General features: G+C 57.9%; 58 protein-coding genes and 1 pseudogene (2 of these 59 only partly in view). 35 read left to right on the top strand and 24 right to left on the bottom strand.

Annotated features, from left to right (window positions below; translation table 11 throughout):
- A protein-coding gene (gene dprA / locus AACY07_RS12310; protein WP_339475000.1) for a DNA-processing protein DprA crosses the window boundary here: on the top strand, positions 1-187 show its final stretch. 911 nt of this gene lie to the left of the window's left edge; 187 of the gene's 1098 nt are visible here — the last part of the coding sequence; the start codon falls outside the window, past its left edge; it ends in the stop codon at positions 185-187.
- Between the two features lie 35 nt (positions 188-222).
- A complete protein-coding gene (locus AACY07_RS12315) occupies positions 223-780 on the top strand; it encodes an L-threonylcarbamoyladenylate synthase (RefSeq protein ID WP_133074960.1) in 558 nt (185 codons plus the stop codon).
- A gap of 123 nt (positions 781-903) precedes the next feature.
- Here AACY07_RS12315 and AACY07_RS12320 read toward each other — a convergent pair whose 3' ends face one another.
- Positions 904-1881, bottom strand: coding sequence for an NADPH:quinone reductase (locus tag AACY07_RS12320; RefSeq protein ID WP_133074961.1), 978 nt, complete (start codon positions 1879-1881; stop codon positions 904-906).
- Between the two features lie 162 nt (positions 1882-2043).
- Between AACY07_RS12320 and hemF the strand changes: the two genes are divergently transcribed.
- The 6 genes from hemF (at position 2044) to betT (ending at position 9049) form a co-directional block, all read left to right on the top strand.
- Positions 2044-2958: an oxygen-dependent coproporphyrinogen oxidase gene (gene hemF / locus AACY07_RS12325; RefSeq protein WP_326398895.1), complete on the top strand. Its 915-nt coding sequence runs from the start codon at positions 2044-2046 to the stop codon at positions 2956-2958.
- A gap of 22 nt (positions 2959-2980) precedes the next feature.
- The gene (gene aroE / locus AACY07_RS12330; RefSeq protein ID WP_133074963.1) at positions 2981-3802 is read left to right on the top strand and encodes a shikimate dehydrogenase; all 822 of its coding nucleotides are present in this window, start codon (positions 2981-2983) and stop codon (positions 3800-3802) included.
- 105 nt (positions 3803-3907) lie between these two features.
- Positions 3908-4234, top strand: coding sequence for a DOPA 4,5-dioxygenase family protein (locus tag AACY07_RS12335; RefSeq protein WP_326398891.1), 327 nt, complete (start codon positions 3908-3910; stop codon positions 4232-4234).
- Between the two features lie 286 nt (positions 4235-4520).
- The gene (locus AACY07_RS12340; protein WP_339475004.1) at positions 4521-5057 is read left to right on the top strand and encodes a hypothetical protein; all 537 of its coding nucleotides are present in this window, start codon (positions 4521-4523) and stop codon (positions 5055-5057) included.
- 73 nt (positions 5058-5130) lie between these two features.
- A complete protein-coding gene (locus AACY07_RS12345) occupies positions 5131-6582 on the top strand; it encodes a hypothetical protein (RefSeq protein WP_339475006.1) in 1452 nt (483 codons plus the stop codon).
- Between the two features lie 508 nt (positions 6583-7090).
- Entirely contained in the window at positions 7091-9049 is a 1959-nt protein-coding gene (gene betT, locus AACY07_RS12350) for a choline transporter BetT (protein ID WP_219262037.1), read from the top strand.
- A gap of 72 nt (positions 9050-9121) precedes the next feature.
- Here the strand turns inward: betT and AACY07_RS12355 are convergent, their stop codons facing one another.
- The 11 genes from AACY07_RS12355 to AACY07_RS12405 all read right to left on the bottom strand — a co-directional run bounded on the left by AACY07_RS12355 (position 9122) and on the right by AACY07_RS12405 (position 17148).
- Positions 9122-9250: a hypothetical protein gene (locus tag AACY07_RS12355; RefSeq protein ID WP_257622897.1), complete on the bottom strand. Its 129-nt coding sequence runs from the start codon at positions 9248-9250 to the stop codon at positions 9122-9124.
- Entirely contained in the window at positions 9247-9516 is a 270-nt protein-coding gene (locus AACY07_RS12360) for a type II toxin-antitoxin system RelE/ParE family toxin (protein WP_046808790.1), read from the bottom strand. Before AACY07_RS12360 ends, AACY07_RS12355 begins: the two co-directional genes overlap by 4 nt.
- Complete coding sequence (gene relB, locus AACY07_RS12365) at positions 9506-9697, bottom strand: type II toxin-antitoxin system RelB family antitoxin (RefSeq protein ID WP_326398884.1); 192 nt, start codon at positions 9695-9697, stop codon at positions 9506-9508. The genes AACY07_RS12360 and relB overlap by 11 nt, the downstream gene beginning before the upstream one ends.
- Positions 9698-9846: 149 nt before the next feature.
- Positions 9847-10062 carry a TOBE domain-containing protein gene (locus tag AACY07_RS12370; RefSeq protein ID WP_003444581.1) on the bottom strand — a complete coding sequence of 72 codons (216 nt, stop codon included), beginning with the start codon at positions 10060-10062 and terminating at the stop codon, positions 9847-9849.
- Between the two features lie 34 nt (positions 10063-10096).
- Positions 10097-10903 carry an aliphatic sulfonates ABC transporter ATP-binding protein gene (gene ssuB, locus AACY07_RS12375; RefSeq protein ID WP_019828605.1) on the bottom strand — a complete coding sequence of 269 codons (807 nt, stop codon included), beginning with the start codon at positions 10901-10903 and terminating at the stop codon, positions 10097-10099.
- Complete coding sequence (ssuC, locus tag AACY07_RS12380; RefSeq protein ID WP_133074967.1) at positions 10900-11706, bottom strand: aliphatic sulfonate ABC transporter permease SsuC; 807 nt, start codon at positions 11704-11706, stop codon at positions 10900-10902. The genes ssuB and ssuC overlap by 4 nt, the downstream gene beginning before the upstream one ends.
- Positions 11707-11713: 7 nt before the next feature.
- Positions 11714-12862 carry an FMNH2-dependent alkanesulfonate monooxygenase gene (gene ssuD, locus AACY07_RS12385; protein WP_019828602.1) on the bottom strand — a complete coding sequence of 383 codons (1149 nt, stop codon included), beginning with the start codon at positions 12860-12862 and terminating at the stop codon, positions 11714-11716.
- Positions 12863-12893: 31 nt separating this feature from the next.
- Complete coding sequence (locus AACY07_RS12390; protein ID WP_133074968.1) at positions 12894-13859, bottom strand: sulfonate ABC transporter substrate-binding protein; 966 nt, start codon at positions 13857-13859, stop codon at positions 12894-12896.
- 100 nt (positions 13860-13959) lie between these two features.
- Positions 13960-14553 carry an NADPH-dependent FMN reductase gene (gene ssuE, locus AACY07_RS12395; protein ID WP_133074969.1) on the bottom strand — a complete coding sequence of 198 codons (594 nt, stop codon included), beginning with the start codon at positions 14551-14553 and terminating at the stop codon, positions 13960-13962.
- A gap of 304 nt (positions 14554-14857) precedes the next feature.
- A complete protein-coding gene (locus tag AACY07_RS12400) occupies positions 14858-15496 on the bottom strand; it encodes a peroxiredoxin (RefSeq protein ID WP_095027738.1) in 639 nt (212 codons plus the stop codon).
- Between the two features lie 293 nt (positions 15497-15789).
- Positions 15790-17148, bottom strand: a complete 1359-nt coding sequence (locus AACY07_RS12405) for an OprD family porin (protein WP_339475007.1) — start codon at positions 17146-17148, stop codon at positions 15790-15792.
- A gap of 499 nt (positions 17149-17647) precedes the next feature.
- Between AACY07_RS12405 and tauA the strand changes: the two genes are divergently transcribed.
- Genes tauA through tauD form a run of 4 tightly spaced genes read left to right on the top strand, consistent with a single transcriptional unit; the run spans position 17648 to position 21169 of the window.
- A complete protein-coding gene (tauA, locus tag AACY07_RS12410; RefSeq protein WP_019828597.1) occupies positions 17648-18631 on the top strand; it encodes a taurine ABC transporter substrate-binding protein in 984 nt (327 codons plus the stop codon).
- 26 nt (positions 18632-18657) lie between these two features.
- The gene (gene tauB, locus AACY07_RS12415; RefSeq protein WP_133074971.1) at positions 18658-19452 is read left to right on the top strand and encodes a taurine ABC transporter ATP-binding subunit; all 795 of its coding nucleotides are present in this window, start codon (positions 18658-18660) and stop codon (positions 19450-19452) included.
- Positions 19449-20285, top strand: coding sequence for a taurine ABC transporter permease TauC (gene tauC / locus AACY07_RS12420; RefSeq protein ID WP_019828595.1), 837 nt, complete (start codon positions 19449-19451; stop codon positions 20283-20285). The genes tauB and tauC overlap by 4 nt, the downstream gene beginning before the upstream one ends.
- Positions 20286-20335: 50 nt before the next feature.
- Entirely contained in the window at positions 20336-21169 is an 834-nt protein-coding gene (gene tauD, locus AACY07_RS12425; protein WP_133074972.1) for a taurine dioxygenase, read from the top strand.
- 137 nt (positions 21170-21306) lie between these two features.
- On the opposite strand, the pseudogene AACY07_RS12430 reads toward tauD, so the two are convergent.
- The 5 genes and pseudogenes from AACY07_RS12430 to AACY07_RS12450 all read right to left on the bottom strand — a co-directional run.
- Positions 21307-21414, bottom strand: a pseudogene (locus tag AACY07_RS12430) (TetR/AcrR family transcriptional regulator); the annotation flags it as partial.
- Positions 21415-21560: 146 nt separating this feature from the next.
- Positions 21561-21686: a hypothetical protein gene (locus tag AACY07_RS12435; RefSeq protein ID WP_445261377.1), complete on the bottom strand. Its 126-nt coding sequence runs from the start codon at positions 21684-21686 to the stop codon at positions 21561-21563.
- A gap of 128 nt (positions 21687-21814) precedes the next feature.
- The gene (locus AACY07_RS12440) at positions 21815-22459 is read right to left on the bottom strand and encodes a TetR/AcrR family transcriptional regulator (protein WP_339475010.1); all 645 of its coding nucleotides are present in this window, start codon (positions 22457-22459) and stop codon (positions 21815-21817) included.
- A gap of 67 nt (positions 22460-22526) precedes the next feature.
- A complete protein-coding gene (locus AACY07_RS12445; RefSeq protein WP_339475011.1) occupies positions 22527-23270 on the bottom strand; it encodes a carbonic anhydrase in 744 nt (247 codons plus the stop codon).
- A gap of 188 nt (positions 23271-23458) precedes the next feature.
- Positions 23459-24835, bottom strand: coding sequence for a glutamine synthetase family protein (locus AACY07_RS12450; RefSeq protein ID WP_019828592.1), 1377 nt, complete (start codon positions 24833-24835; stop codon positions 23459-23461).
- A 278-nt stretch (positions 24836-25113) separates the two neighbouring features.
- On the opposite strand from AACY07_RS12450, the gene AACY07_RS12455 reads away from it, so the two are divergent.
- From AACY07_RS12455 to AACY07_RS12490, 8 genes are all read left to right on the top strand, one after another.
- A complete protein-coding gene (locus AACY07_RS12455) occupies positions 25114-25890 on the top strand; it encodes a gamma-glutamyl-gamma-aminobutyrate hydrolase family protein (protein ID WP_133074975.1) in 777 nt (258 codons plus the stop codon).
- 36 nt (positions 25891-25926) lie between these two features.
- Entirely contained in the window at positions 25927-27285 is a 1359-nt protein-coding gene (locus AACY07_RS12460; RefSeq protein ID WP_133074976.1) for a glutamine synthetase family protein, read from the top strand.
- A gap of 61 nt (positions 27286-27346) precedes the next feature.
- Entirely contained in the window at positions 27347-28711 is a 1365-nt protein-coding gene (locus AACY07_RS12465; RefSeq protein ID WP_133074977.1) for an aspartate aminotransferase family protein, read from the top strand.
- 184 nt (positions 28712-28895) lie between these two features.
- The gene (locus AACY07_RS12470) at positions 28896-30008 is read left to right on the top strand and encodes a polyamine ABC transporter substrate-binding protein (RefSeq protein ID WP_019828588.1); all 1113 of its coding nucleotides are present in this window, start codon (positions 28896-28898) and stop codon (positions 30006-30008) included.
- Between the two features lie 267 nt (positions 30009-30275).
- Positions 30276-31370: a polyamine ABC transporter substrate-binding protein gene (locus AACY07_RS12475; RefSeq protein WP_219261988.1), complete on the top strand. Its 1095-nt coding sequence runs from the start codon at positions 30276-30278 to the stop codon at positions 31368-31370.
- Between the two features lie 69 nt (positions 31371-31439).
- A complete protein-coding gene (gene potA / locus AACY07_RS12480) occupies positions 31440-32582 on the top strand; it encodes a polyamine ABC transporter ATP-binding protein (RefSeq protein WP_339475013.1) in 1143 nt (380 codons plus the stop codon).
- Complete coding sequence (locus AACY07_RS12485) at positions 32579-33499, top strand: ABC transporter permease subunit (protein ID WP_133074980.1); 921 nt, start codon at positions 32579-32581, stop codon at positions 33497-33499. The genes potA and AACY07_RS12485 overlap by 4 nt, the downstream gene beginning before the upstream one ends.
- Positions 33496-34386 (top strand): ABC transporter permease subunit, encoded by an 891-nt coding sequence (locus AACY07_RS12490; RefSeq protein WP_339475014.1) that lies wholly within the window; start codon positions 33496-33498, stop codon positions 34384-34386. The genes AACY07_RS12485 and AACY07_RS12490 overlap by 4 nt, the downstream gene beginning before the upstream one ends.
- A gap of 82 nt (positions 34387-34468) precedes the next feature.
- On the opposite strand, the gene AACY07_RS12495 is transcribed toward AACY07_RS12490, so the two are convergent.
- Positions 34469-34849: a COG4315 family predicted lipoprotein gene (locus AACY07_RS12495; protein WP_133074982.1), complete on the bottom strand. Its 381-nt coding sequence runs from the start codon at positions 34847-34849 to the stop codon at positions 34469-34471.
- A 152-nt stretch (positions 34850-35001) separates the two neighbouring features.
- Here AACY07_RS12495 and phoB point away from each other — a divergent pair, with 152 nt between their 5' ends.
- The 7 genes from phoB to epsC all read left to right on the top strand — a co-directional run bounded on the left by phoB (position 35002) and on the right by epsC (position 44471).
- The gene (gene phoB, locus AACY07_RS12500) at positions 35002-35694 is read left to right on the top strand and encodes a phosphate regulon transcriptional regulator PhoB (protein ID WP_016782809.1); all 693 of its coding nucleotides are present in this window, start codon (positions 35002-35004) and stop codon (positions 35692-35694) included.
- Between the two features lie 44 nt (positions 35695-35738).
- On the top strand, positions 35739-37061 hold the full coding sequence (phoR, locus tag AACY07_RS12505) for a phosphate regulon sensor histidine kinase PhoR (RefSeq protein ID WP_339475017.1): 1323 nt from the start codon (positions 35739-35741) through the stop codon (positions 37059-37061).
- A 99-nt stretch (positions 37062-37160) separates the two neighbouring features.
- Entirely contained in the window at positions 37161-38501 is a 1341-nt protein-coding gene (locus AACY07_RS12510) for a hemolysin family protein (RefSeq protein ID WP_219261989.1), read from the top strand.
- A gap of 275 nt (positions 38502-38776) precedes the next feature.
- Entirely contained in the window at positions 38777-40084 is a 1308-nt protein-coding gene (locus AACY07_RS12515; RefSeq protein ID WP_339475019.1) for a CitMHS family transporter, read from the top strand.
- A gap of 245 nt (positions 40085-40329) precedes the next feature.
- Positions 40330-41988 carry a Na/Pi cotransporter family protein gene (locus AACY07_RS12520; RefSeq protein WP_339475020.1) on the top strand — a complete coding sequence of 553 codons (1659 nt, stop codon included), beginning with the start codon at positions 40330-40332 and terminating at the stop codon, positions 41986-41988.
- Between the two features lie 83 nt (positions 41989-42071).
- Entirely contained in the window at positions 42072-43448 is a 1377-nt protein-coding gene (locus AACY07_RS12525; protein WP_339475021.1) for a M16 family metallopeptidase, read from the top strand.
- 96 nt (positions 43449-43544) lie between these two features.
- Positions 43545-44471: a serine O-acetyltransferase EpsC gene (gene epsC / locus AACY07_RS12530; RefSeq protein ID WP_133074988.1), complete on the top strand. Its 927-nt coding sequence runs from the start codon at positions 43545-43547 to the stop codon at positions 44469-44471.
- Between the two features lie 67 nt (positions 44472-44538).
- On the opposite strand, the gene trpA is transcribed toward epsC, so the two are convergent.
- Entirely contained in the window at positions 44539-45345 is an 807-nt protein-coding gene (trpA, locus tag AACY07_RS12535; RefSeq protein WP_339475023.1) for a tryptophan synthase subunit alpha, read from the bottom strand.
- Complete coding sequence (gene trpB / locus AACY07_RS12540; protein ID WP_326427653.1) at positions 45345-46565, bottom strand: tryptophan synthase subunit beta; 1221 nt, start codon at positions 46563-46565, stop codon at positions 45345-45347. The genes trpA and trpB overlap by 1 nt, the downstream gene beginning before the upstream one ends.
- Before the next feature lie 113 nt (positions 46566-46678).
- Between trpB and AACY07_RS12545 the strand changes: the two genes are divergently transcribed.
- Positions 46679-47575, top strand: a complete 897-nt coding sequence (locus AACY07_RS12545; RefSeq protein ID WP_339475025.1) for a LysR family transcriptional regulator — start codon at positions 46679-46681, stop codon at positions 47573-47575.
- Here AACY07_RS12545 and AACY07_RS12550 read toward each other — a convergent pair.
- On the bottom strand, positions 47572-47898 hold the full coding sequence (locus AACY07_RS12550) for a DUF883 family protein (RefSeq protein WP_133074992.1): 327 nt from the start codon (positions 47896-47898) through the stop codon (positions 47572-47574). The genes AACY07_RS12545 and AACY07_RS12550 overlap by 4 nt on opposite strands.
- A gap of 154 nt (positions 47899-48052) precedes the next feature.
- Here AACY07_RS12550 and AACY07_RS12555 point away from each other — a divergent pair, with 154 nt between their 5' ends.
- Together AACY07_RS12555 and AACY07_RS12560 are read left to right on the top strand one after the other, a co-directional pair.
- Entirely contained in the window at positions 48053-48268 is a 216-nt protein-coding gene (locus AACY07_RS12555; RefSeq protein WP_133074993.1) for a dodecin, read from the top strand.
- Positions 48269-48389: 121 nt separating this feature from the next.
- Positions 48390-48614, top strand: coding sequence for a DUF1161 domain-containing protein (locus tag AACY07_RS12560; protein WP_095027717.1), 225 nt, complete (start codon positions 48390-48392; stop codon positions 48612-48614).
- 120 nt (positions 48615-48734) lie between these two features.
- Here the strand turns inward: AACY07_RS12560 and AACY07_RS12565 are convergent, their stop codons facing one another.
- A complete protein-coding gene (locus AACY07_RS12565; protein WP_339475026.1) occupies positions 48735-49739 on the bottom strand; it encodes an LLM class flavin-dependent oxidoreductase in 1005 nt (334 codons plus the stop codon).
- Between the two features lie 215 nt (positions 49740-49954).
- On the opposite strand from AACY07_RS12565, the gene AACY07_RS12570 reads away from it, so the two are divergent.
- Both AACY07_RS12570 and AACY07_RS12575 read left to right on the top strand, forming a co-directional pair.
- Complete coding sequence (locus AACY07_RS12570; protein ID WP_094999634.1) at positions 49955-50386, top strand: OsmC family protein; 432 nt, start codon at positions 49955-49957, stop codon at positions 50384-50386.
- A 160-nt stretch (positions 50387-50546) separates the two neighbouring features.
- Positions 50547-50792, top strand: a complete 246-nt coding sequence (locus tag AACY07_RS12575; RefSeq protein WP_339475027.1) for a DUF1161 domain-containing protein — start codon at positions 50547-50549, stop codon at positions 50790-50792.
- Here the strand turns inward: AACY07_RS12575 and AACY07_RS12580 are convergent.
- Entirely contained in the window at positions 50784-51200 is a 417-nt protein-coding gene (locus tag AACY07_RS12580) for a PA0061/PA0062 family lipoprotein (protein ID WP_133074997.1), read from the bottom strand. The genes AACY07_RS12575 and AACY07_RS12580 overlap by 9 nt on opposite strands.
- Positions 51201-51369: 169 nt before the next feature.
- Here AACY07_RS12580 and AACY07_RS12585 point away from each other — a divergent pair, with 169 nt between their 5' ends.
- Positions 51370-52419, top strand: a complete 1050-nt coding sequence (locus AACY07_RS12585; protein WP_339475028.1) for an aminopeptidase — start codon at positions 51370-51372, stop codon at positions 52417-52419.
- Here AACY07_RS12585 and AACY07_RS12590 read toward each other — a convergent pair whose 3' ends face one another.
- Entirely contained in the window at positions 52420-53055 is a 636-nt protein-coding gene (locus AACY07_RS12590) for a dual specificity protein phosphatase family protein (protein WP_339475029.1), read from the bottom strand.
- Positions 53056-53344: 289 nt separating this feature from the next.
- On the opposite strand from AACY07_RS12590, the gene AACY07_RS12595 reads away from it, so the two are divergent.
- Together AACY07_RS12595 and AACY07_RS12600 are read left to right on the top strand one after the other, a co-directional pair.
- The gene (locus AACY07_RS12595) at positions 53345-54082 is read left to right on the top strand and encodes a gluconate 2-dehydrogenase subunit 3 family protein (protein WP_339475030.1); all 738 of its coding nucleotides are present in this window, start codon (positions 53345-53347) and stop codon (positions 54080-54082) included.
- Between the two features lie 2 nt (positions 54083-54084).
- Positions 54085-55675: the 5' portion of a GMC family oxidoreductase gene (locus AACY07_RS12600; protein WP_133075001.1), read on the top strand. Its footprint extends 194 nt past the window's final position; 1591 of the gene's 1785 nt are visible here — the first part of the coding sequence; it begins with the start codon at positions 54085-54087; its stop codon lies off the right edge, out of view.

Below are 55675 nucleotides of genomic sequence, written 5' to 3' on the forward strand. Positions count from 1 at the left end.
CACCGATTTATTTACACCAAGCTGTCATCCATTAGTGCAATTGTTGCAGGCAGCGCCTCAAACCAGCGAAGCACTGGTCACTGCCAGTGGTTGGGATTTACCTCGATTGCTGGCGGCAATGACCGAACTCGAACTGGCGGGGCACGTCGTGCTGGAGGGCGGGCGTTGGTTTGCGCGGCCCAGCTAAGTACACTGCGTGTAGTACATATCTGGAGACATTCAATGATCAGCACCTGGCGCGTCCAACAAGCTGCAAGAGCCATTCGCGCAGGCGCGGTAATTGCCTATCCAACCGAGGCGGTCTGGGGTTTGGGCTGCGACCCGTGGGATGAAGAAGCGGTTGAGCGGTTGCTGGCGATCAAGTCGCGGCCTGTGGATAAAGGCCTGATTGTGGTGGCTGACAACATCCACCAATTCGACTTTCTGTTTGAAGACTTCCCCCAGGAATGGATCGACCGTATGGCCAGCACCTGGCCGGGGCCGAACACCTGGCTGGTGCCGCATCAGGGCTTGTTGCCCGAGTGGATTACCGGCGTGCATGACACCGTGGCGCTGCGTGTGAGTGATCACCCGCTGGTGCGTGAGCTGTGTGCGTTGGTGGGGCCTATCGTGTCGACGTCCGCCAACCCGGCGGGCTTGCCCGCTGCGCGTACCCGGTTAAAAGTTGAGCAGTATTTCCGTGGGCAAATTGATCATGTACTGGGCGGCAATCTGGGCGGGCGCAAAAACCCGAGCCTGATCCGCGATCTGGCGAGCGGCAAGGTGGTTCGCCCGGCGTAGGCACACAGGCTTTTCTGTTGTGTGGGAGCGGGCTTGCTCGCGATTGAGGCACTACGGTGTGTCAGTTACACCGCAGCGATTCCATCGCGAGCAAGCCCGCTCCCACAGGGATGGACGCTTGTTTTAAGGCAACAAAATCGTAGAACCCGTCGTACGGCGTGCCGACAACTCAGTCTGTGCCCTGGCGGCATCACTCAGCGCAAAACGCTGGCTGATATCAACCTTGATTGCACCACTGCGGATCATCGCAAACAGCTCATCGGCCATCGCTTGCAGGTTTTCGGCGCTATTGGCGTAGGACGCCAGTGTTGGTCGGGTCACGTACAGCGAGCCCTTCTGCGACAAAATCCCCAGGTTAACCCCGGTCACCGCCCCCGATGCGTTGCCAAAGCTGACCATAAGACCGCGGGGTGCCACGCAATCGAGCGAGGTCAGCCAGGTGTCTTTGCCCACGCCGTCATACACCACCGGGCACTTTTTGCCGTCGGTCAATTCCAGCACACGCTTGGCCACATCCTCATGGCTGTAGTCGATGGTTTCCCATGCGCCCAGCGCTTTGGCATGGGCCGCTTTTTCGGCTGAACTGACGGTGCCGATCAGCTTTACGCCCAGCGCTTTTGCCCATTGGCAGGCAATCGAACCGACGCCACCGGCGGCAGCGTGAAACAGGATTGTTTCGCCACCTTTGAGTTCATAGGTCTGACGCAGCAAGTATTGGGTTGTCAGCCCCTTGAGCATCACGGCGGCGGCCTGCTCAAAGGAAATATCATCGGGCAGTTTCACCACATTCGCGGCGGGCAACACATGCAACTCGCTGTATGCGCCCAAGGGGCCGGTGCCGTAGGCCACGCGATCGCCGACCTTAACGGTACGCACTTCACTGCCCACCGCTTCAACAACCCCGGCGCCCTCATTGCCCAGCCCGGACGGCAGCTCAGCCAGCGGGTACAAGCCGCCACGGTAATAGGTATCGATGAAATTCAGACCGATGGCCTGATTGCGTACCCGCACGTGCTGCGGGCCCGGCTCGGCGGGTTGGAAGTCGACATACTCAAGCACTTCAGGGCCGCCGTGGGCCCGAAACTGGATACGCTTAGCCATCTGCACTTTCCTTGCTGAATTGACGAAGCCGCTATCCAACGCTTAAGCGTGATCTTCGTCAACTGCGGTGATGCGCAGGGCGATGTTATGCTAGCGGCCCTTTGCCGCCGGCCCCGCTCTGATGGACGTGCCGCGTCGCTTTGCCCGATTTAAGGTGATGTCATGACTACTCGCACCGAGGCTGTAAAAGCCTATCTGCTCGACCTTCAAGACCGCATTTGCAACGCACTGCAAACTGAAGACGGCGGCACTCAATTCGTTGAAGACGCCTGGCAGCGCCCGGCGGGCGGTGGCGGTCGTACCCGTGTAATTGAAAACGGCCACGTGATTGAGAAAGGCGGCGTCAACTTTTCCCACGTTTTTGGCAGCGGTTTGCCGCCATCCGCCAGCGCCCATCGCCCAGAACTGGCGGGCCGTGGCTTTGAAGCCCTGGGTGTGTCGCTGGTGATCCACCCGCACAACCCGCATGTGCCAACATCCCACGCCAACGTGCGCTTTTTCATCGCTGAGAAAGAAGGTGAAGAGCCGGTCTGGTGGTTCGGTGGCGGCTTTGACCTCACGCCCTACTACGCCGTTGAAGAAGACTGTGTGCACTGGCATCGCGTGGCCGAGCAGGCGTGTGCGCCGTTCGGCGCCGATGTGTACCCGCGCTACAAGGCCTGGTGCGACACCTACTTCCATATCAAGCATCGCAACGAGCCACGGGGCATTGGCGGCCTGTTTTTCGATGACTTGAACGAGTGGGATTTCGACACCTGTTTCGCCTTTATTCGTGCCATTGGCGACGCTTATATCGATGCCTACCTGCCGATCGTTCAGCGCCGCAAAAACGACGAATACACCGCCCAGCAGCGTGAATTCCAGGAATTCCGCCGTGGCCGCTACGTGGAATTCAACCTGGTTTATGACCGTGGCACCCTGTTTGGCCTGCAATCGGGCGGTCGCACCGAGTCGATCCTGATGTCGCTGCCTCCGCAAGTTCGCTGGGGCTACGACTGGAAAGCCGAGCCGGGCAGCCCGGAAGCGCGTCTGACGGATTACTTCCTGCAAGACCGCGACTGGTTAGCCAACGCCTGACATTGCCCGAGGAGCTTGCCTGATGGACCGTTACGTCGTTTTTGGTAACCCGATTGCCCACAGCAAATCCCCGGTACTGCATCGCCTGTTTGCCGAGCAAACCGGCCAGGTCATGCAATACGACACCTTGCTCGCGCCGCTGGATGATTTTTCCGGCTGTGCCACAGCGTTCTTTCAAGAGGGGCGCGGCGCCAACGTCACCGTGCCATTCAAAGAAGATGCCTACCGCCTGGCCGATCAACTGACCGCCCGCGCGCAACGGGCCGGTGCCGTCAATACGCTGAGCAAGCTGGCCGACGGCAGTTTGCTGGGGGACAACACTGATGGCGCAGGGCTGGTGCGCGACCTGACGGTCAATGCCGGTTTCAGCCTCAAGGGCAAACGCATCCTGGTACTGGGCGCGGGCGGTGCGGTGCGTGGCGCATTGGAACCCTTGCTGGCCGAAGGGCCGGCCTCGGTGACAATCGCCAATCGCACGGTTGAGAAGGCCGAGTTGCTGGCCGAACTGTTCTGCGACCTGGGCCCGGTGGCGGCCAGTGGTTTTGACTGGCTGCACGAGCCTGTCGACCTGATCATCAACGCCACCTCGGCCAGCTTGAGTGGCGAACTGCCACCCATTGCCAGCAGCCTGATCGAGCCGGGTAAAACCCTGTGCTACGACATGATGTACGGCAAGGAGCCGACGCCTTTTTGCGTGTGGGCCAGCGGGCATGGCGCGGGTCAGGTGATGGACGGTTTGGGGATGCTCGCTGAACAGGCGGGTGAGGCGTTCTACCTGTGGCGCGGTGTGCGGCCGGACACGGCCCCGGCGTTGGCTGAGTTGCGGCGGTTGCTGGCGCTTTAACTGTGTGTGGGCTTGCTTGCGATTCGACAGGTGCGGAGTATCAGCAACCCTGTGCCGATCCCCTCGCGAGCAAGCCCGCTCCCACATCACCCGTACGAGAGCGATATGCAGAGAATCAAGGGCTACCACGCTCACATCTATTTCGACGCCTCGACCATCGATCAGGCGCGGGCCTTGTGCGAAGAGGCGAAGCAACTGTTTGGCGTCACCATGGGCCGCGTCCACGAACGCCCGGTCGGCCCGCACCCGGACTGGAGCTGCCAGCTGGCGTTCGGCCCGGAGCTTGTGGGTATCGTCCTGCCGTGGCTGGCGCTCTATCGCCACGGGCTGGTGGTGTTTATGCACCCCGATACCGGTAATGACCTGCTGGACCACACCGACCATGCGATCTGGATGGGCGCGATTCGGCCGCTGGATTTGTCTGTGTTTTAAACGGGGGCGCGCAGTTCAGCGCCCGGTTTAACCCTCTCCTACATACTATTTTTAGTTACGGAAATATCCGACATTAAGTACGGCGGCTTCGCTGTGGTCATATTTTGGTACAAGGCCTAAAGTTTTCAGGGCGATAAGATTTTTAATATTGAATCTTGGATGGTGTATGGAAATAACACGTCCAAAACCATGTTTCGCGCTGTGCTCTGGAGATTAAATGTTTCTGGTGGCTGTATTTAATCCTCCTGTGGATAAGGCGATACATCAGTAATATTGGAGGCTGGTAGTGCGTAGATATCTTCTAGGTGGGCTTATATCACTGGTGTTTGCTTGGGGCTCAATGCCCACCCATGCAGCTTGCACGTTTGTTAATAAAAAAACGAATGCCAGTGTTTTTTCTTTTGATGTTTCGGATGAGGATTGTGAGCTTATTGATTTTAACCGTGAAACCGTGGTTACTCTTCGAGTTGAGTATCCGTCCATGAAGTTGGTTGACTATAAAAATAAATCTAACAATGTAATGGTATTAGTTCTATTTCCTATATCCGTTCCTCCGTTTGATATAAATCGAGTCACCCGAACATTAAAAACCATTGCGTCTTTTGATGGGGTTGAACTGTTAGAGGGTAGTGAGAAGATGTATAGAGTCGCGGGCCGTGATGGAAGCAATGCTTACATACATGAGTGGGACCTTATTTATGTGGGAAAAAGAGCGTACAAAAATATTTTTGGGGTTGACTATTTGTTTAAGCGTGAGATTTCCGACCTTAAAGAAGTCGATAATTTTGTGTTGAGTTTTCTGGATCGTTTTTTAATTAATTAATTAAGGAGGCGCCAATATGGTGCAAATACCTCTTACACCCGCGGATGTCATATACCTGAAAGGTAGACTCGCCGTGAAAGACTACGCGGGAGGATACCATTACTTATATAATGTTGCTCAAAAAGCCATTGCCAACCAGGCCGATGGCGAAGTGAGAGACCAGATGTTGATGACGGCTAACTGGCTTATGGCTGCAAAATCTATCAATAATATTGACGGAAGCTTTGCAAGCGAACTGGTTTCCAATTCCATGCGATATGCAGTTGAGCGCTCCGGAAGGAAATTCACTTCGCGTATGTATAAAAATGCTTCTGACAGATTAGCCCACCAAGTTATTGAGGATTTTATTTATGCTAAAGGCATCTTGCCAATTCAACAGATTATTGAAAGAGACGTGCAAGCCGCAGTAAAACACCTAGGTTTGGAACCATGGCAATGGGCCGGGACGCTCGGTGATGAGTTTCCTGTGTGGGGGGGTGGACTAGGGCATAATTACGTTGAGATTCCGGGCCGTAACTTTTTAGAGCAAATGGAAAATTATGCCACGGTATTTATACAAAATGCCGCTGCTATTGGGATGATTTTCGAAAAGTATTTTGGCAATGCCTCAATGATTATACCTATTGTAATAAAGATAGTATTTGAAGATTTATTAGTAAAAGGTGTAGAAGTTGATATTTCACTGCCTGTAGTTCCTGGTGGCGGTATAAGTAAGGGTGCGGCTGGTAGTCTTGACAGTGGCGGAAGTGGGGGGGCAGGTGGCGCTACTTCTGCATCGAACGGCTACAGCACAGGCGGAGGGGTACCTGTGACAAATATCCAAAGGCCAGCTGCTAATGTTGATATTTCTTTGGAAAGTGTTGGAGGTCTCAACTATATAACGCCAGAACAAATTGCAAGAATGAAATGCGCCTTAGAAAACAAAGTAGACCCTTTGATTTTGGATCTGGGTGGGGCCGGAGTAAAACTCACCAACCCTCATACCTCTCCTGTTCATTTCGACATGAACAACGATGGCGAGAAGGTGCAAACGGGGTGGAGCAGTACTGACGAGGGTATGGTTGTTTTGGACCTTGATGGCAACGGAAAAATTGATAATGTCTCGGAGTTGATGTCAGAGTATTTTGGTGCCGGACAAGGAAGCCGTGATTCTCCGAGTAAAAAAACCTTTGATAATGCATTTGATGCACTGCGCAGCCTGGATAGCAACAAAGACCTTAAGTTTGATAACCAGGATGAACGCTGGGGGGATGTGAGGGTTTGGGTTGATGCCAATCATGATGGCCAAAGCTCAGCAGATAGCCCTCAAGAAACTGGCAATGCAAGCGAGTTATACTCTCTGGACGAACTGGGTATTTCACACATTGATCTGACGTATACGAAGCCATTAGCAGATACCCGTAATGGGAACGATATAGTTGGGGTGAGTAGTTTTATTCAGAAAGGCGAAGTTAAAGAAGTCGTGGCTGTTAATTTCTCGACTATTGTTCCCGATGAGTCGTCGGAAGATACAGTGCCCAATTGAATGAGTGTCAAAAATAATATAAAAAATCCATGATTAGCCTGCATGCTGACTTCTTTCTTTGGACTCGTCTCCACTCCTGTGCATTGAGCACATTGTTGGTCACTTCAACTCTTTGAGCCTGTCGACGTCTAAAATCAGTCTGTTTTTTGACCATTTCACTGGTGTGTGCTTTTTTTTTGATTTTTTTCAACGCCCGAAAATTCCTTTTTCTGTTGCCGCCTCCACCCCCCTGACAGCCCCACCCCACAACGGCTGAACGTTGATCATGGCCATGTGTCATACCCAGTCATGAGCTAACGTATCAGACGTGTAGCCGTGGGCAGCGATTAGTGCTGAAAGGCCATCCATGTTTAACTTGAATGCTCGTTCAACTTAAACCGGTGGTCCGCTGCCCGCTCACAACAGGAGGCTAACCCTTGCCGAATCCGCTCTTTTTGATCCCGTTTTACCTCTATAAGGTGCACATCCAATGAGTGTACCGATCACGCCTGAAACGTCTTCGATCCGCATGAACCCGCCGGTATTTTACTTTGCCGCCGTGTTTATCCTGATCTTTGGCCTGGTGGTCATCGCCATGCCACAAGCAGCCGGTGAATGGCTGCTGGCCGCACAGAACTGGGCGGCCAATACGGTCGGCTGGTACTACATGTTAGCGATGACCCTGTATCTGATCTTCGTGGTCGTCACCGCCTTGTCCGGCTACGGCAAGATCAAGCTCGGTGCCGACCACGACGAACCCGAGTTCAGTTACCTGTCCTGGGCGGGCATGCTGTTCGCCGCCGGGATCAGCATCACGCTATTTTTCTTCTGTGTGTCCGAACCCCTGACCCATATGCTCGCCCCGCCCCAAGGCCCGGCCGGTACGTCAGAGGCTGCGCGCCAGGGCATGCAGCTGCTGTTCTTGCACTGGGGCCTGCATGGCTGGGGCGTGTTCGCTTTTGTGGGCATGGCGCTGGCCTACTTCGCCTACCGTCACAACCTGCCGCTGGCGCTGCGCTCAGCGCTCTACCCGCTGATCGGCAAGCGCATCAACGGGCCAATCGGCTATGCGGTGGATGGCTTCGGCATCATCGCCACCGTGTTTGGCCTGGGCGCCGACATGGGCTTTGGGGTGTTGCACCTCAACTCCGGGCTCGACTATCTGTTCGGCCTGCCGCATACCCAATGGGTGCAAGTGGGCCTGATCACGCTGATGATGGGCGCGGCGATCCTGGTGGCCATTGCGGGCGTCGATAAAGGCGTGCGGGTGATGTCCGACATCAACATGCTGCTGGCATGCGCGCTGCTGCTGTTTGTGCTGTTCGCAGGCCCCACCCAGCATTTGCTCAACACCCTGGTGCAAAACATCGGTGACTATCTTGGCGCCTTGCCGACCAAGAGTTTCGACGTGTACGCCTATGACAAACCCAGCGACTGGCTGGGCGGCTGGACGGTGTTCTACTGGGCCTGGTGGATCGCATGGTCGCCGTTTGTGGGCCTGTTCATTGCGCGTATTTCACGGGGCCGTACCATCCGCGAGTTCGTGTTCGGCGTACTGCTGATTCCGTTGGGCTTCACCCTGGCGTGGATGTCGATTTTCGGCAACAGCGCCATTGATCAGGTGCTCAACCACGGCATGGTTGCCCTCGGCCAGTCTGCCATCGACGACCCGTCGCGCACGCTTTACCTGCTGCTGGAGACCTACCCGTGGAGCCGGACCGTGATTGCGGTGACGGTGTTTATCAGCTTTGTGTTCTTCGTGACCTCGGCCGACTCCGGCACCGTGGTGCTGTCCACCCTCTCGGCGCGTGGCAATAACGCGGATGAGGACGGCCCTAAATGGCTGCGGGTGTTCTGGGGTGCGATGACGGCGCTGGTTACCAGTGCGCTGCTGTTCTCGGGCAGTATCGATGCGCTCAAGTCAGCGGTGGTGCTGACCTCGCTGCCGTTCTCGCTGATTTTGCTGCTGATGATGTGGGGCCTGCATAAGGCGTTCTACCTTGAGTCGCAAAAGCAGATTGCGCAGATGCACTCCCTGGCGCCGGTTTCGCACTCCCGTCGTGGCGGTTGGCGTCAGCGCTTGAGCCAGGCCGTGCACTTCCCGTCCCGTGACGAGGTGTATCGCTTCATGGATACCACCGTGCGCCCGGCGATTGAAGAAGTGAGCGCAGTGTTCCTGGAAAAAGGCCTGAATGTCGTCACCCAGCCGGACCCGGCCAACGACAACGTGAGCCTGGAAATCGGCCACGGCGACGAACATCCGTTCATCTACCAGGTGCAGATGCGCGGCTACTTCACGCCTTCCTTCGCCCGTGGTGGCTTTGGCAAAAAAGAGCAACTGCGAAACCGCCGTTACTACCGCGCTGAAGTGCATTTGGCCGAAGGCAGTCAGGATTACGACCTGACGGGCTACACCAAAGAGCAAATCATCAACGACATCCTCGACCAGTACGAACGTCATATGCAGTTTTTGCATTTGGTGCGGTGACAGCCAGGGCCCGCCTGCAATGGGCGGGCCTTGATTTTGTAGTTGCTGCTACGGGGCGCGACTCTAAAGAAATTACAGGGATAGCGATCTGACAGTTTCATCGCGTTTTGGCAGATCCAGTTCCACGTATCCGGCTTTCTCGAAGCGTTTATGGATACGGCTGCCCAGCCCTCTGTTCTGCTGCTTGTTGTTTTTGCTCATGGATATTCCTGCCTTGCGTGCAGAACGGTGACTATCTCGATCCGATTCGTGACTCTGTAGACCACCAGGTAATTGGGATGCACGACAATTTCCCGAGTCCCGGGTACTCGACCGAATCTATACAAATAGGGATGCTGAGGTAGAGCGGATATAGCGGCTTCAATGTTCTTGTAGAGCTCACTGGCCGCGACAAGATTGCGGTCGCTGATGTACTCAAGGATCTCGCTGAGTTGAGCCCGAGCAAGGGGCCGCCACTCAACCAGCATCGCGCTCTTTGCGTTTTGACTCGATCAGGGCCTGCATCTGGGCCATTACTTGATCGTGGGGGATGCCCGGGCGCGGATCATCAAGTGCGGCCTGTACCTTGGCTCGGAACCAGCGATCATAACTGGCGGCCTGCTCTTCGGTTTCGAACTCTGAAACGATCGGGGAAAGGTGGGCGCTCATGGAGACCTCCTGCGTGGGTGCCTTTGAGTCTAATCCGTCCACCACTTGCTGTCTTTGTAGCCACGACGAAGTGCACCTCAAGGGGTGTTTTTCAGCCACAAAAACCCCCGAAGGGCTCACACCTTTCGGGGTTGTGGATAAACCACGGTTTACAGCTTGGCGATGGACACTTCGGTGGATTTTACAAACGCGATCACTTCGCTGCCGACCACCAGTTCCAGCTCTTTGACCGAGCGGGTGGTGATCACGGAGGTCACGATGCCCGATGCGGTCTGTACGTCGATTTCCGACAGCACGTCGCCCAGCACGATTTCCTTGATGTGGCCTTTGAACTGGTTGCGAACGTTGATGGCTTTAATGGTCATGGTGTCGATTCCTGTCTTGGGATAGAAAGTGGTTTTATTGCGCCCAGCGCAGTTGCGTAGGCAGCGGTGCAACGGGTTCCGGCTCAGGTGGCGAGCCAGGCAGTGCGAGAACACGGTTCAGTACTTCGGTTTCCAGTGCGGCCAGGCGGTGCGAGCCGCGTACTCGAGGGCGTTGCAGATCGACGGTGAGGTCCAGCCCCACCTGCCCTTCTTCAATCAAAATCACCCGGTCAGCAATCGCGACGGCTTCGCTGACGTCGTGTGTCACCAGCAACACGGTAAAACCATGCTGGCGCCACAGGCGTTCGATCAGGTCCTGCATTTCAATTCGGGTCAGGGCATCCAGTGCGCCCAGCGGTTCGTCGAGCAGCAGCAAGCGCGGCTGGTGGATCAGGGCGCGGGCCAGGGCCACACGCTGTTTTTGCCCGCCCGACAGTGCTGCTGGCCATTCATTGGCGCGTTCGGCCAGGCCGACTTCTTCCAGGGCCTTGAGCGCTTTGGGGCGCCAGTCGCCTTTAAGGCCAAGGCCCACGTTGTCGATGACTTTTTTCCAGGGCAGCAAACGTGCTTCCTGAAACATCAGTCGCGTGTCTTCACGGGCCGCTTGCAGCGGTGCGCTACCGGCCAGCAATTGGCCTGCGGTGGGCTGGTCGAGACCGGCCAGCAGGCGCATCAGGGTGCTTTTGCCGCAACCGCTGCGCCCGACAATGGCGACAAATTGCCCCGCCGGGATATGCAGATTGATATCTCGCAGCACCAGCCGCTCGCCGAAGGCTTTTTGCAGGCCGTTGATGGCCAGCGGGATGCCCTGGCGCAAACGTGGAGGTTGTTGAGCTGTCATGCTGCACCGCCTTTAACGACTTGATACGCCGGGTGCCAGCGCAACCAGATGCGCTCCAGACCACGGGCCGCGGTATCGGCCAGCTTGCCGAGCACGGCGTACAAAACAATTGCCAGCACCACCACGTCGGTTTGCAGGAACTCCCGGGCGTTCATCGCCAGGTAGCCGATGCCGGAGCTGGCGGAGATGGTTTCGGCCACGATCAACGTCAGCCACATAAAGCCCAGGGCAAAGCGCACGCCCACCAGGATAGAAGGCAACGCCCCCGGCAAGATCACCTGCCAGAACAGGCTGAAACCGGACAACCCGTAGTTGCGCGCCATCTCGACCAGCGCCGGGTCGACGTTGCGGATGCCGTGGTAGGTGTTGAGGTAGATCGGGAATAAAGTCCCCAGTGCTACCAGAAAAATCTTCGCCGACTCATCGATACCGAACCACAGGATGACCAGCGGAATCAGCGCCAGGTGCGGTACGTTGCGGATCATTTGCACCGAGCTATCGAGCAGGCGTTCGCCCCATTTCGACAGGCCGGTAATAAAGCCCAGCGCCAGGCCGATGCTGCCGCCGATGGCAAAGCCCAATCCGGCACGCCAGCCGCTGATGGCCAGGTGTTTCCAGATTTCGCCACTGCGTACCAGCTCGATCCCGGCCGTGATCACGGCACTGGGGGCGGGCAGGATGCGTGTCGACAACCAGCCCGCCGACACGGACAGCTGCCATACCGCCAGCAGCAACACAGGCAAGGCCCAGGGCGCCAGGGTGTGACCGATTTTATTGAGGCCCGAGGCCTTGCCTGAACTCATGGCGACCTCAGCTCTGCGACGCGGCTTTAGGGAGAATGTCATTGGCGACCATTTCGCCAAACGGGCTCACGTAGCTGGCGCCTTTTGGCAGTTCCGGGCGCTCGATATCCAGGTGCGGGAACAGCAGTTCGGCAACGCGGTACGACTCTTCCAGATGGGGATAACCCGAGAAGATAAAGGTGTCGATGCCAAGGTCGGCGTATTCCTGAACCCGGGCTGCCACGGTTGGGCCGTCACCGACCAGTGCCGTGCCGGCACCGCCACGCACCAGGCCCACGCCGGCCCACAGGTTGGGGCTGACTTCAAGGTTGTCGCGGCTACCGCCATGCAGGGCGGCCATGCGTTGCTGGCCGACCGAGTCGAAGCGCGACAGCGAGGCTTGAGCGCGGGCGATGGTGTCGTCGTCCAGATGGGAAATAAGTTTGTCGGCGGCTTTCCATGCCTCTTCGTTGGTTTCACGCACGATCACGTGCAGACGAATGCCGAAGCGTACGGTGCGGCCCAGCTTGGCGGCCTTGGCACGTACCTGTTCGATTTTTTCGGCGACGGCGGCCGGTGGCTCGCCCCAGGTCAGCACCATTTCAACTTGTTCGGCAGCCAGGTCTTGCGCAGCTTCCGACGATCCACCGAAGTACAGCGGCGGGCGCGGTTGCTGGATTGGCGGGTAAAGCAGCTTTGCGCCTTTGACGGTGATGTGTTCGCCGTCGTAGTCCACGGTTTCGCCTTCGAGCACACGACGCCAGATGCGGGTGAACTCCACCGAGGCCTGATAACGCTCTTCATGGCTGAGGAACAGGCCATCACCGGCCAGTTCTTCCGGGTCGCCGCCAGTCACCAGGTTAAACAGTGCGCGGCCACCGGACAGACGGTCCAGGGTCGCGGCCTGACGTGCCGCCACCGTGGGCGAGACAATGCCAGGGCGCAGGGCCACCAGAAATTTCAGGCGCTGGGTAACGGGGATCAGGGCTGCGGCCACCAACCAGGAGTCTTCGCACGAACGCCCTGTCGGAATCAGTACTCCGCCAAAGCCCAGACGGTCTGCGGCCTGTGCGACTTGTTGCAGGTAGCCGTAGTCAACGGCACGAGCGCCTTCGGAGGTGCCAAGGTAATGGCCGTCACCGTGGGTAGGCAGGAACCAGAAAATATTGAGGCTCATGGAGTGGTCTCCTAAATGGGGGCAGCAAGCGTTAGTTGGCTTTGGCCAGATTGGCCGGGGGCGTCCAGATCACGTCTTTCACAACCAGCGGCTTGGGGATCAACTTGAGTTGGTAAAAGGTGTCAGCGATTTTTTGCTGCGCGTTGACCACTTCAGGGGTCAGAAACTGTGCCCCATAGCCTTGGCGTTTGACCGCTGTCAGGGTGATTTCAGGAGACAGGCCCAACAGGGGCGCGACTTGTTGGGTCACGTCGTCAGGGTGGGCTTTGGCCCATTCGCCAATGTTGCGCACTTCATCGACCAGGGTTTCGATCACCTTGGGATGCTGTTCGGCGTAAGGCTTGGTGGCCAGATAGAACTGATGGTTGTCGGCGATACCGCTGGCGTCACGCAGGGTGCGCGCTTGCAGCTGTTGTTCGGCGGCGGCCTGGTACGGGTCCCAGATCACCCAGGCATCGACACTGCCGCGCTCGAAAGCGGCACGGGCATCGGCGGGTGGCAGGAACACGGTCTGGATATCGGTGTATTTCAGGCCAGCGTCTTCAAGGGCCCGCACCAGCAGGTAGTGAACGTTGGAGCCTTTGTTGAGCACGACCTTTTTGCCTTTGAGGTCTTTGACCGAGGTGATCGGTGAGTCCTTGGGCACCAGAATCGCTTCGCTGGTAGGGGCTGGCGGCTCGTAGGCCACGTAGAGCAGGTCGGCGCCGGCGGCCTGGGCGAACACGGGCGGGGTTTCGCCGGTCACGCCGAAGTCGATGGAGCCCACGTTCAGGCCCTCAAGCAGTTGCGGGCCACCGGGGAATTCGGTCCATTGCACGTCAACGCCCTGCTCGGCCAGACGCTTGTCCAGCGTGCCTTTGGCCTTGAGCAGCATCAGCGTGCCGTATTTTTGATAACCGATGCGCAGGGTATCGGCTTGAGCCTGGGTAACAGCGCCGAAGGACACAGCCGCAGCTAACAGTGCGACCAGACCGCGGCGCAAAATGACAGGGCGCATGGCGCTCTCCTTTTGAGGTTCGAGATTCGGGTAGCACCTGCCGAGCCGTTAGCGGATCAGTAAGGTGGTGAAGCGTGTTCCTGTCTGTGGGGATCTTGCTTTAAATGCTCCAGCGAGCCGTGACCAGGCGCTCGTTGAGGATGCCGGGATCCAGTGGTTTGGGGCGTCGCGCCAGGGCGCTGTAGAACTGTTCAAGGGACTCGTTCATGCGCTGTTCCAGCACGGGCACCAGTTGCGCTTGTGCGCTGCCTTCGCCGTAAGCGATCTGGCTGTCTTCGGCAAAAATGCCGTGCAGCATTTCCTGAGCCTTGAGCGCCGACAGTACGGGTTTGAGTGCGTAGTCCACGGCCAGCATGTGGGCGATGCTGCCACCGGTGGCGATGGGCAACACCACTTTGTGGCTCAGTGCGCGTTCGGGCAGCAAGTCGAGTACGGTTTTGAGTGCGCCGCTGAACGAGGCCTTGTAAACCGGCGTCGCAATCACCAGGCCGTCGGCGTTTTCAATCTGCTGCAGCAGGTCGATAATTTTTGGGCTGTCGAAGCGTGCGTGCAGCAAGTCTTCGGCCGGGAAATCACGTACCTGATAACTCACCACTTCGACGCCTTGCTGGTTGAGCCAGCGTTTGGCGTGCTCCAGCAACACTCCCGAACGGGATCGTTGGCTTGGGCTTCCTCCGAGTGTCACGACCAACATCTAGACGTTTCCTTGAATGAATATGTGCAATTCGCTGTCAGCGTTTTCGCTTGAGTGAACAGACCTTAACAGGTGATTTATATATCTATAAATCATATTTATTCATTTGTTTATTCTTAAAATGCATATGCGATTTTGTTAAATGAAACGCAAAAAAAAGGCCGTCGAAACGGCCAGAAACCCTGCTGAAGACACTGGTTGTGTGGGAGCGGGCTTGCTCGCGATGGGATCGCTGCGGTGCATCAGAAAAACCGCAGCGCCTTAATCGCGAGCAAGCCCGCTCCCACAAGGGAAGACATTCACATTACTTGTTGGGCTGCGGCGTGAGGCGCAGGTAGGGCTTCACGGCGCGGTAGCCCTTGGGGAAGCGTTTCTTGATTTCGTCTTCGTCCTTGAGCGATGGCACGATGACCACTTCGTCGCCGTCCTGCCAGTTGGCCGGTGTCGCGACTTTGTGGCTGTCCGTCAGTTGCAGGGAATCAATCACCCGCAGAATTTCGTTGAAGTTGCGCCCGGTGCTGGCCGGATAGGTGATGGTCAGGCGGATTTTTTTGTTCGGGTCAATCACGAACAGCGAGCGCACTGTCAGGGTGTCGCTGGCATTGGGGTGGATCAGGTCGTAGAGGTCAGACACCTTGCGATCGGCATCGGCCAGGATCGGGAAGTTGACCACGGTGTTCTGGGTTTCGTTGATGTCTTCGATCCACTTGTGGTGCGAGTCCACCGGGTCTACCGACAGCGCGATGGCTTTGACGCCACGCTTGGCAAACTCATCCTTGAGCTTGGCGGTAAAGCCCAGCTCGGTGGTGCACACCGGGGTGAAGTCCGCCGGGTGCGAGAACAACACGCCCCAGCTGTCGCCCAGCCATTCATGGAAGTGAATCTTGCCAGCGCTGGAATCCTGTTCGAAATCGGGGGCGATGTCGCCGAGTCTGAGGCTCATGGTGCAGCTCCTTTTTATAGGGAATGGCAGGGCGTGATGGCTTTACTCTGCCTGCGTCACGAGCTAATTAAAAAGAATAAATATCGATTTGGTTAGGTCTGAATGGAATATTAAAAACTGTTTCATTGGACGCAACAATGCACCAGGTCCAGTCTGGACTCAGTTGGGCAAGGGGAGCGGCAGGGAGCTGCGACATTTGAATGTGTTGCGAATTGACCGTTCAGGTCTTCGGTAAACACCCTGCCCGGCATTGCGCCGGGCAGGATTTTTCTAACCTTTGATCTACAACAGGCTTACAGCAACGGGATCGAGTAGCTGACGATCAGACGGTTTTCGTCTTGATCACGCTGGTTGGCAATGTCGTTGCGCCACATGGCGTTTTTCCACATGAAGCCCAGGTTTTTCAGCGTGCCTTCCTGGATAACGTAAGCCACGGTGATATCGCGTTCCCACTCGGAAGCGCCATTGCTGGTCTGTACACGGTTGACGTTGTAGGTGTCGATGTTATCGCCACGCAGGTAAACCGCGCCCGCCGTCAGGCCAGGAACGCCCACTTTAGCGAAGTCATACGAGTAGCGTGCCTGCCAGGTGCGTTCGCCAGCACGGGCAAATTTCGAGATCTGCATGTCGGTAGGGATGTAAGCCGATGCGCCGTCGCCCTGGTTCAGGAACGGGAAGTCGCTGCTGCCGTTGCTGACCTGATAACCGCCACCGAAGGTGTGACCTTCAACGGTGTACAGGAACAGGCCGCTGATCAGGTTGTTGTCGACCTTGCCCTTGCCGTTGGCCTGGGTGTGGTAATCGCCTGTGGTGTAGTAGGCCGGCTCGTTACCGTTCTTGCCGTCGTCGGAGCTGTTGAAGTAACGCAGGTCAGATTTCAACACGCCCGGGCCAATGGACCAGTTGTGGGTCAGACCCAGGAAGTGTTGCTTGTAGAAGTCTTCCAGGTTGCCGTAGTAGTACTGCAGCAACAGGTCTTTGTTGAGTTTGTAGTCAACGCCGCCGTAGTAGAACTTGTTAACGAACTTGCCCGTGCTGTAGTTCGAGCCGCCGTTGGCGCCGCCAAGCGACAGGCCTTCGTTGTTGCTGGAGTTACGACCCTTGGCGTGTTCGATCTGGCCGCCGGTGAAGGTCAGGTCCTTGAACTCGCTGGAGGTGATCTGGCCACCCTGGAAGGTTTGCGGAAGCAAACGACCGTCGTTGCTGACGATAACCGGCAGTTTTGGCTGCAGGGTACCGATGCGCAGTTCGGTCTGGGAAATCTTGGCTTTAGCGGTCAGGCCCAGGCTGGAGAAATCGTCTACAGCGTGGTTGCCGTCGCTTGGGAATACCGAGCCGCCAGCATTCAGACCCGTTGGGTTGCCGTGTTTGGCTGCGCTGGAGTCAAGTTTGACGCCCAGCAGGCCAATGGCGTCCACACCAAAGCCGACTGTGCCCTGGGTGAAACCCGAGGTGTAGTCCAGCTGGAAGCCTTGGCCCCATTCAGCGGTGTAGTTGGAGTTTTTCGGCGCACCCGAATCACGGTTGTCGTTGTTGATGTAGAAGTTACGCAGTTTCAGCGTGGCTTTGCTGTCTTCAATGAAGCCTGCAGCGCTTGCTTGTTGTGCCAACAACCCTACGGCCACAGCGATGGCCAAGGTGGACTTGTTCATTGTGTTGCTCCTTTGCGTTTCTAATTTTTGTATTTCATTAGCCCCGGATCTGAGGTCTGGGTGCTGCAGATGCGCGATTAGCGCCAGACGGTGACTGGCAAGTCAATCGTAACCAATCATGTCTACGACCTTTGTCTAGTCTCCCGTCGTTTGTGCGCAGATTAATGGCTATTTAATAAACCTAAAAAGAATTATTTATGATCTTTTAAGATCGAATAGGCATAAAGCAGGATATTTCCTACGCGCACGAAAAGGAATGCTATCGGTCTTTCGTCTAATTCCTAAACATAATTTCATGAATCTTTTAATAGCGTTTGGTTCTTAAACCCTGGCTTCGATCACAGGCAGGGAAAAATGCCTTGGCATCTGTGGCACGAGCCTGCCTGCGGATGTCGCGGAACTACATAAGCTAATGCTTAAAAGTTATTTATTTAGAGTTTCTTAGATCATTTAACCTCGCATTCTGCCGATATCCGGCCGCCTGCCGAGGAGCTTCCTGATGAAATTGCATTCTCCCTTACGCCTTTTGGCTGCTTTGTCTCTGGCGGGTGCCAGCTTCTTTGCGCAGGCTGCCAGCACGGATGTCACCGTGGCTTACCAGACCACCGTGGACCCGGCAAAAGTTGCCCAGGCCGATGGCGCCTACGAGAAAGCCACGGGGGCCAAGATCAACTGGCGCAAGTTTGATAACGGTGCCGACATCATTGCCGCCATCGCCTCGGGGGATGTGCAGATTGCTTACCTGGGCTCAAGCCCGCTGACGGCAGCAGTGACTCGCAACGTTCCGGTTGAAACCTTTCTGATCGCTACCCAGCTGGGCGGCTCTGAAGCTCTGGTCGCTCGCGACGGTTCCGGCATCAACGGTCCGCAGGATCTGGTCGGCAAAAAAGTGGCCGTGCCCTTTGTGTCCACCGGTCATTACAGCCTGCTGGCCGCTTTGAAGCACTGGAACATCGACCCTTCGAAAGTACAGATTCTGAACCTGGCGCCACCGGCCATCGTGGCGGCCTGGAAGCGTGGCGATATCGATGCCACCTACGTGTGGGATCCGGCACTGGGTACGGCCAAGGAAAACGGCAAGGTGCTGATTACTTCGGGTGAGCTGGGCAAGCTGGGCGCACCGACCTTTGATGCCTGGATCGTGCGCAAGGACTACGCCGCCAAGCACCCGGAAGTGGTCAAGCAGTTCGCCAAGGTGACGCTGGATGCCTATGCCGACTACCACAAGGATCCAAAAGCCTGGCTGGCCAATCAGAGCAACATCGACAAGGTGGTGAAACTGTCGGGCGCCAAGGCAACGGATATCCCTCTGTTGCTGCAAGGCAACGTGTACCCGCTGGCGGCTGACCAGGTTGTCTTGCTGGGCGCACCGACCACCAAAGCCCTGGCCGACACCGCTGCCTTCTTGAAAGAGCAGAAAAAAGTCGACGCCGTACTGCCGGACTACGCGCCGTCGGTCAACGCTACTTTTGTTACTCAATAATCAACGCAGCTGAGGAGTCGACGGTCATGGCCTTGTTATCGCTGGAGCGCATCAGCGCACAGTATCCTGGCGCCGCTGAGCCGGTGCTGTCGGACATCTCCGTCAGCCTCGGCCCTCAGCAACTGCTGGTCGCCCTCGGCCCTTCGGGCAGCGGTAAAACCTCGTTGCTGAATTTGATTGCAGGCTTTGTCGAGCCCAGCAGTGGTCGAATCACCCTGGATGGCGTGCCGGTACATGGCCCCAGCGCAGAGCGCGGCGTCGTGTTTCAGGACGATGTATTGCTGCCGTGGCAAGACGTGCTGGCGAACGTGGCCTTTGGCCTTGAACTGGCCGGCGTCCCGCGCAGCAAACGCGAAGCCCGCGCCCGTGAAATGCTTGCGCTGGTGGATTTGTCCGGTTTTGAGAAGCGCCGGGTGTGGGAACTGTCGGGCGGGCAAAAACAGCGTGTGGGCCTGGCCCGAGCGCTGGCTGCCGACCCCCGTGTGTTGCTGATGGACGAACCGTTCGGCGCCCTCGATGCCTTTACCCGTGAGCAAATGCAGGAGCTGCTGCTGCAAGTGTGCCGTCGCACCGACAAGCCCGTTTTCCTGATTACCCACGACATTGAAGAAGCGGTGTTTCTGGCCACGGATCTGATTTTGCTGGCGCCCAACCCGGGTCGTATTGTTGAACGGTTGACCCTGGATTTTGGCCAGCGCTACAACGCGGGCGAGTCTGCCCGCTCGATCAAGTCCGACCCTCGTTTTATCGAAACCCGTGAACATGTGCTTGAGCGCGTGTTTTCACAACGCGGTGCCGCCCAGCGGCAGGAGCGCGCATGAGCAGTTATGAAGCCGTTACTGGCGCCCCCGTTGCCGTGCCCCACGCACCGCGCCCGGTTAAACGCAGCCTGAGCACGCGCTGGATCAGCGTCCTGACCCTCGTCACTCTGATCGCCGTCTGGTGGGCTGTCACTGCGGGCGGGTGGATCGAGCCGCTGTTTTTGCCACCGCCCTCTGCCGTGCTGCAAAAAGGCTGGTTGCTCGCGACCGCTGGCTATATGGATTCCACCCTGTGGCAACACCTGGGCGCGAGTTTGAGCCGTATCGGGCTGGGGCTGGGCTTTGCGATTCTGACGGCAGTGCCGGTGGGTATCGCCATTGGTCACAACCGGATTGCTCGGGGGATTTTCGACCCGTTGATCGAGTTCTACCGCCCGATACCGCCTTTGGCCTATTTGCCGCTGATCGTGATCTGGTGCGGGATTGGCGAGTTGTCGAAAGTGTTGCTGATTTACCTGGCGATCTTTGCCCCTATCGCCATTGCTACCGCCACGGGCGTGCGCACGGTCGACCCGGCCAAAGTGCGCGCGGCGCAGTCGTTGGGTGCCACGCGCTGGCAGCTGATTCGCCATGTGATTTTGCCAAGTGCCTTGCCGGATATTTTGACCGGAGTACGCATTGGTCTGGGCGTGGGCTGGTCGACCCTGGTGGCCGCCGAGCTGATCGCCGCCACCAGTGGCCTGGGCTTCATGGTGCAATCCGCTGCGCAATTTCTGGTCACCGATGTGGTGGTGCTGGGGATTCTGGTGATCGCCATCATCGCCTTTGCCATGGAAATGGGCCTGCGGGCCCTGCAACGCAAGCTGGTGCCGTGGCACGGCCAGGCTCACTAATTAACAGAACTCGACGCTGATTAATCGGCGCGCTGATAAAGAGACAGATCATGAGCCTGACCATTACCCCGATTAGCTCTGCCCTTGGCGCCCAGATTGACGGCGTTGACCTGACTCAGCCCCTGAGTCTTGAGTACCGTGATGCCATCGAGCAAGCGTTGTTGGCGCATCATGTGGTGTTCTTCAGGAATCAGTCGATTACGCCCCAGCAGCAGGCACGTTTTGCCGCCAACTTCGGCGATCTGCATATTCATCCGATTTATCCCAACGTGCCGGAGCAGCCTGAAGTGCTGGTGCTGGACACGGCCGTGACCGACGTGCGCGACAATGCGGTGTGGCACACCGACGTGACTTTTTTGCCGACGCCGGCCATGGGCGCGGTGTTGAGTGCCAAGCAACTGCCGGCGTTTGGTGGCGATACATTGTGGGCGGCCGGGATCGCGGCTTTTGAAGGGTTGTCCGGGCCGCTGCAAGTGCTGCTGGAGGGGTTGACGGCCACCCATGACTTCACCAAGTCGTTCCCGCTGGAGCGTTTTGGATCGACCCCTGAAGACCTGGCGCGCTGGGAGCAAACCCGCAAGAACAATCCGCCGTTGTCGCACCCGGTGATCCGTACGCACCCGGTGAGCGGGCGCAAATCGCTGTTCGTCAACGAAGGCTTTACCACGCGGATCAATGAGCTGTCCGAAGCCGAAAGCGAAGCGATCCTGAAGCTGCTGTTCGCCCATGCCACCCGCCCGGAATACACCATTCGCTGGCGCTGGCAGGAAAACGACGTGGCATTTTGGGACAACCGCGTGACCCAGCATTACGCCGTGGATGACTACCGCCCTAACCGCCGCGTGATGCATCGTGCGACCATTTTGGGTGATGCGCCGTTCTGAGCCGCTCATCCACTTCTGTGGGAGCGGGCTTGCTCGCGATTCAGGCGGTGCGGTCTCTCGATGAACCGAGTCGATGCAATCGCGAGCAAGCCCGCTCCCACAAAGGCAATCTCACAAGAGTGGATGCAGGCTTACGGTCAGGTGTTTGACGGGCTTTCACGCTTGGGCAAAAAAGTCGGCAAGTACAGTCCCAGATAAGCATCCACCACGCGCATCCCTTCATCGGCCATGCGCGGGGTGATGCGCCGTTCTGAGCCGCTCATCCACTTCTGTGGGAGCGGGCTTGCTCGCGATTCAGGCAGTGCGGTCTCTCGATGAACCGAGTCGATGCAATCGCGAGCAAGCCCGCTCCCACAAAGGCAATCTCACAAGAGTTGATGCAGGCAAACGGTCAGGTGTTTGACGGGCTTTCGCGTTTGGGCAAAAAAGTCGGCAAGTACAGTCCCGGATAAGCATCCACCACGCGCATCCCTTCTTCGGCCATGCGCGGGGTGATGCGCCGTTCTGAGCCGCTCATCCACTTCTGTGGGAGCGGGCTTGCTCGCGATTCAGGCGGTGCGGTCTCTCGATGAGCCGAGTCGATGCAATCGCGAGCAAGCCCGCTCCCACAAAGGCAATCTCACAAGAGTAGATGCAGGCTTACGGTCAGGTGTTTGACGGGCTTTCACGTTTGGGCAAAAAAGTCGGCAAGTACAGTCCCAGATAAGCATCTACCACGCGCATCCCTTCTTCGGCCATGCGCGGGGTGATGCAGTCGTGCAACTGGATGGAGCGCGCATACACGCGGTCGCCCAGTTCCATCGCCAAGGCAAATACGTCCACGTCCTGTGGCAGTACTGGCAGCTCAAAATGACGCATAAACAAGCCATGCATCAGTTGGCCCAGTTCAAGGTCGTGCTGGCGGTCGGCCCGGGTGACTTCGGTGAGGCCATGCTGGGCCAGGATCAGTTGCCGGGCGGCAGCATCCTCGCTGTAGATCGTCAGCATGCGCTGCTCAATAATGCGCGACAAATCTCCCCAACCCTTTAAGCCGTCATGTTCGATCGGCACCTGCAGGCAGGCGCGGAATGCGCCATGCACGTCACCGGTCAGCGCTTCGAGGAGCGCGGGCACTCCCGCAAAGAAGTGATAGACCGATGACGGCGGGATTTGCGCGCGTTCGGCCACGCTGTAAATCGACAGGCTGGACACCCCTTCTTCTGCCAGCAATGTGCGGGCAGCATTGAGTATCAAATCGATCCGGACCTGGCTGCGGGCGCGTGACTTTCGAGGGGTGGCAAGGCGCGTCATGGGTGTCTCCTGCGGGGCAGTCGGCATTGTACGAGCCGGGTCCGAGGTTGTCTGTAAACCCGCAGCGTTAGCCCGCGAACTTCACCATGCGATCGTTAGTCGGCTGGATTGGGCGCGCATTCATCGGGAACAACTGCTTGAAGGCATTGAGTTGTTGTTGGGAGACCGTGCCCGGCACCTTCAACACCTGCCAGCGAACGCCTTCGGTACAGGGTGGAGTCGTCAGCGATCCCATGAACGTGAAGTAATCCAGCTTTTCAGGAAACAGGCTCTGCAGATCCAGGTTGTTCAAGGTCACTGAGTCACCCTCACGACGCGGCAGGCTTGAAAACAGGGAGTCCAAGGCTTTGTTCTTTGCTCCGACGTCAAACAACAGGGCAATGACTGCCAGGTTGCCAACGGCATCACGGTGTACCAAATGAGCGCTAAATGGGTACTTTCGACCATCGATTTGCATTTCAGCGGGGGTATGGAAGTGCATTTGCACGAAGTCATGGGTGCCTGACGCCAAGGTCACATCGCCTTTTGATTCAGTGGTGACTTCCAGGCTATGACCATTATGTTTCACCACGGCCGGGCCAGCCGGGTAGTGTATGGCCAGGGCAGGCAGAGCTGCGGAGGTGTTGGCCTTGATATTGATCGGTGATTGCTGGGTGCCAGCGCTGCACAGGGCGTGCTCGTCGTGCAGGTCGCCCCACTCGTCAGGCCCTGTGGGCGACAGGTAATTCCAGTGGGTGTGGCTGGTCGGGGCCGCGGTTACGGGGCCAAGGCCGATGGCAAACAGGGCGATGCCCAGGTAATGGAGTTTCATGAATGTGTCTTCGTGGACGGTGGCTGGTAAGGACAGCCGGGAAAACATTTTGAAACAATCTGTGCGGTGTTTATGTAGGGGGTTTCTGGAGGAGCGGGTAGGAAAATACGATTTGATGGGTGGTCGATGCCCATAAAAAAACGCCGCAGGCCGTGAGGCCTGCGGCGTTTTTTGTGGACTGCAATCGCTTACACGGTATGCAAGTACCAGTTGTATTCGAGGTCGGAGATGGAGTGTTCAAACTCTTCCAGCTCGCTCTCTTTACAGGCGACAAAAATATCGATGTATTTCGGATCGATGTATTTGGCCATGACTTCGCTGTCATCCAGCTCGCGCAACGCATCGCGCAGGTTGTTTGGCAGGCTTTGCTCGTTCTGCTCGTAGCTGTTGCCTTCGACTGGCGCACCCGGTTCGATCTTGTTGGTCAGACCGTGGTGAACACCGGCCAGCACAGAGGCCATCAACAGGTACGGGTTGGCATCGGCACCGGCAACCCGGTGTTCGATACGGACCGAGTCGGACGAGCCGGTGGGTACGCGAATGGCCACGGTACGGTTGTCCAGGCCCCAGCACGGCGAGTTCGGCACGTAGAACTGTGCGCCGAAACGACGGTAGGAGTTGACGTTCGGGCAAAGGAAGGCCATCTGCGCTGGCAGGGTCTCCAGCACACCGCCGATCGCGTGACGCAATGCGGCGTTCTGCTCGGGATCCTCGCTGGCAAAAATATTTTTGCCCTCTTTGTCCAGAATCGATATGTGAACGTGTAGTCCGTTGCCTGCCTGGCCCGGGTAAGGCTTGGCCATGAAGGTGGTGTCCATCTCATGGTCGTAGGCGATGTTTTTGATCAGACGTTTGAGCAGTACCGCGTAGTCGCAGGCCTTGATCGGGTCGGCAACGTGGTGCAGGTTCACTTCGAATTGCGCCGGGGCACTTTCTTTAACGATGGCGTCAGCCGGGATGCCTTGCTCTTTGGCACCTTCCAGAATGTCCTGGAGGCAGTCGACGTATTCATCGAGGTCGTCGATCAGGTAAACCTGAGTCGAGTGCGGACGTTTGCCGGAGATCGGCGAACGTGGAGGCTGTGGGCGACCGTTAACGTTCTCCTGGTCAATCAGGTAGAACTCCAGCTCGAAAGCTGCGCAGATGGTCAGGCCCATTTCGTCAAATTTGGTAACAACTTGACGGAGCACTTCCCGTGGGTCGGCGAAGAAAGGTTCGCCTTCAAGCTCGTGCATGGTCATCAGCAGTTGCGCGGTTGGGCGCTTTTGCCAAGGCTCGTTGCACAGGGTGTCGGGGATGGGATAACAGATTCTGTCTGCGTCACCGATATCCAGACCCAGGCCGGTGCTTTCCACCGTTGAGCCATTGATATCAAGGGCAAATAGAGAGGCCGGCAGGTTGATGCCTTTCTCGTAAACCTTGTGCAGGCTGGTGCGTTCGATGCGCTTACCGCGCACCACACCATTCATATCCGCAATGAGAAGGTCTACGTACAGAACCTCAGGATGATCCTTAAGGAACGCGTTCGCTTCGTTAAGCTGAACGGCACGCGGGGGTACCGACATGATGCAACACCTTTGTTGTTAAAAATATCAATCATTGAGCGCTACGGGTTTCAGTCAACCCGAACGGCATACCGAAGTCAAGCAGCCTCTTTTTTGCCCTTAAAAAGCGCCGAAAGGCCATTTTTGACGCTTTTTGGGGCGTGTTTGGCCTGTTTCAATTCTTGCCGACCGCGGGCTTGAGCGGACCGTGTTGTATTTTTTACGGGGGTGTTGTGTAAAAAAATGAACAAGGCTAAGCTCGATTCAAACCCATAACAGCAATAATACCGGGGTGTTACATGTCACGCCTGCCGTTAATCGGCGTTACCGCCTGCACCAAGCAGATCGGTTTGCATCCTTATCACATCACTGGCGATAAGTACGTGCGAGCAGTTGCAGTGGCTGCCAAAGGCTTGCCTCTGATCATTCCGTCATTGGCGCAACTGATTGATCCGACCGATATTCTTGACGGTCTGGACGGCATTCTCTTTACCGGATCGCCCTCCAATATTGAACCCCATCTCTATGGCGGTACCGCCAGTGTGCCAGGCACGTTGCATGATCCTGAACGTGATCTGACTACCCTCCCCTTGATTCGTGCTGCGTTGGCGGCTGGTGTTCCGGTGCTCGGTATTTGCCGCGGCTTTCAGGAATTGAATGTAGCTCTGGGTGGCTCACTTCACCAGAAATTGCACGAAGTCGAAGGCTTTATTGAGCATCGCGAAGATCCCAGCGCCCCGGTTGAAGTGCAATACGCGCCGAGCCACGCCATGCACGTTCAACCCGGCGGCGTCCTGGCAGGCCTGGGCTTGCCTGCGGAGTTCGAGGTCAATTCGATTCATACCCAGGGTATCGAGCGGGTAGCGCCGGGCCTGCGGGTTGAAGCGATTGCCCCGGACGGTCTGGTTGAGGCGGTGTCGGTGGAGGGCGGCAAGGCTTTTGCTTTAGCGGTTCAGTGGCACCCCGAATGGCAGGTAAGCTCTAACCCGATTTATCTCGCCCTCTTCCAGGCATTTGGAGATGCCTGCAGAAGGCGCGCAACACAACGCGACGCGGATGCGTCAGTAAACGCCTGACTTATTCAAGTCAGGACACTCAGCCCAGAGGCATTTATGAGTAACAACCTCGACCAGCTCACCGATTGGTTGAAAGACCACAAGATCACAGAAGTCGAATGCATGATCGCCGACCTCACCGGGATTACTCGCGGGAAGATTTCGCCGACCAACAAGTTCATTGCTGAAAAAGGCATGCGCCTGCCCGAAAGCGTCCTGCTGCAAACCGTAACGGGCGACTATGTCGAAGACGACATCTATTACGAGCTTCTGGATCCGGCCGATATCGACATGATCTGCCGCCCTGACCAGAACGCAGTCTTTGTGGTGCCGTGGGCGATTGAGCCGACCGCTCAGGTGATTCACGACACCTACGACAAGCAGGGCAACCCGATTGAGTTGTCGCCGCGCAACGTGCTTAAAAAAGTGCTCAAACTCTATGCCGACCACGGCTGGCAGCCGATTGTGGCGCCAGAAATGGAGTTTTACCTGACCAAGCGCAGCGACGACCCGGATTACCCGTTGCAGCCGCCGGTCGGTCGCTCCGGTCGCCCTGAAACCGGTCGTCAGTCCTTCTCCATTGAAGCGGCCAACGAATTCGATCCGCTGTTCGAAGACGTTTACGACTGGTGCGAGCTGCAAGAGCTGGATCTGGACACGCTGATCCATGAAGACGGCACGGCGCAGATGGAAATCAACTTCCGTCATGGCGACGCACTGTCGTTGGCCGACCAGATCCTGGTGTTCAAGCGCACGATGCGCGAAGCCGCACTCAAGCACGACGTAGCCGCCACGTTCATGGCCAAGCCCATGACCGGTGAGCCTGGCAGCGCCATGCATTTGCACCAGAGCATTATCGACATCAACACGGGCAAGAACATCTTCTCCAATGAAGACGGGACCATGAGCCAGTTGTTCCTCAATCACATCGGCGGGTTGCAGAAGTTCATTCCAGAACTGCTGCCCCTGTTCGCGCCGAACGTGAACTCCTTCCGCCGCTTCCTGCCGGACACCTCGGCACCGGTAAACGTGGAATGGGGCGAAGAGAACCGCACCGTGGGCTTGCGTGTGCCGGATGCAGGCCCGCAAAACCGCCGGGTTGAAAACCGTTTGCCGGGCGCCGACGCCAACCCGTACCTGGCCATTGCGGCCAGCTTGCTGTGTGGCTACATCGGTATGGTCGAGGGCATCAATCCGAGTGCGCCAGTGGTCGGGCGTGGTTATGAGCGTCGTAATTTGCGTCTGCCTCTGACCCTCGAAGAGGCATTGGCCCGCATGGAAAGCAGCAAGACTGTCGAGAAGTACCTGGGCACCAAGTTCATTGCAGGCTACGTGGCCGTCAAACGTGCCGAGCATGAAAACTTCAAGCGCGTCATCAGTTCGTGGGAGCGGGAATTCCTGCTGTTCGCCGTCTGACACGCCGAGGGGCTGCGCCTTGGAGGCGCGCCCCTCCTCTACTGAATAAAAGGAGAGCTGTATGACTAACAAGAACCCGCAAACCCTTCAATGGCAACAACTGAGTAACGACCACCACCTGGCACCATTCAGCGACTTCAAACAGTTGAAGGAAGTGGGCCCACGTATCATCACGCACGCCAAGGGCGTGTATCTGTGGGACAGCGAAGGCCACAAGATTCTCGACGGCATGGCCGGCCTGTGGTGTGTTGCCATCGGTTATGGCCGTGACGAGCTGGCCGAAGCTGCCAGCAAGCAAATGCGCGAGCTGCCGTACTACAACCTGTTTTTCATGACCGCGCACCCGCCGGTGCTCGAGCTGTCCAAAGCCATCGCCGAGATCGCGCCTGAAGGCATGAATCACGTGTTCTTCACCGGCTCAGGCTCTGAAGGCAACGACACCATGTTGCGTATGGTTCGCCACTACTGGGCGATCAAAGGCCAGCCCAACAAGAAAACCATCATCAGCCGCAAAAACGGCTACCACGGTTCCACCGTGGCCGGCGCCAGCCTGGGCGGCATGACCTACATGCACGAACAGGGTGACTTGCCGATCCCGGGCATTACCCACATCCCGCAGCCGTACTGGTTCGGTGAAGGTGGCGACATGTCCCCGGAAGAGTTCGGCATCTGGGCTGCCAATCAGCTTGAAGAAAAAATCCTCGAACTGGGCGTCGATAATGTCGGTGCCTTCATTGCCGAGCCGATCCAGGGCGCAGGCGGCGTGATTGTGCCGCCCGCCACTTACTGGCCACGCATCAAGGAAATCCTGGCCAAGTACGACATTCTCTTTGTTGCCGATGAAGTGATTTGTGGTTTTGGTCGCACCGGCGAGTGGTTCGGCAGCGATTTCTACGACCTCAAGCCGGACATGATGACCATCGCCAAAGGCCTGACCTCGGGCTACATCCCGATGGGCGGCCTGATCGTGCGCGACGAGGTGGTTGCCGTGCTCAACGAAGGTGGCGATTTCAACCACGGCTTCACCTACTCGGGTCATCCGGTGGCAGCGGCAGTGGCACTGGAAAACATCCGCATCCTGCGCGAAGAAAAAATTATCGAGAAGGTCCACGCTGAAACGGCACCGTATTTGCAAAAGCGTTTACGTGAACTGAACGATCACCCGTTGGTGGGCGAAGTGCGTGGTGTAGGCCTGTTGGGTGCCATTGAACTGGTGCAGGACAAAGCCACCCGCAAACGTTACGAAGGCCGTGGTGTTGGCATGATCTGCCGCCAATTCTGCTTCGCTAACGGTCTGATCATGCGTGCCGTAGGCGACACCATGATCATCTCGCCGCCTCTGGTGATCAGTAAAGACGAGATCGACGAGCTGGTGACCAAGGCGCGTAAGTGCCTGGATCTGACCTTGGAAACATTGCAAGGTTAACTGCTAGGCTTTGGGCGCAAGACAACTTAGGTTTTAAAGTAGGCAATTGCGCTCAGAGCCTTAAGAATCAAGGCTCTTTCCTTGAAAGCCTGCCCCAGATCTTGCCAGACTAGCCTCCGGCTTTAGTCACCTTGAGATCAGGTCGCTGAATCGGTGGTTTAAAAGAACAATTGGAGCATTACAGATGACGGCATCCGGATTTAAAAAAGCTGGCAAGACACTTCTCGCTCTCTCCTTGATGGGCGTGATGGCTGGGGCAGCTCAAGCTGCGGACAAGGTTCTGCACATTTACAACTGGTCCGATTACATCGCACCCGACACCGTTAAAAAATTCGAAGACCAAACCGGTATCAAGGTGGTCTACGACGTGTTCGACAGCAACGAGACCCTTGAGGCCAAGCTGCTGGCGGGCAAGTCCGGCTACGACATCGTCGTGCCGTCCAACAATTTCCTGGCCAAGCAGATCAAGGCCGGGGTTTACCAGGAGCTGGACCGTTCCAAGCTCCCTGACTGGAAAAACCTCGATCCTGCGTTGCTCAAGGCCGTTGGCGATGCCAGCGACAAAGACAACAAACATGCGTTCCCCTACATGTGGGGCACCATCGGTATTGGCTACAACCCTGAGAAGGTCAAGGCTGCCCTGGGCGTCGACACCATCGATTCCTGGGACGTGCTGTTCAAGCCAGAGAACGCTGCCAAGCTCAAGAGCTGCGGCATAAGCTTCCTCGATTCGCCGACCGAAATGATCCCGGCCGCCCTGCACTACCTGGGCTACCCGACCGATTCCCAAGACAAGAAGCAACTGGCTGAAGCCGAAGCGCTGTTCTTGAAAATTCGTCCTTCGGTTGGCTACTTCCACTCCTCCAAGTACATCTCCGACCTTGCCAACGGCAACATCTGCGTCGCAGTGGGTTACTCGGGTGACCTGGAGCAGTCCATCTCCCGCGCCAAAGAAGCCGGTGACAAGGTCAAGCTCAAGTACGTGATTCCTAAAGAAGGTGCTGGCAGCTTCTACGACATGGTCGCCATTCCCAAGGATGCCGAAAACGTTGACGCCGCTTACGCCTGGATGAACTTCCTGATGCAGCCAGAAATCATGGCCGAGATCACCAACAGCGTGCGCTTCCCGAACGGTAACAAGGCTGCAACGCCGCTGGTGAATAAAGACATCTCTGGCGACCCGAGCATTTATCCGTCCGATGAAGTGAAAGCCAAGCTGTACGCCATCAGCGATCTGCCGCCTACAACGTTGCGTTTGCTGACGCGCAGCTGGACCAAGATCAAGTCCGGTAAATAACCAAGCGCTGTGTAGTCGCTGCCGAAGGCTGCGAAGGGTTGCGTAGCAACCCGTTGTCCCAAAGGCCCCGCGATCCCCTCGCAGCCTGAAGCAGCGGCTACAGAATCTTGGATAAACGGATACAAATCAGGGCTTTACGGTAATTAATCGCGGAAAACTTTGCTGTGTCGGTTTATCGAGGGTAAGTTGCGCGCCGGTTTTGTCTTTGGCGGTTCGACTGCCGTGTGACGCGGGCAACTCAGGCCCACCTATTTAGAGGACCATCACGTGTCTATATCTTTGTTTCGCAAGACCTTGTTGGTCGGGGCCGGTTTGACGCTCGCCGTCAGCGTGCAAGCGGCACCTACGGTGCATATTTACAACTGGTCGGACTACATCGCGCCGAACACGCTGGCTGATTTTGAGGCCGCTACCGGCATCAAGCCCGTGTATGACGTCTTCGATTCCAACGAAACCCTGGAAGGCAAACTGCTGGCCGGGCGGACCGGTTATGACGTGGTCGTTCCGTCTAACCACTTCCTGGGCAAGCAGATCAAGGCGGGTGCGTTCCAGAAGCTCGACCTGTCGCAACTGCCGAACTATTCCAATCTCGACCCGGCCTTGCTCAAGCGTCTTCAGGCCAATGATCCGGGTAACCACTATGCCGTGCCGTATCTGTGGGGCACCAATGGCATTGGTTACAACGTCGACAAAGTAAAAGAAGTACTGGGCGTCGACAGCATCGACTCCTGGGATGTGGTGTTTAAACCCGAGAACATGGAAAAGCTCTCCAAGTGCGGCGTGGCTTTCCTGGATTCGGCGGATGAAATGCTGCCTACCGTACTCAACTACCTGGGCCTGGATGCCAACAGCACCAACCCCAAGGACTACAAGAAAGCTGAAGAAACACTGATGTCGGTGCGTCCATACGTCACCTACTTCCACTCTTCCAAATACATTTCCGACCTGGCCAACGGCAACATCTGTGTTGCGATCGGTTTTTCCGGTGATGTATTCCAGGCCAAGGCCCGTGCCGAGGATGCCAAGAAAGGCGTGAACATCGCCTATATCGTGCCCAAGGAAGGCGGCGCCCTGTGGTTTGACATGCTGGCCATTCCCAAGGACTCCGGCAACGTCAAGGAGGCCCACACGTTCATCAACTACTTGCTCAAGCCTGAAGTGATTGCTCAGGTCAGCGACTATGTCGGTTACGCCAACCCAAACCCTGCGGCCGACAAAGTGATGGATGAGTCCATTCGTACCGATGAAGCGGTTTACCCGACCCAGGCGGTGCTGGACAAGACTTACGTATCAATCGAGCTGCCCGCGAAAATACAGCGTCTGATGACGCGTACGTGGACCAAGGTCAAGACGGGCAAGTAATCTCGCAAGACCACCTATCCAAGGCCCGATCATCTAGGTCGGGCTGCTAAATTTGTTGGGAGTTTCGTAATGGCTGTTGCCTCCGGCGCCTATAAGAAAGCCCTCGAGGGCGACCAGACACCTAAAAAGGTGTTGGTCAAAATCGACCGGGTCACGAAAAAATTCGACGAGACGATTGCCGTGGACGATGTGTCCCTGGAAATCAACAAGGGCGAAATCTTCGCCCTGCTCGGCGGATCGGGATCGGGCAAATCGACTTTGCTGCGCATGCTCGCCGGTTTCGAGCGCCCAACAGAGGGCCGTATTTTCCTCGACGGTGTAGACATCACTGACATGCCGCCCTACGAGCGGCCGATCAACATGATGTTCCAGTCCTATGCCCTGTTCCCGCATATGACCGTGGCCCAAAACATCGCCTTCGGCCTCAAGCAGGACAAAATGTCCAGTGCCGAGATCGATGCCCGCGTGGGCGAAATGCTCAAGCTGGTCCACATGAGCCAGTACGCCAAGCGCAAGCCCCATCAGTTGTCCGGTGGTCAGCGTCAGCGTGTGGCCCTGGCCCGTTCGCTGGCCAAGCGTCCGAAACTGCTGCTGCTCGATGAGCCGATGGGCGCACTGGACAAAAAACTGCGTTCGCAGATGCAGCTTGAACTGGTGGAAATCATCGAGCGCGTCGGCGTGACCTGCGTCATGGTGACCCACGATCAGGAAGAGGCCATGACCATGGCCCAGCGAATCGCGATCATGCACCTGGGCTGGATCGCCCAGATCGGCAGCCCGATCGATATTTACGAAACACCGGTCAGCCGTCTGGTGTGCGAGTTCATCGGTAACGTCAACCTGTTCGACGGTGAAGTGGTCGACGACGCTGAAGGCTATGCGCGCATCAAGTGCCCGGAGCTGGAGAACGACATTTACGTCGGTCACGGCGTCAGCACTTCGGTGGAAGACAAACACACCACCTACGCCATCCGCCCGGAAAAAATGCTCGTCACCACCGAAAAACCGGCCTGTGAGTACAACTGGTCGCGGGGCAAGGTGCACGACATCGCCTACCTGGGTGGTCACTCGGTGTTTTACGTCGAATTGCCGAGCGGCAAGCTGGTGCAGTCCTTTGTGGCCAACGCCGAACGCCGTGGCGCGCGCCCTACCTGGGACGACGAAGTCTACGTGTGGTGGGAAGACGACAGCGGCGTGGTACTGCGCTCATGAACATGCGGAAGCTCAAACGCCGACTGCAACGAATAACCCCCGGTGGCCGTCATGTGGTCATCGGGATTCCATTCCTGTGGCTGTTTCTGTTTTTCATGCTGCCGTTCTTCATCGTCTTGAAGATCAGTTTTGCCGAAGCTGATGTCGCGATTCCGCCGTATACCGAGATCTACAGCTACGTTGACCAGAAAATTCAGCTGCTGCTGAACCTGGGCAACTACGCCATGCTGGGCGACGACGAGCTGTACATCGCCGCCTACCTGGGCTCGCTGAAGATGGCCTTTTTCAGCACGGCGTTGTGCCTGCTGATCGGTTATCCAATGGCCTATGCCATCGCCAATGCGCGCAAAGAGATGCAGACCGTGCTGGTGCTGCTGATCATGATGCCGACCTGGACCGCGATCCTGATCCGGGTGTATGCCTGGATGGGCATCCTCAGCAACAACGGCCTGCTCAATGGTTTCCTGATGTCGATGGGCTGGATCAGCGAACCGCTGCAGATCCTCAACACCAACATCGCGGTGTACATCGGCATCGTCTATTCGTACCTGCCGTTCATGATCCTGCCGCTGTACGCCAACCTTGTGAAGCACGACACCAGCCTGCTGGAAGCCGCGTCTGACCTGGGTTCGAGCACGTTCAACAGCTTCTGGAAAATCACGGTCCCGTTGTCGAAAAACGGCATCATCGCCGGCTGCATGCTGGTGTTTATCCCGGTGGTGGGCGAGTTCGTGATTCCGGAACTGCTCGGCGGTCCGGAAACCCTGATGATCGGTAAAGTGTTGTGGCAAGAGTTCTTCAACAACCGTGACTGGCCGGTGGCGTCTGCGCTTGCCGTGGTCATGCTGGCGATCCTGATCGTGCCCATCATTCTGTTCAACCGCAGCCAGGCTAAAGAGCTGGAGGGCAAGATATGAATCGCTTCCGTTTTTCTAGCTTCATGTTGGTCGCGGGGTTGTTGTTCATCTACCTGCCGATGCTGATCCTGGTGATCTACTCGTTCAACGCCTCCAAGCTGGTGACGGTGTGGGGCGGCTGGTCGCTGAAGTGGTACGTGGGCCTGCTGGACAACACGCAATTGATGGGCTCGGTGATGCGCTCGCTGGAAATCGCCCTGTACACGGCGATTGCTGCGGTGGCACTGGGTACGTTGGCAGCATTCGTGCTGACCCGTATCAGTCGCTTCAAGGGCCGTACGTTATTTGGCGGCCTGGTGACGGCGCCGCTGGTGATGCCTGAGGTGATCACCGGTCTGTCGCTGTTGCTGCTGTTCGTGGCCATGGCGCAGATGATCGGCTGGCCGCAGGAACGTGGCCTGGTCACCATCTGGATCGCCCACACTACGTTCTGCTCGGCCTATGTGGCGGTGGTGGTGTCGTCGCGTCTGCGTGAGCTGGACCTGTCGATCGAGGAAGCGGCGATGGACCTGGGTGCCAAGCCGTGGAAGGTGTTCTTTCTGATCACCATCCCGATGATCGCGCCATCGCTGGCCGCAGGCGCCATGATGTCCTTCGCCCTGTCGCTGGACGACCTGGTACTGGCCAGCTTCGTGTCGGGGCCGGGTTCCACGACCTTGCCGATGGAAGTGTTCTCGGCGGTGCGCCTGGGGGTCAAACCCGAGATCAACGCCGTGGCCAGCCTGATCCTGCTGGCGGTATCGCTGGTGACCTTCATGGTGTGGTTCTTCAGCCGTCGTGCTGAAGAGCACCGCAAAAAGGCCATTCAGCAAGCCATCGACGAATCGGCGGCAGAGTCCTGGAAGCAACCTGATGTGCGTCGTGCACAGTCGACAAACGCGGTTTAAGCCCGCGTCATAAAAAAACCTCGCCTCCTGTGACAGGGTGGCGAGGTTTTTTTATGGGCCAGGGTCAGGGTTTTTGATCCTCCTAAGGCTTGGCCACCATCCAGGCTCCGTCCATTTTGCCGTCACCGGTGGCGTCGCCAGCCTTTTTGTCCATGACAAAGGTATACAGCGGCTTGCCGTCATAGGCCCACTGCATGGTGCCGTCATCACGCTTGATCATGGTCCATTTGCCCATGTCTTTGTGGTCGCCACTGACCATCAGAGGTGGCCAGTTAGCCGCGCACTTGTCATTGCACATGGATTTACCGCCCGCATCCTTGGCGAAGGTGTAGAGCGTCATACCGTTGTGGTCGACAAGCATGCCATCCTTGGTCATCGCCGGATCAGCCGCAAATGCCAGACTTGGCAAGGTAAAGGCTGCAGCTAACAGCAATGTCTTTAGGGAAAACGAGCTAGAAGTCATCGGAATCGTCCTGTTTGTGGTTGTACGATTTGCACTCAAAGCGTAGTTCACTAACCGCTAGCGCGCGTTCCAACCCCAAAGCTGTCACACGACTGCAATAATTCCGTTATCTAATGCGCCACAAGACAGTTAAATGACACGAGGATTACGGCATGGTTGGCAGGAGCATTTTGATCGTTGATGACGAGGCGCCGATTCGCGAGATGATCGCCGTGGCCTTGGAAATGGCGGGCTACGACTGCCTTGAAGCCGATAATGCTCAGGACGCCCACGCCATCATCGTGGACCGCAAGCCGGACCTTATCCTGCTCGACTGGATGCTGCCTGGTGGCACCTCGGGGATCGAACTGGCCCGACGTCTCAAGCGTGAAGAGCTGACCAGCGATATTCCGATCATCATGCTCACGGCCAAGGGCGAAGAAGACAACAAGATCCAGGGGCTCGAAGTGGGCGCTGATGACTACATCACCAAACCATTTTCCCCCCGTGAACTGGTTGCCCGCCTCAAGGCCGTGCTGCGCCGTGCAGGCCCTGCCGATGCCGAGTCCCCTATCGAGATTGGCGGCTTGCTGCTCGATCCCATCAGCCACCGCGTGACCATCGACGGCACCCCCGCCGAAATGGGCCCTACCGAATACCGCCTGCTGCAGTTCTTCATGACTCACCAGGAACGTGCTTACACCCGCGGCCAATTGCTCGACCAGGTCTGGGGCGGCAACGTGTACGTGGAGGAGCGCACCGTGGACGTGCACATCCGCCGCCTGCGCAAAGCCCTCGGTGAGGCTTATGAAAATCTGGTACAAACCGTGCGTGGCACCGGTTACCGGTTTTCGACCAAGGCCTGATCCCGGCTTTATCTGATCCAACGGCAAGCAAGGACCCGCGCGACGTGAATCAAAACTGGCATGGCACTCTGATTCGTCATTTGTTGCTTCTGGTCGCCGGCTGCCTGGTGGTCGGGCTGCTCAGTGGCTATTACGGCTGGAGCCTGGCCATTGGCCTGGCGTTCTATCTGGGCTGGACCCTCAAGCAGTTGTTGCGTTTGCACGAATGGCTGCGCCAGCACAAACCCGACGAAGCCCCCCCTGATGGCTACGGCCTGTGGGGCGAAGTGTTCGACAGCATCTACCATCTGCAACGCCGCGATCAGCGTGTGCGCGGGCGTCTGCAAGCGGTGATCGATCGGGTACAAGAGTCTACGGCCGCCCTGCAGGACGCCGTGGTGATGCTCGACAGCGATGGCAATCTGGAATGGTGGAACCGCGCGGCAGAGACCCTGCTGGGGCTCAAGACGCCCCAGGACAGCGGCCAGCCTGTGAGCAATCTGGTGCGTCACCCGCGCTTCAAGGAGTATTTCGAGCAGGGCAATTACGTTGAGCCGCTGGATATCCCTTCACCGGTCAACGACCACCTGCGCATCCAGCTTTACATCACGCGCTATGGCAACAACGAACACCTGATGCTGGTGCGCGACGTGACGCGGATTCATCAACTGGAGCAAATGCGCAAAGACTTTATCGCCAACGTATCCCACGAACTGCGTACGCCGTTGACGGTGATCTGCGGCTATCTGGAAACCCTGCTCGATAATGTCGAAGACGTGAACCCGCGCTGGAAACGGCCCTTGTCGCAAATGCAGCAACAGGGCGAGCGCATGCAGACCCTGCTCAACGACTTGCTGCTGCTGGCCAAGCTCGAAGCCACGGACTACCCCTCGGACAACCAGCCGGTGGCCGTCGACCTGTTGCTGCGTTCGATCAAAAGCGACGCCCAGGCGTTGTCCGGGCAGCGCAACCAGACGATTACCCTGGACGTCGAAGCCGATAGTGCCCTCAAAGGCAGTGAAGCCGAATTGCGCAGCGCGTTTTCCAATCTGGTCTTTAACGCGGTCAAATACACCCCCGATGGTGGCAGCGTGCGCATTCGCTGGTGGGCGGACAGCAGCGGAGCGCACCTGAGCGTGCAGGACTCGGGCGTGGGCATCGACAACAAGCACTTGTCGCGCCTGACCGAACGCTTCTACCGCGTGGACTCCAGCCGTAACGCCAGCACTGGCGGCACCGGGTTGGGGCTGGCCATCGTCAAACATGTCTTGTTGCGCCATCGTGCGCGCCTGGAGATCAGCAGTGTGTTGGGCCACGGCAGCACCTTCACCTGCCATTTCGCGCCGACCCAAGTGACAAAATCATCGCCCGGGACGCTGATCGACTAGGCCCTGCGGCCTTTGCCCACTAGGCAAGGGCCACATCAGCCGTTACATTGTTTGGCCATATCTCCCCATTTGTAACGACGGAACCCGTAAAACTCCATCATGGACCCTTCCCCTGGCTTGACCCTCGCGACACTCTTCGCCGACTTCGGCATGATTCTTTTTGCTCTGATCCTGGTTTTGCTCAACGGTTTTTTCGTTGCGGCCGAATTCGCCATGGTCAAATTGCGCTCGACCCGGGTCGAAGCGATTGCCGAGGACAACGGCTGGCGCGGACAGATCCTGCGCACCGTTCATAACCAGCTCGACGCCTACCTTTCGGCTTGCCAACTGGGTATCACCCTGGCATCGCTGGGTCTGGGCTGGGTCGGTGAGCCGGCGTTCGCCCACATACTGGAGCCGCTGCTGGGCGCCGTCGGTGTCGAATCGCCTGAAGTGATCAAGGGCGTATCGTTCTTTACCGCCTTCTTCATCATTTCGTACCTGCACATCGTGGTCGGTGAACTGGCCCCTAAATCCTGGGCCATTCGCAAGCCAGAGACCCTGTCGCTGTGGACCGCCGTGCCGCTGTACCTCTTTTACTGGGCCATGTACCCGGCGATCTACCTGCTCAACGCCAGCGCCAACGCCATTTTGCGCATTGCTGGCCAAGGTGAGCCCGGTGCCCATCACGATCACGCCTACAGCCGCGAAGAACTCAAACTGATCCTGCACTCCAGCCGCGGTCAGGACCCGAGTGACCAGGGCATGCGTGTACTGGCTTCGGCGGTGGAAATGGGTGAACTGGAAGTGGTCGACTGGGCCAACTCCCGGGAAGACCTCGTGACCCTGGACTCCAAGGCCCCGCTCAAGGAAATCCTGGCGCTGTTCCGTCGTCACAAATTCAGCCGCTACCCGGTCTATGACGCAGACACCAATACCTTCGTCGGTTTGCTGCACATCAAGGACCTGCTGCTCGAACTGGCTGATCTTGATCACTTGCCCGAGACCTTCAACCTTGAAGAGCTGACCCGGCCGCTGGAACGCGTGTCGCGCCACATGCCGCTGTCGCAATTGCTGGAGCAATTCCGCAAGGGCGGTGCTCACTTTGCCCTGGTTGAAGAAGCGGACGGCAAGGTGGTGGGCTACCTGACCATGGAAGACGTGCTGGAAGTACTGGTCGGCGATATCCAGGACGAGCACCGCAAGGCCGAGCGCGGCATCCTGTCTTATCAGCCCGGCAAGCTGCTGGTACGTGGCGACACGCCGTTGTTCAAGATCGAACGCCTGTTGGGTGTGGACCTTGACCACATTGAAGCCGAGACCATTGCAGGCCTGATCTACGACACCCTCAAGCGGGTGCCCGAAGAAGAAGAACAGCTGGAAGTTGAAGGCCTGCGCATCATCATCAAAAAGATGAAAGGCCCGAAAATCGTCCTGGCTAAAGTCCTGAAGATGGATTAAAGCCCGATCCCACGCCATCTGTGGGAGCGGGCTTGCTCGCGATGCAAGCGCCGCGGTTTATCAGAATGACCGCGTTGATCCAATCGCGAGCAAGCCCGCTCCCACCAAAGTCCCCCTCCCTCCCTCCCTCCCTCCGTCTGTAAGAACTTTTACCAGCGAAAGCTGGTTGAAAGGATTCCCCTCTAGCATCGAGTCATTACCGGCAACAGACCGGTTGGCCTGCCACGCGAACAACACGCGGTCAGCGCCCTACTACAACAATAATGGTGACTTTTATGCTGACCTTCCTTGGCTTTGCCATGGTCATTACATTTATGTACCTGATCATGACCAAGCGTCTTTCCGCCCTGATCGCCCTGATTCTGGTTCCCATCCTGTTTGCCGTGTTTGGCGGTTTTGCGCCAAAAATCGGCCCGATGATGCTCGAAGGCATCACCAAGCTTGCCCCGACCGGGGTGATGCTGATGTTCGCCATCCTCTACTTTGCCCTGATGATCGACTCCGGCCTGTTTGACCCGGCAGTGCGCAAGATCCTCAAGCTGGTCAAGGGCGACCCGCTCAAGATCTCGGTGGGCACTGCGGTACTGGCCCTGGTGGTTTCTCTGGACGGTGACGGCGCGACCACTTACATGATTTGCGTGGCCGCCATGCTGCCGCTCTACAGCCGCATCGGCATGAGCCCGCGGATCATGGCCGGCCTGATCATTCTGGCCGGTGGCGTGATGAACATGACGCCCTGGGGTGGCCCGACCGCCCGGGCGGCCAGCGCCCTGCATGTCGACCCTTCGGACATTTTTGTACCGATGATCCCGGCAATGCTCGCAGGCTGCGCAGCGATCCTGGTGATTGCCTGGTTCTACGGCAAGCGTGAGCGTGCGCGTCTGGGTGAACTGCACCTGCATGGCGATGAAATCGACCACAGCGAAATCAGCGTCTCGCAATACCCGGATGCCCGTCGGCCAAAACTGATCTGGTTCAACGGTGCCCTGACCCTGGCGCTGATGGTTGCCCTGATCGGCGGTTTGCTGCCTCTGCCTGTCCTGTTCATGGTCGCGTTCAGCATCGCGATGATCGTTAACTACCCGTGCCTGCAACAGCAAAAAGACCGCGTTGCGGCCCATGCTGGCAGCGTACTCGCGGTGGTGGGACTGATTTTTGCGGCGGGTATTTTTACCGGAATCCTGTCGGGCACCGGCATGGTCGACGCCATGTCCAAAAGCCTGCTGGCGGTGATCCCGCCTGCGCTGGGGCCTTATCTGGCCGTGATTACCGCACTGGTGAGCATGCCGTTTACCTTCTTCATGTCCAACGATGCGTTCTACTACGGCGTACTGCCGGTACTGGCCGAAGCCGCCAGCCACTACGGCATCACTGCTGCTGAAATGGCCCGTGCTTCGATTGTTGGCCAGCCTGTGCATTTGCTGAGCCCATTGGTGCCATCGACTTACCTGCTGGTGGCGCTGGCCGGTATCGAGTTCGGCGATCACCAGCGCTTCACCCTCAAGTGGGCCATCCTGGTGTGCCTGGTCATCATGGTTGCGGCGCTGCTGCTGGGGACGTTCCCGCTGTTCAGCACGCTTTAACCCCCTCCGGTGTGGGAGCGGGCTTGCTCGCGATGCAAGCGACGCGGTGTTTGAGTTAAACCGTGTCGAAGCCATCGCGAGCAAGCCAGCTCCCACAATGCCATCATCGTCTCCAAGTGTTTCAACCTTCCCCCCGCTATGCGATGCTGGCGCTCTGCTCAATTGCCGACTACATCTTAAGAAACATCTGTAGGAACGGCCCGCAGCTATCTGATCCTTAGACACATCTATTACAGGGAGCCAGCATGCTGACCCTGCTCAATTTGCTTTCTGCTGTTGCCTTGCTGATCTGGGGCACTCACATCGTCCGAACCGGCATTTTGCGGGTCTACGGCACCAACCTGCGTCATGTCATCGGGCAAAACGTCTCCAGACGCATGTTCGCCTTTGTCGCCGGGATTGTGGTCACGGCCATGGTGCAGAGCAGCAACGCCACGGCCATGCTGGTCACTTCATTCGTCGGCCAGGGGCTGATGGCCCTGACTCCCGCGCTGGCGACCATGCTTGGGGCCGATGTCGGCACGGCCTTGATGGCCCGGGTGCTGACCTTCGACCTCTCGTGGTTGTCGCCGCTGTTGATTTTTCTGGGTGTGATTTTCTTTCTGACACGCAAGCAAACCCGCGCCGGGCAACTGGGCCGGGTGGGAATTGGTTTGGGCCTGATCATTCTGGCGCTGCAACTGATCGTCGAAGCGGCTGCGCCCATCACCCACGCCCAGGGTGTGAAGGTGATCTTTGCCTCGCTGACCGGCGATATCCTGCTGGATGCCCTGGTCGGTGCCCTTTTCGCGATGGTCTCCTACTCAAGCCTGGCGGCCGTACTGTTGACCGCAACACTGGCCGGCGCAGGCGTGATCAGCCTGCACGTGGCAATCGGCCTGGTGATTGGTGCCAACATTGGCAGCGGTGTGCTGGCCTTTCTCAGCACCAACATGCAAAACGCCGCCGGGCGTCAGGTGGCATTGGGCAGCCTGCTGTACAAGCTCATCGGCCTGCTGCTGATCATGCCCGTGCTCAACCCGCTGGTGGCCTGGATGGACAGCCTGAGCTATAGCGCCCAGGAGCTGGTCATCGGTTTTCACCTGCTCTACAACACCGTTCGCTGCTTCTTGATGCTGCCCACCGTGGGCGTGATGGCGCGAATTTGTGCCTGGCTATTGCCCGAGCGCGCGCAAGCGAACGGCGTGGTCAAGCCGCGCCACCTCGACCCGGCAGCCCTCGATACGCCGAGCCTGGCCCTTACCAACGCCGTGCGCGAAACCCTGCGCATTGGCGACCTGATCGACACCATGTTGGTCAATATGCTCGACGTTCTGCGCGGCAAGCAAACCGCTGTCACCCAGGAAATGCGTACCCTGAGTGATGAAGTCGAGGTGCTCTACAGCGCGGTCAAACTGTACCTGGCACAGATGCCCCGGGAGGACTTGAGCGAACAGGACAGTCGGCGCTGGGCAGAGATCATCGAACTGGCGATTAACCTCAAACTCGCCAGCGATGTGATCGAACGCATGCTGCGCAAAGTCCAGCAGCAGAAAACCTCCCAGCGCCGATCGTTTTCAGAAACAGGGCTGGAGGAGCTGGTGGGCTTGCAAACCCAACTGATCGAAAACCTGCGGCTGGGGCTGACCGTGTTTCTGAGTTCAGACCCGCAAAGCGCCCGCCAACTGCTGCGCGAGAAGCGCCGCTTCCGCGCTCAGGAACGGCGACTGGCCCACGCCCACGTGAGTCGTTTGCAGCGCAAGGTCACGCAAAGTATCGAGACCAGCTCGATGCACCTGGAGCTGATCGCTGACATGAAACGCTTGAACTCGCTGTTTTGCGGCAGTGCCTACGTGGTCCTTGAAACCTCTGAAACCGGCGCGCTGGAGCTGGAAGACGCAGCGGACACGCAACATTTCCCTTGAACGTTGTAGGTCGGGGTGTTGTCAGCCGGTATGCAGCGACTAAGCTGCACCGGCTCAAGGACTCGAGAATTCAGGGATTTTTTATGCGTTGCCTGCTGTTTATCTGTTTACTGCTTGGCGCGACTCAGGGCTTTGCCCTCGATCGTTACAGCGTCGAGGGTTATCAACTCCCCAACGGTCTGCAACTCATCCTCAAGCCCGGTAATGATCGCGGGCACGTGGCGATTCGGCTGGTGGTGGGCGTAGGGCTGGATGACTTTTCATGCGCCGATCAGCAATTGCCGCACCTGCTGGAGCATCTGCTTTTCAGCGGCACCGATGACACCGGAGAAGGCGGGCTGGAGGAGCGCATGCAGGCGCTGGGTGGCGAGTGGAACGCCTTTACCAGTCACGCCGACACCACATTCGTGATCGAGGCCCCGGCTAAAAATCAGCGCAAAATCCTCGACCTGCTCCTGGGGTTGCTGACCCGCACGCAACTCACCGAGCAACGTATCAGCGATGCCAAGCAAGTGGTTGAGCGTGAAGACGGTGGCCATTATTCGCACTTGCAGCGTTGGCTGGATCGCCAGGATCTGGGCCACAGCGCGAGTAATCAACTGGCGGTCGAACTGGGGCTCAAATGCGCTGAGCGGGCCGAAGTGCATGACCTTACGCGCCAACAGCTGGAGGCCGTGCGCCAGAACTGGTACGCGCCCAACAACATGACGCTGATTATCGTGGGTGATCTGGACCGGTTGCTGCCGGCCTATCTGGAGCGCACCTACGGCGCCCTTGAACCGGTTGAGCCCAGCGAGCACAGGCCCCTGGCCGCGATCGATGCCAAGGCCCAGGCTGAGCGTGAACTGGTGCGCGGGGTGGTGGGTGACACCGCGACCTTGCACTGGCTGTTGCCGGAGCCGGTGATCGAGGGGCAGTCCGATGAAACCTGGAGCTTGCTGCGCGATTATCTGGAGTGGGCGCTGTACAGCGAGCTGCGGCTCAAGCACGGGTTGTCCTACGGGCCCTGGGCTGAGCGCGAAGTATTTGGCGGCGTGAGTTTTTTGAGCCTGAATGCGGATCTTGAGCGTGAAAATGTACCTCAAGCGCGGCAGGTGATTGAGCAACTCAAGGCCCGGCTTCTCAAGGACGGCCTGGACCCGCAGGTGTTTGCCCGGCTCAAGAACGCCGCCATTGCCCGCCAGGCGTGGGCGGTGCAAGGCAACAGCGCGCTGGCCGATTACTATTGGGCCTCACTGGGTGACTACGATGAGGGGCACTTCGCCGATCCGGCCAAGCAGCTACAGGCCATCAGCCTTGAGCAAGCCAATACGGCTCTTCGCGAGTTGCTTGCAGAGCCGGGTTATATCCGCATCGAGAAGCCATTGTTCGGTTATCACAGCTTGAGCATGGCCATTCTGGGTGCGCTGGCGTTGCTGATTATCCTCGCGGTGAGCTGGCGTGCATGGCGTCGACGTTAAGCGGTCATTTGCGCCACTGCGAAACTCTTTGATACCGTAAAATCATTGCCAATTCGCGGCTGGTTGATCCAGCCGCCAGCGTGCGGAGTATTCATCGTGAGTGATCGTTCCAATCCTTGGCAATTGCAGGCCATCGTCTGCCAACTGCGCGCGGCGCGAAATCAGTGGCGCACGCAAAACGGGCGGGTCAGTGGTGAGCAGGGTGGGCGCGAGCTGCCTTCGCGTGCCGCAATGGCCGATATCCTCGAGGCCCTGTGCGGTGCGTTGTTCCCCATGCGTCTGGGCCCGGTGGACCTGCGTGAGGAAAGTGAAGACTTCTACGTTGGCCACACGCTCGATGTTGCGCTCAACGCGCTGTTGACCCAGGCCCGGCTGGAACTGCGCTACGCGGCCCGCCAGGGCGGCCTGCCCGATGAGGGCGTGGATGCGACCGCGACCTTGCTGATTCAGGACTTTGCCCTGGCCTTGCCGGGCTTGCGCAGCATTCTGGATACCGACGTATTGGCGGCGTACCACGGTGATCCGGCGGCACGTAGCGTGGACGAAGTGCTGTTGTGCTATCCAGGGATTCTGGCGGTGATTCATCACCGGCTGGCCCATCACCTGTATCGCGCCGGGTTGCCTTTGCTGGCGCGGATCAGCGCAGAAATTGCGCACTCGGCCACCGGCATTGATATACACCCCGGCGCGCAGATCGGGCCGAGTTTCTTCATCGATCACGGGACAGGTGTTGTGATCGGAGAAACCGCGATCATCGGCGAGCGTGTGAGGATCTACCAGGCCGTGACCCTTGGGGCCAAGCGTTTCCCGGCAGATGAATCGGGGCAACTGCAAAAAGGTCATCCACGCCATCCGATCGTTGAGGATGATGTGGTGATCTACGCGGGTGCGACGATTCTGGGGCGTATCACCATTGGTCAGGGATCAACCATTGGCGGCAACGTGTGGCTTACCCGCAGCGTACCGGCGGGCAGTAACCTGACCCAGGCCAACTTGCTGCACGATGACGGGACGCAGAAGTAAGATCGGGTGACACCTTGCCCCTCACCACGCCTCTTCCGAGGGCGAAACGTGGTGAGGGGTTCTTGATTTAGCGAGCGTTGCGCACGCCTTCGGCCAGTGCTGCGCACAGGCTCAGTACACCATCCACCGCCTGTTCAGGGGTCGCTGCATTTTCGATCTTGTCGATCAATGCCGAGCCGACCACCACGCCATCGGCCAGTCGTGCAATCGCTGCCGCCTGTTCAGGGGTGCGAATGCCAAAGCCCACGCTGATTGGCAGGTCGGTATGGCGACGCAGGCGCTCGATGGCCGCGCTCACCTGTTCAGTGGTAGCTGAACCTGCTCCGGTCACGCCTGCCACCGATACGTAGTACACAAAGCCCGAGCTGCCAGCCAGTACGGTCGGCAAGCGCCCGTCGTCAGTGGTCGGCGTGGTCAGGCGGATAAAGTCGATGCCTGCGGCCTGCGCGGGGTCGCACAGCTCGCTGTTGTGCTCGGGTGGCATGTCGACCACGATCAGGCCGTCTACGCCTGCCGCAACGGCGTCGGCAATGAACGCGGGCACACCGTAATGATGGATCGGGTTGTAGTAACCCATCAGCACCAGCGGCGTGTCGCTGTTGCCTTCACGGAACTCGCGAACCATCTGCAGGGTTTTTGCCAGGTTTTGCTTGGCGCCCAGTGCACGGATATTGGCCAGCTGAATCGCTGGGCCATCGGCCATCGGGTCGGTGAAGGGCATGCCCAGCTCGATCACGTCGGCGCCCGCCGCAGGCAAGCCCTTGAGGATCGCCAGCGAGGTGGCGTAATCCGGGTCACCTGCCGTGACAAAGGTCACCAGGGCCGCGCGGTTTTGTTCCTTGAGTTCGGTAAAGCGCGTTTGCAGGCGGCTCATCAGTGTTGCTCCTGTTGAGACTGTTCCATGTGGTGCATCACGGTTTGCATGTCCTTGTCGCCTCGCCCCGAAAGGTTGACCACCATCAGGTGATCGGCCGGCAGGGTCGGTGCGCGCTTGAATACTTCAGCCAGGGCGTGGGCGCTTTCAAGGGCCGGGATGATGCCTTCAAGGCGGCAGCACTTGTGGAAGGCATCCAGGGCTTCGTCGTCCGTCACCGAGGTGTATTCGACGCGACGGATGTCGTGCAACCAGGCGTGCTCAGGGCCGATGCCAGGGTAGTCGAGACCGGCGGAAATGGAGTGGGCGTCGATGATCTGGCCATCGTCGTCCTGCAGCAGGAAGGTGCGGTTGCCGTGCAGCACGCCCGGTTCGCCGCCGTTGAGGCTGGCCGCGTGTTTGCCGGTTTCGATGCCGTAACCCGCCGCTTCCACGCCGATGATTTCAACGCTGGTGTCATCCAGGAACGGATGGAACAGGCCCATCGCGTTGGAACCGCCGCCGATGCATGCCACCAGGCTGTCCGGCAGGCGGCCTTCCTGGGCTTGCATCTGGTCGCGGGTTTCCTTGCCGATCACGGCCTGGAAGTCGCGCACCATCGCCGGATACGGGTGTGGGCCCGCCACGGTGCCGATCAGGTAGAAGGTGCTGTCAACGTTCGTCACCCAGTCGCGCAGGGCTTCGTTCATGGCGTCTTTGAGGGTGCCGGTGCCCGCTACAACCGGGATCACTTCAGCGCCCAGCAGTTTCATGCGGAACACGTTTGCCTGCTGGCGCTCGATGTCGGTGGTGCCCATGTAGATCACGCACTGCAGACCAAAGCGGGCCGCCACGGTGGCGGTGGCCACACCGTGCATCCCGGCGCCGGTCTCGGCGATGATGCGTTTTTTGCCCATGCGCCGCGCCAGCAGGATCTGGCCGATGCAGTTGTTGATCTTGTGCGCGCCAGTGTGGTTCAGCTCTTCGCGCTTGAGGTAAATCTTGGCGCCGCCACAGAACTCGGTGAGCCGCTCGGCGAAGTACAGCGGGCTTGGGCGGCCCACGTAGTCGCGCTGGAAGTAGGCCAGTTCCTTGATGAACTCAGGGTCTTTTTTGGCCAGCTCGTACTCGCGATCCAGATCAAGGATCAGCGGCATCAGGGTCTCGGCTACGTAACGGCCGCCGAATGAGCCAAACATGCCATTGGCGTCAGGGCCGGTACGTAAAGTGGATTGAGTCATGTGACGCTCCAGATAAAAAGTTACGAAGGTCGATGGGCCAGACTTTACCCGCGACAGCCCGGGATGAAAACCGATAAGATCGCCACAACATGTCAGGAAAACTCACAGATACCATGAGTCGAGATCTCCCGCCCCTGAATGCCCTGCGCGCATTCGAAGCCGCCGCCCGCCTGAGCAGTGTCAGCCAGGCCGCCGAGCAGTTGAACGTCACCCACGGCGCTGTCAGTCGACAGTTGAAAGTGCTTGAAGAGCACTTGGGCGTGAGCCTGTTCGTAAAGGAAGGCCGCGGCCTGAAGCTCACTGATGCCGGAATTCGCCTGCGTGACGCCAGCAGCGAGGCGTTCGATCGCTTGCGTAATCTGTGCGCAGAACTCACGCAAAGCCAGGTCAATGCCCCTTTTGTGCTCGGTTGCTCGGGCAGTTTGCTGGCGCGCTGGTTTATTCCGCGCCTGGGTCGATTGAATGCCGATTTACCGGATTTGCGCTTGCACCTGTCCGCCGGTGAGGGTGATCTGGACCCCCGCCGTCCCGGGCTGGACGCCTTGCTGGTGTTTGCCGAGCCACCGTGGCCCGCCGATATGCAGGTGTATGAGTTGGCCAGCGAGCGTATTGGCCCGGTGGTCAGCCCGCGCTATGTCCGTTATGCGCAACTGTGTGGTGCGCCCGCCAGCGCCTTGCTCGATGAATCATTGCTGCACACCACCTCGCGGCCCCAGGCATGGCCAAGCTGGGCACAGCAGAACGCCATCGAGGCGAAGGATTTGAAATACGGGCAGGGGTTTGAGCACTTGTATTACTTGCTTGAAGCCGCCGTTGCGGGGCTGGGTGTGGCGATCGCTCCTGAGCCGCTGGTGGCGCAGGACCTGCAAGCCGGACGTCTGGCTGCGCCCTGGGGCTTCAATGAAACCCCGGCGCAGCTGACGTTATGGTTGCCCAAGCGCGCCGCAGACGGGCGCGCCGGGCAACTGGCGCAATGGCTCAAGGCTGAGCTTGCGCGCAGCGCAGATTAGTTGCCGCGCTTGCACAACAGGAAAGCAGCCAGCAGACCCAGCGCGCCGATGGCAACGCCCGCGGTGGCGTACGGATGCTCCTGGGCGTACTCACGGGTAGCGATCGCGGTTTCGCGAGTCTTGTCTTTCACTTCTTCGTAGGCGTCGCTGAGCAGATGGCGCGAATGCTTGAGTGCGTTTTCGGCATTATTCTTGAGGATGCCAAGGGTCTTTTTGGACTCGTCTGAAGCGTCGTGCTTGAGGCTTTCCAGAGACTTGAGCAGGCTCTCGATCTCTGCTTCCATGCTTTGCAATGAGGCTTTACGTAGGGAATTGCTAGCCATTAGGGCTCTCCTGCATTGATGAGTGAGGTGCTTGTTAAGTCCGACTACAGAGATTTCAGAAAGTGCAGTTGGCCTGAACTTTTCCGTTCAAATTGCCTATAAAGTATTTAGCACAATCGCTGCTAGGCTTTGATCTACGACAAAGGAGAACGTTATGTCTGACCATCACACCTACAAGAAAGTTGAACTGGTAGGCTCGTCCCCGAGCAGCATAGAAGACGCCATCAGTAATGCACTGGCCGAGGCCAACAAAAGCATCAAACACCTGGAATGGTTCGAGGTGGTCGACACCCGAGGGCACATCAAGGACGGTAAAGTTGCGCACTATCAGGTGACGCTCAAGGTCGGATTTCGGATTGCCAGCAGCTAAAGAGTGATGGCGTTTTGAACTTACTGGCTGGCCGTTTGCCATAAACTCGGCTACACCGTCTGGGTGCAGCACGGCACATGCCGCGTTGCACCCTTTTCGTTTTGACCGGGGAATGTCACCGATGAAAAAGATTTTATTGGCTGTAGGTTTGCTGAGTCTGGCAGGAACGGCGTTTGCAGCGGGCAAGCCATGCGAAGAGTTGAAAAGCGAAATCGCGGCGAAGATTGAGGCCAATGGCGCCAAGCATTATTCGCTGACTGCTGTAGAGAAAGGCACTTCGGCTGACGGCAAAGTGGTGGGTACCTGTGAAGGCGGTACCAAGGAAATCGTGTACAAGCGCGGGTAAGTCCAGCGCAGTAGTCAATCTTGTGGGAGCGGGCTTGCTCGCGATGTGCACGCCGCGGTGTTTCAGATCAATCGCGTCGATACCATCGCGAGCAAGCCCGCTCCCACACTTCCCTTTGCGTCAGGCCCCTTTCATCACCTGCGACAGCAATTCATATGAATGAATGCGGTCTGCGTGTTCATACAAATCACAGGTAAAGATCAGCTCGTCAGCCTGTGTCTGCTCCACCAGCACGTCCAGCTTGGCCTTGATTTTCTGCGGGCTGCCGACCATCGCCAGGCCCAGGAAGCTCATCACCGCGTCTTTTTCGTGGGGCAGCCACAACCCGTCCATCGTCTCCACCGGTGGGCGCTGCACCAGGCTCTGCCCACGCATCAACGCCAGAATCCGCTGTTGTACGGAGGTCGCCAGGTACTCGGCCTGCTCATCGGTATCGGCCGCCACCAGCGGGATACCGAGCATCACATAGGGCTTGTCGAGGGTGGCTGATGGCTTGAAGTGATTGCGATAGACGCGAATCGCTTCGTGCATCAAACGCGGTGCGAAATGCGAGGCAAAGGCGTAAGGCAAACCACGTTCACCGGCCAGTTGCGCGCTGAACAAGCTGGAGCCCAGCAGCCAGACAGGAACGTTGGTTCCTGTGCCCGGCATGGCGATGATCCGTTGGTCCGGGGTGCGGGGGCCAAGGTAGCGCATCAGTTCAGCCACATCTTCGGGGAACTCATCGGCACTGCCCGAGCGCTCGCGGCGCAGGGCGCGGGCGGTCATCTGGTCTGAACCCGGCGCACGGCCCAGGCCCAGGTCGATGCGTCCCGGGTACAGGCTTTCGAGGGTCCCAAACTGCTCAGCAATGACCAGCGGCGCATGGTTGGGCAGCATGATGCCGCCCGAACCCACGCGAATGGTCGAGGTGCCGCCTGCCAGATAGCCAATCAAAACGGAGGTCGCCGAACTGGCGATGCCGTCCATATTGTGGTGCTCAGCCACCCAAAAGCGGTTATAGCCAAACTTTTCTACGTGCTGTGCCAGATCCAGCGAATTGCGCAACGACTGGGCCGCGCTGCCATTTTCGCGCACAGGCACCAGGTCGAGGGTCGAGAATTTGATGTCAGACAATCGTTTCATCAGCCGGCTACTCCAGGTGGGGTGCAGGTCAAGGTGCTCGCATAACCTGCCAGTGATTACAGAAATATGGGCATATACCCGAGTTTCAATGGCAGTCCGGGAATTGAGTTACTAAAAAAGACGACTGGTCCGACAAGATGAACTTTGTGGAGCCGACTACCCTCACAACCTTAGTCATGGCGTGAAACCTTCACGCCGCTCTTCAGGAGGCACGCATGAGTATCAAAAAGAAAGCATCGGCTCATTGGGCAGGCGACCTTAAAACCGGTATCGGCTCCATCTCCACTGAAACCGGGGTACTGCGCGAAGCGCCGTATGGTTTCAAGGCGCGGTTTGAAGGCGGCAAGGGCACCAACCCCGAAGAGCTTATTGGCGCAGCCCATGCAGGCTGTTTTTCGATGGCGTTGTCGATGATTCTCGGTGATGCCGGGCTCAAGGCCGACAGCATCGACACCACGGCTGAAGTAACGCTCGATCAGGTGGACGGCGGCTTTGCAATCACGGCAGTGCATCTGGTGCTCAAGGCCAAAGTGCCCGGCGCAACCCAGGCGCAGTTCGACGAGCTGACCACCAAGGCCAAAGAAGGCTGCCCGGTGTCCAAAGTGCTGAACGCAAAAATCACCCTGGATGCCACTCTGGTGAGCTGACGACTTGCGTGCGCCCCGCTTGTCACAAGCGGGGCTGCGTTGGCCCGGACAATGGCTACTTGGCTGCGACAGATCAGTCTTGCGCTGCGCCAGATGTGATCGAATGATCACCACTCGCGTCAGATCATGACTTAGCGTTCTGCCTCAAGGGAGTCTCACCATGAAACGTTTTGCTTTGGCTGTAGTTTGCTGTGCAATGGCCACCTCGGCTTTGGCGGCCCCCAAGCCGTGTGAAGAACTAAAAGCCGAAATCGAAGCCAAGATCCAGGCCAACAACGTGTCGTCCTATACGCTTGAAATCGTGGCCAATGAAGAAGTCCATGACGAGAACATGGTGGTAGGGTCGTGCGAATACGGCAGCAAAAAAATCATCTACCAGAACAACGACCGCCAGGCTTCACGGTAAGCAATTGACCAGCCGCTCCTCGGCGATCACCTTGCCCGCTGCGTTGTACAGCCGGGCGTAGGCGTTGAAGCCCAGTGAGCGCGCTTGCAGCCGGTAACGTTGGCCCGGCTGGAAGTTGTCGTAATTCAGGGTGACGTAGCACAGGCGTTCCTGCGGGTCGCTGAACATGCCCATACCGCCTACAAACACCTCGAAATCGAAGCGCACCATCAATTCGTGACTGCCCGGCGTGACTTGAAAATAGCGACCGTCGGTCATGCGCTGGTTGTCCAGGCGCTCGGCCATCACCAGCTTGCCGGTTTGCGTTTCAAGGTCGACCCAAGCCATTTTCGGGTCAGCCGAAGGCAATGGCGTGCTGGCGCAAGCGCTCAGCAGGCACGCGGTCAACACAAGCAAAAAAGTGCGCATGATGATTTCCAGATAATTTGTTACATAAGCATAGCGTGCAATGCGGCTTTGCTGCTCTGCCCTGTGTGGGTGCCAGGCGATGTGGTTTGCCTGAAGGACCGTGCTGCCTGTATCGCGGGCAAGCCCGCTCCCACACTATTTATTGTCACTTTACCGCCGGGATCGCTTTATGACGCCGCGTGTTCGCTGCCTGCTTGCCATCGCCCTGATACCGCTGATCAATGGCTGTTCCAGTGCGTCGTATTACTCGCAACTGGCGGGAGGGCAATGGCAGTTATTGCAGGCTCGCGAGCCGGTGAGCACGGTCATTGCCGACCCGCAGCGCCCGGTTGTATTGCGTGAGCAATTGGTAAAAGCCCAGGCCGCACGAAACTTCGCCAGTCAGCATTTGCACTTGCCGGATAACCAGAGCTATCGGCTGTACGCCGACCTGAAGCGGCCTTACGTCGTGTGGAACGTGTTCGCCACACCGGAGTTTTCCCTCACCCCCGTGACCCATTGCTTCCCGGTTGCCGGGTGCGTGGCCTACCGTGGTTATTACTCTCAGGGGGCGGCGCGAGGGGAAGCGGCCCTGCAGCGTCAGGACGGCAAGGACGTGTTTGTCAGCGGGGTTGAGGCCTACTCGACATTGGGCTGGTTCGATGACCCCATTCTCAACAGCATGCTCACCTGGGGCGATGAACGGCTGGCCACCCTGATTTTTCACGAACTGGCCCATCAGCGTTTTTATGTGAAGGACGACAGCGAGTTCAATGAGTCTTTCGCCAGCTTCGTCGAACAGGAAGGCACTCGCCAATGGCGCGCCCACCAGGGCCTTTCACCGGCCAGCGACAATGGTTTGCAGCAGCGAAAGCAATTTATCGCGTTGGTACTCGACACCCGCCAACGCCTGCAAGACCTCTACGCCCAGCCCTTGCCTGCCGATGAAATGCGTCAGCGCAAAGCGGCTGAATTTGAACGCATGCGCCGCGAGTACCGTCAGTTACGGGATCAGCAATGGGGTGGGAACAAGCGCTTCGATGGGTGGGTCAATTCGCCGATGAACAACGCCAAGCTGCTGCCTTTCGGGCTGTATGACCAGTGGGTGCCAGCATTCACCGCGCTGTTTGAATCCGTTGACGGCAATTGGCCGAACTTCTATCGCGAGGTAGAGCAACTGGCAAAACTGCCACTGCAACAGCGCAAGGCGGCGTTGCAGCAGTGGATTGCGCGCCACTAGTCAGCTGGACTTGAGCCAGCCCTTCACGGCGCAGATGGCAAAGGGGCTGGTGCTGCATGCACCGCTGCTCAGGGCTGCGCGCAATTGCGCGATATCAGCTTTCATCATGTAGCTCGCGCCGTCCTTGAAATGTGAGTTTTGTCCAAAGCCGCCTTCGGTCATTTCCTTCAGCGCGTCTTCTTTGCTCCAGTCCTGTACCACCACGCGGTACATCGCCGCCATCAGGCCGGTGCGGTCCACGCCGTGCTTGCAGTGCATCAGCACCGGGCCTTTGGCTTGTGCCGTCTGGATGGCGCGCAGGGCGGCCAGTACATCGGTGTCATCCACATGGTTGGTGCGATAAGGCAGCTGGACCTGTGCTACATCGGGGTTCTTGAGCCAGGAGGCATCGGCCTCAGGCAAGAAGTTGATCACCGTGGCGATCTGCAGTTTTTCCAGCAACGGCTGTGCAGCGCTGTCAGGCAAGGCGCTGCGGTACAGGGTTGGGGACATTTGATACAGGTTGTACTGCGCGGCGACAGGTTGAGCCCACTGTGCAGGGCGAGCCTGGGTTGTTTCGTCGGCCTGAGCCTGGGGCAATGCAAACGCTGCCAGCAATGTCAGGCACAGGGCGGGGAAAAACCGGGCTTTGGGCATATTCAGTTCGACCACTTCAACAGGGATTATCAGGAGGTGGCGGCAGATTGAGTGATTTGTGATCAAAACCCTGTGAGCCATTTGTTAAAAAAACGTGAAGGCGCCAAAGGCAGGTGCGGCAAAATTACGCATGAAACGATTCACCTGGGCGCCCGGCCTGTTAGTATTTGTAACCAAAGTTTGCAAGCGTGTTGTTTTCCTTCGGTCAACATCGACCCGTATCGCTGCCAAAACGAAAAGCTGCCCATGAGCGGCTGTAATCCGTGACTGCCTGATGAGGTGCCCCCGCATGTCTGAACAAGACAACCCCCGGCGTGAGTTTTTGCGCAAAACCCTGACCCTGATTCCAGTGGTCACTGTCGCCAGCACCGGTCTGGGTAGCACGGTGATGATGGCCACGCCTGCGGTCGCCGCGCCTGAACCTGCACAGCGCCCTTCGAGCCCTGGCAAAGCGTATGAGCCGACGTACTTCACGGCTGAGGAGTGGGCGTTCGTAAACGCCGCGGTCGCACGCCTGATCCCTGCAGACGAGCAAGGCCCCGGCGCTTTGGAAGCCGGTGTACCGGAATATATCGACCGCCAGATGAACACGCCTTATGCCAGCGGTGCGCTGTGGTTCATGCAAGGCCCGTTCAAAGCCGACGCACCACCCGAGATGGGCTGGCAGAGCAAACTGGTGCCTAAACAGATCTATCGCCTGGGCATCGCTGCCACGGAGGAGCTCTGCAAAAAAGCCTATAACTCAACATTTGCTGGGCTAGACAGCGCTACCCGAGACGAAGTGCTCAAACAACTGGAGGCCGGTACGCCTAAATTCGATAGCGTTCCGGCCAAGATGTTTTTCAGCTTTTTGCTGCAAAACACCAAGGAAGGCTTCTTTTGCGACCCTATTCACGGTGGCAACAAAGGCATGGTCGGCTGGACCATGATCGGCTTCCCCGGCGCGCGCGCTGATTTCATGGACTGGGTCGAACGCAACGAGCAGTACCCCTTCCCGGCAGTTTCCATTCGCGGCGAGAGGGCTTGAGCATGTCGACCGTTATGAAAAAAGTTGATGCAGTTATCGTCGGTTTCGGTTGGACCGGCGCGATCATGGCCAAAGAGCTGACCGAAGCTGGCCTGAATGTTGTGGCCCTTGAGCGCGGCCCAATGCAGGACACCTACCCGGATGGTAACTATCCACAGGTGATTGATGAGCTCACCTACAGCGTGCGTAAAAAGCTCTTTCAGGACGTCTCCAAAGAAACCGTCACCATCCGCCATAGCGTCAATGACGTGGCCTTGCCTAACCGCCAGCTGGGCGCGTTTTTGCCTGGCAACGGTGTGGGCGGCGCGGGTTTGCACTGGTCGGGCGTGCACTTTCGGGTCGACCCGATGGAGCTGCGCATGCGCAGTCATTACGAAGAGCGCTACGGTAAAAACTTTATCCCCAAGGACATGACCATCCAGGACTTCGGCGTCAGCTATGAAGAGCTGGAGCCGTTTTTCGACTACGCCGAAAAAGTCTTCGGTACTTCGGGCCAGGCCTGGACCGTAAACGGCCAATTGGTCGGTGAAGGCAAGGGTGGCAACCCTTATGCAGCGGATCGCTCCGATCACTTCCCGCTGGTGTCGCAGAAGAACACCTACTCGGCACAGCTGTTTCAGAAAGCGGCCAATGAAGTGGGCTACAAGCCTTACAACCTGCCGTCGGCCAACACCTCGGGGCCTTATACCAACCCTTATGGCGCGCAGATGGGCCCGTGCAACTTCTGCGGCTTTTGCAGTGGCTATGTCTGCTACATGTATTCCAAGGCATCGCCCAACGTAAATATTCTGCCAGCGCTCAAGCCGCTGCCGAATTTTGAGCTGCGCCCTGACGCCCATGTCATCCGGGTCAATCTGGACAGCACCAAGAGCAAAGCCACCGGTGTGACCTACATCGATGCACTGGGCCGTGAGATCGAACAACCGGCCGATCTGGTGATCCTGGGTGCATTCCAGCTGCATAACGTGCGTTTGATGCTGTTGTCGGGGATTGGCAAACCCTATGACCCGAAAACCGGTGAAGGTGTGGTGGGCAAAAACTTCGCCTACCAGAACATGGCCACCATCAAGGCGTACTTCGACAAAGACGTACACACCAACAACTTCATCGGCGCTGGCGGCAATGGCGTGGCAATCGATGATTTCAATGCGGATAACTTCGACCACGGGCCGCACGGCTTTGTCGGCGGTTCGCCGATGTGGGTCAACCAGGCGGGCAGCCGCCCGATTGCCGGGACTTCAAACCCGCCGGGCACCCCGGCCTGGGGCAGTGCCTGGAAGCGTGCAACCGCCGATTACTACACCCACCAAGTGTCGATGGACGCCCACGGTGCGCATCAGTCCTACCGTAGCAACTACCTCGATCTGGACCCGGTGTATCGCGATTCCTTCGGCCAGCCGCTGCTGCGTATGACGTTCGACTGGCAAGAAAACGACATCAAAATGAACCGTTTCATGATGGGGAAAATGGGCAAGATCGCCGAAGCGATGAACCCGAAAGCCATAGCCCGGATCGGCAAGCAAGTCGGTGATCACTTCAATACGGCCTCTTACCAGACCACTCACCTTAACGGTGGCGCGATCATGGGCACGA

The sequence above is a fragment of the Pseudomonas sp. RL_5y_Pfl2_69 genome (assembly GCF_963970465.1).
Classification (GTDB): domain Bacteria; phylum Pseudomonadota; class Gammaproteobacteria; order Pseudomonadales; family Pseudomonadaceae; genus Aquipseudomonas.

What these genes read in the sequence shown, in the direction of transcription:
- trpB (WP_326427653.1), bottom strand. Translation starts at nt 46,565, where the DNA reads ATGACTCAATCCACTTTACGTACCGGCCCTGACGCCAATGGCATGTTT.
- AACY07_RS12400 (WP_095027738.1), bottom strand. Translation starts at nt 15,496, where the DNA reads ATGAGCCTCAGACTCGGCGACATCGCCCCCGATTTCGAACAGGATTCC.
- AACY07_RS12315 (WP_133074960.1), top strand. Translation starts at nt 223, where the DNA reads ATGATCAGCACCTGGCGCGTCCAACAAGCTGCAAGAGCCATTCGCGCA.
- trpA (WP_339475023.1), bottom strand. Translation starts at nt 45,345, where the DNA reads ATGAGCCGCCTGCAAACGCGCTTTACCGAACTCAAGGAACAAAACCGC.
- AACY07_RS12360 (WP_046808790.1), bottom strand. Translation starts at nt 9,516, where the DNA reads ATGCTGGTTGAGTGGCGGCCCCTTGCTCGGGCTCAACTCAGCGAGATC.
- AACY07_RS12550 (WP_133074992.1), bottom strand. Translation starts at nt 47,898, where the DNA reads ATGGCTAGCAATTCCCTACGTAAAGCCTCATTGCAAAGCATGGAAGCA.
- ssuC (WP_133074967.1), bottom strand. Translation starts at nt 11,706, where the DNA reads ATGAGTTCAGGCAAGGCCTCGGGCCTCAATAAAATCGGTCACACCCTG.
- AACY07_RS12495 (WP_133074982.1), bottom strand. Translation starts at nt 34,849, where the DNA reads ATGACTTCTAGCTCGTTTTCCCTAAAGACATTGCTGTTAGCTGCAGCC.
- AACY07_RS12355 (WP_257622897.1), bottom strand. Translation starts at nt 9,250, where the DNA reads ATGAGCAAAAACAACAAGCAGCAGAACAGAGGGCTGGGCAGCCGTATC.
- potA (WP_339475013.1), top strand. Translation starts at nt 31,440, where the DNA reads ATGGCTGTTGCCTCCGGCGCCTATAAGAAAGCCCTCGAGGGCGACCAG.
- AACY07_RS12595 (WP_339475030.1), top strand. Translation starts at nt 53,345, where the DNA reads ATGTCTGAACAAGACAACCCCCGGCGTGAGTTTTTGCGCAAAACCCTG.
- AACY07_RS12545 (WP_339475025.1), top strand. Translation starts at nt 46,679, where the DNA reads ATGAGTCGAGATCTCCCGCCCCTGAATGCCCTGCGCGCATTCGAAGCC.
- ssuB (WP_019828605.1), bottom strand. Translation starts at nt 10,903, where the DNA reads ATGACAGCTCAACAACCTCCACGTTTGCGCCAGGGCATCCCGCTGGCC.
- AACY07_RS12510 (WP_219261989.1), top strand. Translation starts at nt 37,161, where the DNA reads ATGGACCCTTCCCCTGGCTTGACCCTCGCGACACTCTTCGCCGACTTC.
- AACY07_RS12525 (WP_339475021.1), top strand. Translation starts at nt 42,072, where the DNA reads ATGCGTTGCCTGCTGTTTATCTGTTTACTGCTTGGCGCGACTCAGGGC.
- AACY07_RS12560 (WP_095027717.1), top strand. Translation starts at nt 48,390, where the DNA reads ATGAAAAAGATTTTATTGGCTGTAGGTTTGCTGAGTCTGGCAGGAACG.
- AACY07_RS12570 (WP_094999634.1), top strand. Translation starts at nt 49,955, where the DNA reads ATGAGTATCAAAAAGAAAGCATCGGCTCATTGGGCAGGCGACCTTAAA.
- relB (WP_326398884.1), bottom strand. Translation starts at nt 9,697, where the DNA reads ATGAGCGCCCACCTTTCCCCGATCGTTTCAGAGTTCGAAACCGAAGAG.
- AACY07_RS12455 (WP_133074975.1), top strand. Translation starts at nt 25,114, where the DNA reads ATGTCACGCCTGCCGTTAATCGGCGTTACCGCCTGCACCAAGCAGATC.
- tauB (WP_133074971.1), top strand. Translation starts at nt 18,658, where the DNA reads ATGGCCTTGTTATCGCTGGAGCGCATCAGCGCACAGTATCCTGGCGCC.
- AACY07_RS12575 (WP_339475027.1), top strand. Translation starts at nt 50,547, where the DNA reads ATGAAACGTTTTGCTTTGGCTGTAGTTTGCTGTGCAATGGCCACCTCG.
- AACY07_RS12370 (WP_003444581.1), bottom strand. Translation starts at nt 10,062, where the DNA reads ATGACCATTAAAGCCATCAACGTTCGCAACCAGTTCAAAGGCCACATC.
- ssuD (WP_019828602.1), bottom strand. Translation starts at nt 12,862, where the DNA reads ATGAGCCTCAATATTTTCTGGTTCCTGCCTACCCACGGTGACGGCCAT.
- AACY07_RS12335 (WP_326398891.1), top strand. Translation starts at nt 3,908, where the DNA reads ATGCAGAGAATCAAGGGCTACCACGCTCACATCTATTTCGACGCCTCG.
- phoB (WP_016782809.1), top strand. Translation starts at nt 35,002, where the DNA reads ATGGTTGGCAGGAGCATTTTGATCGTTGATGACGAGGCGCCGATTCGC.
- AACY07_RS12450 (WP_019828592.1), bottom strand. Translation starts at nt 24,835, where the DNA reads ATGTCGGTACCCCCGCGTGCCGTTCAGCTTAACGAAGCGAACGCGTTC.
- AACY07_RS12440 (WP_339475010.1), bottom strand. Translation starts at nt 22,459, where the DNA reads ATGACGCGCCTTGCCACCCCTCGAAAGTCACGCGCCCGCAGCCAGGTC.
- AACY07_RS12565 (WP_339475026.1), bottom strand. Translation starts at nt 49,739, where the DNA reads ATGAAACGATTGTCTGACATCAAATTCTCGACCCTCGACCTGGTGCCT.
- AACY07_RS12460 (WP_133074976.1), top strand. Translation starts at nt 25,927, where the DNA reads ATGAGTAACAACCTCGACCAGCTCACCGATTGGTTGAAAGACCACAAG.
- AACY07_RS12405 (WP_339475007.1), bottom strand. Translation starts at nt 17,148, where the DNA reads ATGAACAAGTCCACCTTGGCCATCGCTGTGGCCGTAGGGTTGTTGGCA.
- aroE (WP_133074963.1), top strand. Translation starts at nt 2,981, where the DNA reads ATGGACCGTTACGTCGTTTTTGGTAACCCGATTGCCCACAGCAAATCC.
- hemF (WP_326398895.1), top strand. Translation starts at nt 2,044, where the DNA reads ATGACTACTCGCACCGAGGCTGTAAAAGCCTATCTGCTCGACCTTCAA.
- tauC (WP_019828595.1), top strand. Translation starts at nt 19,449, where the DNA reads ATGAGCAGTTATGAAGCCGTTACTGGCGCCCCCGTTGCCGTGCCCCAC.
- AACY07_RS12555 (WP_133074993.1), top strand. Translation starts at nt 48,053, where the DNA reads ATGTCTGACCATCACACCTACAAGAAAGTTGAACTGGTAGGCTCGTCC.
- tauA (WP_019828597.1), top strand. Translation starts at nt 17,648, where the DNA reads ATGAAATTGCATTCTCCCTTACGCCTTTTGGCTGCTTTGTCTCTGGCG.
- betT (WP_219262037.1), top strand. Translation starts at nt 7,091, where the DNA reads ATGAACCCGCCGGTATTTTACTTTGCCGCCGTGTTTATCCTGATCTTT.
- AACY07_RS12390 (WP_133074968.1), bottom strand. Translation starts at nt 13,859, where the DNA reads ATGCGCCCTGTCATTTTGCGCCGCGGTCTGGTCGCACTGTTAGCTGCG.
- AACY07_RS12445 (WP_339475011.1), bottom strand. Translation starts at nt 23,270, where the DNA reads ATGAAACTCCATTACCTGGGCATCGCCCTGTTTGCCATCGGCCTTGGC.
- AACY07_RS12580 (WP_133074997.1), bottom strand. Translation starts at nt 51,200, where the DNA reads ATGCGCACTTTTTTGCTTGTGTTGACCGCGTGCCTGCTGAGCGCTTGC.
- AACY07_RS12320 (WP_133074961.1), bottom strand. Translation starts at nt 1,881, where the DNA reads ATGGCTAAGCGTATCCAGTTTCGGGCCCACGGCGGCCCTGAAGTGCTT.
- AACY07_RS12590 (WP_339475029.1), bottom strand. Translation starts at nt 53,055, where the DNA reads ATGCCCAAAGCCCGGTTTTTCCCCGCCCTGTGCCTGACATTGCTGGCA.
- AACY07_RS12470 (WP_019828588.1), top strand. Translation starts at nt 28,896, where the DNA reads ATGACGGCATCCGGATTTAAAAAAGCTGGCAAGACACTTCTCGCTCTC.
- AACY07_RS12585 (WP_339475028.1), top strand. Translation starts at nt 51,370, where the DNA reads ATGACGCCGCGTGTTCGCTGCCTGCTTGCCATCGCCCTGATACCGCTG.
- tauD (WP_133074972.1), top strand. Translation starts at nt 20,336, where the DNA reads ATGAGCCTGACCATTACCCCGATTAGCTCTGCCCTTGGCGCCCAGATT.
- AACY07_RS12485 (WP_133074980.1), top strand. Translation starts at nt 32,579, where the DNA reads ATGAACATGCGGAAGCTCAAACGCCGACTGCAACGAATAACCCCCGGT.
- AACY07_RS12465 (WP_133074977.1), top strand. Translation starts at nt 27,347, where the DNA reads ATGACTAACAAGAACCCGCAAACCCTTCAATGGCAACAACTGAGTAAC.
- AACY07_RS12490 (WP_339475014.1), top strand. Translation starts at nt 33,496, where the DNA reads ATGAATCGCTTCCGTTTTTCTAGCTTCATGTTGGTCGCGGGGTTGTTG.
- AACY07_RS12520 (WP_339475020.1), top strand. Translation starts at nt 40,330, where the DNA reads ATGCTGACCCTGCTCAATTTGCTTTCTGCTGTTGCCTTGCTGATCTGG.
- AACY07_RS12435 (WP_445261377.1), bottom strand. Translation starts at nt 21,686, where the DNA reads ATGAGCGGCTCAGAACGGCGCATCACCCCGCGCATGGCCGAAGAAGGG.
- AACY07_RS12515 (WP_339475019.1), top strand. Translation starts at nt 38,777, where the DNA reads ATGCTGACCTTCCTTGGCTTTGCCATGGTCATTACATTTATGTACCTG.
- ssuE (WP_133074969.1), bottom strand. Translation starts at nt 14,553, where the DNA reads ATGTTGGTCGTGACACTCGGAGGAAGCCCAAGCCAACGATCCCGTTCG.